Source organism: Xylophilus sp. GW821-FHT01B05 (genome assembly GCA_038961845.1).
GTDB lineage: Bacteria > Pseudomonadota > Gammaproteobacteria > Burkholderiales > Burkholderiaceae_C > Xylophilus.
Genome location: CP152408.1, coordinates 3,980,701 through 4,036,596, shown reverse-complemented (window position 1 = coordinate 4,036,596; position 55,896 = coordinate 3,980,701). Strand labels below are relative to the sequence as shown.

The window sequence follows — 55,896 nt, the reverse complement described above, 5'->3', positions numbered from 1 at the left end:
CTGCTTCGAACTTCGTCGGCCCGTTCGTCGCCGGCATCATGATCGACCAGTTCGGTTTCCGTGCGGCATTCGCGCTGCTTGCCGCGTTGCCGCTGCTGGCCTGGACGCTGATGCGGCGCACGCGCGAATTGCCGCTCGAACCAGCCCGCGCGGGTCCGCGACCCGCTGTCTGGGATTTGCTGCGCGACAGCGCCATGCGCCGGTTGCTGCTGATGAACTGGTTCATGAACTCGTCCTGGGATCTGCACGCCTTCATGGTTCCGGTCCTGGGCCACGAGCGTGGGCTGCCTGCGTCCGTGATCGGTGGCATCCTGGGGGCGTTTGCGATCTCCGCCGCTTTGGTCCGCGTGGCAATGCCGCTGTTCGCGGAGCGCCTGCGCGAGTGGGTGCTGATCACCGCGGCCACAGGAATCAGCGGCGTGTTGTTCGCTCTGTATCCCTTCGCGCCGAGCGCTGCGGCGATGGGGGTCTGCGCAGCTGCGCTGGGCTTGACGCTCGGCACCGTGCAGCCGATGGTCATGAGCATGCTGCACCAGATGACGCCGAAGCATCGCCACGGCGAGGCGTTGGCGCTGCGCCTGATGCTCGTGAACCTCTCCAGCGTCGGGATGCCGCTGATGTTCGGCGCTGTTGGCGGTGTGCTCGGCGCGGGAGGGGTGTTTTGGGCCATGGGATCGGTGCTGGGCCTGGGCAGTACCCTGGGCTTCGGCCTGCGCGGCCGCGGCGAAGGCGCGCAGGACCACTGATCACCGGCGGCACCTACTCCATGGTGAGCACCAACCGTCCCGTCGCCTCGCGCGACGCGATCAGGCGATGGGCTTCGGCGAACGCGCGCAGCGGCAGCGTCTGCATGATGCGCGGACGCAATGCGCCACGCTGCCAGAGCGCGGCCAGCCCGTCGTGCGCGCGGGCCACGCGTTGCGGTTGGCGGTCGCGGTAGTCCGTCCATTGCAGGCCGGTGGCCGCAATGTTCTTCACCAACAGATGCCCGGCCTTGATCTCCGGAACACGCCCGGACGCGTAGCCCACGGTCACGATGCGACCGCACCAGGCCATGGCCCGCAACGATGCGTCGAACGCGTCGCCGCCCAATGTGTCGACGACGACATCGGCGGCCCGTCCGCCGGTGGCCTCCAGCAACTGGGCTCGCAGGCTGTTGCGCAGATCCTGCGCGCCGAGGTCGACGAATCCGCAGGTGCAGCCCTGAAGCAGGTCGCGTGCCTTGTCGACCGACGTCGCCGCCGCCACCGCGATGGCGCCGAGCGCACTGGCGATCTGCACGGCGGCTTGCCCCACGGCGCCGCTGGCGCCATTGACCAGCACCACGTCGCCAGGCTCGAAGCCGCCGCGCTCCAGCAACGCGAACCAAGCTGTCTGCGCAGCGAGGCCCAGGGCCGTCGCATCGACGAAGCCCATGTCTGCTGGCAGCGGCAGGCACTGGTCTTCACGGGCGACCGCCTCGGTCGCGTAGGTTCCGGAATCGACATGGATCAGCACCCTGTCACCCGGCTGCACGCGCTGCACACCGCTGCCGACTTCGCGCACGATACCAGCCGCATCGACGCCCGGAGCGAAGGGCAGGGTGGGCATGCTCTGGTAGCGTCCGCTGATGACGAGCAGGTCGGGGTAGTTGACGGTGGCCGCCTTGACATCGATGAGCACCTGGCCGGGCGCAGGCGCAAGGCCGGGAACTTCCTCCACGGTGTGTTGGTCGGCGGTGCCTGGTTGTCGGACCTGAACGGCGAGCATGGGATCTCCTGAGATGGCGGAATGCAGGAATCCGTTGTGCAAATGACGTGCCCGACGAGCAGGGGCCGCAGAGACGCCTGGAGGCCACTGTGTGTGCGCGTGTTCGACACCGGTGTGTGTGCTACGGACACAAGCGACACCGCCAAAGCCGTACGCCGCGTGGCATATCGTTTGCACAGCGGCCCCATGAACACAAAACACAGCTTCGCGCCACAGGACTCCGGGCTGCCGCTCGCGGGCATCAGAGTTATCGACTTCAGCACCTTGCTGCCCGGACCGATGTGCAGCCTGTTACTGGCGCAGGCGGGCGCCGAGGTCATCAAGATCGAGCGGCCGGGCCATGGAGACGAGCTGCGCAGCGGCACTCCGCGGTTCGGCGCCGACAGCGCCGCCTTCGCACTGCTCAACCAGGGAAAGCGTTCCGTCGCCATCGACCTCAAGAGTCCGCAAGGGCGCGCGCAAGCCATAGCGCTGATCGGGACGGCCGACGTGTTGCTGGAGCAGTTCCGGCCCGGCGTGATGGAACGGCTGGGGCTGGGGCCTGCGGCTGTGCACGCCATGTTCCCCAGTCTGATCTATTGCTCGATCACGGGTTGGGGCCAACAGGGGCCGCTGGCCGATGTTGCCGCGCACGACTTGAATTACCAGGCGCAGGCGGGAATGCTTGGCCTGACGGTGGGCGCCAACGGCGTACCGGGCTTGCCGAGCGCGCTGGTCGCCGACATCGGCGGCGGCGCCTATCCTGCCATGATGAACATCCTCCTGGCCCTGCATGCCAGGGAGTTAGAAGGCCGGGGCCGCCACCTCGACATCGCTATGGCCGACAACCTGTTCACCTTCATGTACTGGGGGCTGGGCAATGGCTTTGCCGCCGGCCAGTGGCCGGATCCGGGCGCCGGCAGGTTGTCGGGAGGCACACCCCGCTACCAGGTCTACCGAACGCTCGATGGGCGCTTCCTGGCAGTGGCGCCGCTGGAACAGCGGTTCTGGGAGAACTTCCTGAAGGTGCTTGAAGCGCCGCAACTGCTCGACGATGGGTTGGATCCGCAAGCAGTCATCACTGCTGTCTCCGCCATCGTCGCAACGCGCAGCGCCGAAGCGTGGCTGCAGCGCTTCGCCGGGGTGGATGCCTGCGTGACCCTCGTGCACTCGCTGCAGGAGGCGGTGCAGTCCCCGCACTTCAACGCCCGCGGCCTGTTCGCGACCGCGCTGGCCGCCGAAGGCGGGGCAAGCATGCCCACGTTGCCCTTACCCATCGTGCCGTCACTGCGGCGCCAGGCGGCGGCTACCGTGCCAGCACTCGGAGAGGCCAATCCCGCCGCGCTGGCCCGGATGCCTTGAAAGCCCTTCTCAGGTCTCCGTCTCGACGCCGAGGCCCATTTGCGCAAGGCGCTTGTACAGGTAGGAGCGCGAGATGCCCAGTTCGGCGGCGACGCGCTTCTTGTTGCCCTGCAGCTTGACCATGGCTTGGCGGATCATCTGCTCCTCGACCTGCTCGACCGCGTTGCTGACGCGCATGGGTTCACCTGCTGTGCCGGCGACGGACACCGGTGCGTCGCTGCCCTCGCTCGGCAGAATCTGGAAGGCTTCGATCGGATCGCCGTCGATGATGCCGAAGTCGGCGGGCATGACGACCTCCGACTCGCAAAAGATCGCGGCCCGTTCGACCGTATGCATGAGCTGGCGCACGTTGCCGGGCCAACGCTGGCTCTGCAGGAATACGCAGGCCTCGTCCGACAACTTCTTGGGCCGCTGCCGATGGCGCTCAGCGAAGTGCTTGAGCGCCAGCTCGGCCAGCTGCGGAATGTCTTCGATGCGTTCGCGCAAGGCCGGCATCCGGATGGTCACGCCACCGATGCGGTAAAACAGGTCGAGGCGGAACGATCCGTCGGCGATCATCGCCTCGAAGTTGCGGTTGCTGGCGCTGATCAGGCGGAAGTTGGAGCGGCGCAGGTCGCTGCCGCCCACGCGCTGGAAACTTCCATCCTGCAGCACGCGCAGCAGCTTGACCTGCACGTCGGCCGGCATGTCCCCGACCTCGTCGAAGAACAGCGAGCCGCCGTCGGCCTGCTCGATCTTGCCCTTGCGGCCCTTGCGCTCGGCGCCGGTGAAGGAGCCCGCTTCGTAGCCGAACAATTCGCTCTCGACCAGCGTCGAGGGCAGGGCAGCGGCGTTGACCATGACCAGCGTGTCGTCGCGCCGCGGGCTGAGCTTGTGGATGGCGTGGGCCGCGAGCTCCTTGCCCGTGCCGCTTTCGCCCGTGAGCAGCACTGGCACGTCCAGCGGCGCCACCTTGATGATCTGCTGCTTGAGCCGCTCCATGGCCGGGCTGTCGCCCAGGATCTGGTCCAGTCCGTAGCTGCGGTTGCGCAGGTCACTCAACTCGCGGCGGTAGTAGGCCACCTCGGACTTCAGCTTCGAGACTTCACTGGACAGCGCCTGCAACTGCTCGGGGCCCTTGAACATGATCTGTCCAATGGCTCCCACGATCTCGCCGCTGCGGTTGCGGATCGGGTGGCGCGAGACCACGCGCGTCACGGCGCGCATCTCGTGGAGGAGTCCGATCTCCGCCTTGCCGGACTCGACCACATGGTGCAAACGCGAGTTCTCGATCACCTCCGTGGTGTGCCGACCGACGCCGCCGCCGGCCTGCAGCCCAAAGAAGCGCTCGTGCACGGGGCTCATGTAGCGCACGATGGCATCGCGGTCCACCACGCTCAAGGCCTCGAACGGGTTGGTCAGGAAGTGGGCCAGGATGTCGCCTGCAAAGTCGACGGCGCCGACAAACTCGAACAGCGCATCGCGCCCTTCACGCTCCATCGCCACGAGCACGGTCGCGCCATCCACGGGCAATGCCACCACGACGATGGGAACGCCTTCCGGGCCTTCCACCGAAAACAGCTGGCGTTTGCGTTGCCGGGCCTCGTGCCAGCCATTGGCAACGCAACTGGCGATGGCGGGCTGCACCGCGATGCCGGTGGCCGCCAATTGCTTGCCGTCGTGGCCCAGAACCATCACGCCACGCAGCTCGTAGGGCGCTGCGCTGCCCGAGTCAGGTTGTTGTGTCTCCATCGGAAGCATGATACTTCTGGGTAGTTGGAATGTTTGTCTTCGGCGAAGACACAAGTAGGGTCAAGCGACAACGTTGCGTCAAGAAAAACAAGGAGATTCAACAGCTTAGCTCGCTGCAAAAAGTTCGTGATCGCGTGGCACAGCGTTTGCGCAATGTCATGCGATGACCAAGCCCGAAACCCAACTCCCGTTCCATGGCCTTCCTGCCAAGTCGGCAACCGCGCTCGACCTGTTGGCGGATGTGAAGGTGCTCGACCTGACCACTTCGGTGGCCGGGCCCTATGCCGGCCAGTTGCTGGCCGACATGGGGGCCACGGTCGTCAAGGTGGAAAAGCCCCGTACCGGCGACGACTGCCGCGCCTGGGGGCCTCCGTTCCTGCACGGCGAATCGCTGTGGTTCATGAGCGTCAACCGCGGCAAGAAGAGCGTCGCGCTCGACATCGCCTCGCCGGCCGGCCGCGAAGTGCTGCACGGCCTGGTGGCCGAATGCGATGTGATCCTGCTGAACCTGGTCGGACGTGCCCAGCGCAAGCTCGCGCTGGATGCGCCGACGCTGCGGGCCCTGAATCCCCGTCTGATCCACGTGTCGCTGACCGGCTTCGGCGTCAGCGGCCCGCGCGCCGACCTGCCGTGCTATGACCTGATCGCAGAAGGCTACTCCGGCGTCATGGACCTGACAGGCGAGGCCGAGACGCCTCCGCAGAAGGTCGGCACGCCGGCGGCCGATCTGCTGGCCGGCAGCGATGCTGCCATGGCCGTGCTGGCCGCTTTGCTGCGCCGCACACGCGAGGGCAAGGGTTGCGACATCGACGTCTCGATGGTCGAAAGCATGTCGCGGTTCATGGCACCGCGCCTGATGCCGTACCTGGGCTCCGGTGAAGTCAGCCGGCGCACCGGTGGCCGCGACAGCGTGATTGCGATCTACCAAGTCTTTGAGACCGCGGACGGTCCGATGACGCTGGGCCTGGGCAACGACGCGATCTGGAAGCGCTTCTGGGAGGCCGTGGGCCAGCCCGACGTGGCCGCCGATCCCGCCTTCGCTAGCAATGCCCAGCGCCGGGAAGGCCGGGCGCAGATCGTGGAGCGCATCGCTGCACTGCTGTCCACCCAGCCGCGCGCGCACTGGCTGGCCGTGCTGGGCGCTGCGCGCGTGCCGGCCGGCCCGATCCAGCGCCTGGACGAACTGGCGCAGGACACAGCATTGCACGACGCCGGCTTCATCTACCAGATGGACGGCCCTGATGGCCCCATCCCCCAGGTGGGCCTGGGCATTCGCTTTGACGGTCGCACCGAAGGCACGGCCGTGCCGCCGCCCAAGCTGGGCGCCGACACCGACGACATCCTGCGCTCCTGGCTCGCTTGCGATGCCGCGCAGATCGAACAACTCCGCGCCCAGCGCGCCATCTGAAGAGGAAGACACCATGCAGTTCGAAGAAATCATCTACGAAGAAGACGGCCCCATCGGGACCATCACGATCAACCGGCCGCACGACGGCAACATGTTCACGCCCAAGATGTGCCACGAGATCCGTGACTGCATCGACGCGATCCGCCGCGAGACGCGCACCCGCGTCATCGTGCTGACGGGGGCGGGCGACAAGTTCTTCTGCATCGGCGGCCGCAAGGAGGGCATGGAGGACACGTTGCTGTACGCCGGCGTGCTGCCCACGCTGGAGATGTACGAGTCCATCGACAAGCTGCAAAAGCCCGTCATCGCCATGGTCAACGGCTTCGCGGTCGGTGGCGGCAACGTGCTGCAGGTGGTGTGCGACATCACCATCGCCAAGGAAAGCGCCGCGTTCCGCCAGGTCGGTCCGATGATGGGCAGCTTCGACGCGGGCTACGGCACCTGGTACCTCGAAGACCTGATCGGCAAGAAGCGCGCGAAGGAAATGTGGTATCGCAACCCCAAGCTCACGGCGCGCGAGGCACTGGACTGGGGCCTCGTGAACCACGTGGTCCCCGACGCCGAGCTGAAGGAATTCACGCGCAAGATCGCCCTGGAGATCGCTGATCGCGGCCCGTTCGCACTCGCCGCCATCAAGGGTGCGTTCAACGCGCGCCACGGCGGCGTGTCCGGCTTGTCGCGCATCACGCACGACATGCTGCTGCGCGGCTACCTGGGCACCAAGGAACACCACGAACTGGCTGCATCCTTCAGCGAGCGCCGCAAGCCCGACGCAACGGAGTTCGGCAACTGACACCTCGCCAAGCGGAGACGCAGACATGTCCCACCTTCTGACCCTGCACGACCCGGCCCGGGCGCGCGAGCACTATCTTTCCGGGGTCTGGCAGACCGACACGATGTACAGCCTGGCGCGCAGGCATGCCACCGAGCGGGGCAGCGCCTATGCCGTGCGCGACGGCGCGCGGCGACTGAGCTGGAGTGCGCTCGTGGCGTGGGTTGACGCCGTGGCCGCCGACCTGCACGACGCCGGCCTGCGGCGCGGCGACCGCGTGTCGGTCTGGCTGCCGAACCGGCTGGAGAACGTGGTGGTGTTCCTAGCCTGCTCGCGCAACGGCTATGTCTGCAACCCTTCGCTGCACCAGAACTACACGGTGGCCGAGATCGAAGCGCTGCTTGCGCGCATCGACTGCCGTGCGCTGTTCGTGCAGCCTGGCTACGGTGCCGATGCGGCGACCGCCGACCTGTTCGGCCGCGTCGCGGACCTGCGCCACCTGAAGCGTGTCTACGCGTTGCCGCCGCTGCGCACCCCGGACGCACCCATTCCCGCTGGCGCGCACGCCATGCCCGAGGCCGGCCAGCACGCCCGTGTTCCGCTGCCACCGGCCAGCACCCATCCCGACCAGATCGTCTACCTGGCCTTTACCAGCGGCACAACCGGCACGCCCAAGGGCGTCATGCACAGCGACAACACCCTTCTGACCAACGGCCGCGCCATGGTCGAGGACTGGGGCCAGAACCACGCCACCGTACTGCTGACACTGAGCCCCATGAGCCACCACATCGGCACCGTGGCGCTGGAGCAGATCCTGGCGGCCGGCTGCGAGCTGGTCATGCACGACGCGTCCGCCGGGGTCGGCGCGCTCGACTGGATCGAGCAGACCGGCGCCACATACGTGATGGGCGTGCCCACGCACGCGATGGACCTGCTGCAGGAGGTGGACAAGCGCGGCCTGAGCAAGCTGGGCGCCGTCAAGGTGTTCTACATGGCCGGTGCGCCAATCCCGACCGAGACTGCACGCAAGCTGCTCTCACTGGGCGCCAAGCCGCAGAACGTCTACGGCATGACCGAAAACGGCTCGCACCAGTACACCAAGCCCTCCGATCCTGTCGAGGTGATCACCAGCACCTGCGGCAAGTCCTGCGCAGGCTACGAGGTGCGCCTGTGGGATCCGGAGTATCCGGATGTCGAGGCCGCCCCCGGCGAAGTCGGCGAGATTGGCGGCCGTGGGGGCGAGCTGATGCTGGGCTACTTCAACAACCAGACGGCCACGGAGACCTCGTTCAACAGCAGCGGCTGGTTCCTGAGTGGCGACCTTGGCCGCTTCGACGCCAACGGCAACCTACAGATCGTCGGCCGCAAGAAGGACCTGATCATCCGCGGCGGTCACAACATCCATCCGGCCCACATCGAGGAATACGCCCACCGTCACCCGGCCGTGAAGAAGGCCGCTGCGTTCGGCGTGGCCGACGAGCGGCTAGGCGAGAAGGTGTGCCTGGCCATCATCTGCCAGGACCAGGCACCAGTGCCGCAGGAGATGCTGGAGCACTTGGCCCGCGAAGGCCTGTCGAAGTTCGACATGCCCGAGTTCTACGCCGTGGTGAAGGAATTTCCGCTGACCCCCAGCGGAAAGATCCTGAAGCGCGAACTCATGCAATGGGTGGCCAACGGCCGCCTGCAACCCGAACCCGTGCGCTACCGCGCCCCCGCCCCATGATCGAACTCACCCGCGAAGAGGAATTCGCCGTCCTCACCATCCGGCGCCCTGCGGCGCTGAATGCGCTCAGCTTCGAACTCATCGCGCAGATCGGTGCCTGCATCCAGCAGGCCGGCCGCACGGACGCCCGTGCGCTGATCATCACCGGCGAAGGCGAGAAGGCCTTCTGCGCCGGAGCCGACATCAAGGAACTGCAGAACCGCCCGTTGGCCGCCCAGCGCGAAGGCGCGGAACTCGGCCAGGCCGTGTTCGCGCAGCTCGACCGGCTGGCGATCCCGTCGATCGCACTCGTCAACGGCTTTGCCTTCGGTGGTGGCTGCGAGCTGGCGCTGGCCTGCACGTTGCGCCTGGCCTTGCCCAACGCCAAGTTCGGCCTGCCCGAGGTCAAGCTCGGCCTCATCCCCGGCTATGGCGGCACGCAGCGCCTGCCGCGCCTGGTGGGCACCGGCCGCGCACTGGAGCTGGTCATGACCGGCCGCACCGTGGCGGCCGAGGAGGCCCTGGCCATTGGCCTGGTCAACCGCATCGTGCAGGCGCCGGGTCTGGACGCTGCCAAGGCCTATGCGCGCGAGTTCAGCGGCCATGGCCTGCGCGCATTGCAGTTCGCCCGCGAAGCCGTGCAGCGCGCCGCCGACCTGCCGCTGCACGAAGGACTGCGGCTGGAGGCTGACCTGTCCACGCTGGCCTACCGCACCGCGGATGCCGAAGAAGGCATGCAGGCCTTCGTCGAAAAGCGCAAGCCCGCCTTCCGCGACCAATGAACACGACCCGAGGAGACACACACATGAACCGCGACTGCATCGTCGTCACAGGGGCCAGCCGCGGCATCGGAGCGGCCATTGCTCTGGCACTGGCCGAGCAGGGGCGCGACGTGATCTGCCTGTCCCGCTCCGGCGCACTGCCGGCTGGTGCCACCGAGCGTTGCAAGGGCATGCGCGCCGACGTGACGGACGCGAAGGCCACGGCAGCCGTGCTGCAGCAGCTCGACCAAGAGGGTTGGCGCATCACCGGCCTCGTCAACAACGCCGGCATGCACATCGACGCCCCGTCGGCCGAAGTGTCGATGGAGCAGTGGAACCAGATCATGGACATCAACGCGACCTCGGTCGTGACGGCCTGCCAGGCGGCGTATCCGCTCATGGTGAAGGCCGGCGGTGGCGTGATCGTGAACATCGGCTCCTTCTTCGACAAGCTGGGCGTCAAACGCAACCTGGCGTACTGCGCCAGCAAGGCGGCCGTGGGTGCCATCACCCGCGTGCTGGCCGTCGAGTGGGCCGGCAAAGGCATTCGCGTGATGAACGTGGCACCGGGCTACATCGTGACGGACCTGAACGCCGACGCCATGGCGCCCGGCGGCCCGCTGCGCGCCTACCTGGACAAGCGCATCCCCGGCAAGGAGCCGGGCAAGGCGGCGGACGTGGGCGCCCTGGTGGCGTCGCTGTTCACGCCGGCCGGCGCCTTCCTGAGCGGCGAGACCATCTACATCGACGGTGCCCAGGGCATCAACCATTGAGCCAGCATGAACATCCTTGAACAACTGGACGCGCGCATCGCGCTAAACGACGACGAACGCATGCTGTTCGACAGCGTGCAGACGCTGGCGCGCGAGCAGATCGCGCCGCGCGCCGAGCACTTCGACCGCACCGGCGAGTTCCCCTGGGAGAACGTCAAGGCGATCAACGAACTCGGCCTGAACGCGATGTTCATTCCCGAAGCCTACGGCGGCGCCCAGATGTCGTACACGGCCTATCTGGCCTGCGCACGCGAGATCAGCAAGGCCTGTGCGGCCACCGGCATCGTCTGGGCCACCAACTACCACGGCATGAAGCCCCTGATCGACTGGGGCACGGAAGAGCAGAAGCAACGTCTGCTGCCGGTGATCGCCACTGGTGGACTGGGCGCACTGGCCATCACCGAGCCGGGCGCTGGCTCGGATGCCACCGGCATGCGCACCACCTTCCGCGAAGAGGGCGACGAGATCGTCGTCAACGGCGGCAAGACCTTCATCACCAACGGCGACACGGCCGACCTGTATCTGCTGTTCGGCAAGTGGGAGGGCATCGCCGGTGCCAAGGAAAGCATCTCGGTGCTGATCCTGGAGAAGGGCACGCCAGGCCTGTCCGTGGTGCGGCTGGAAGACAAGATGGGCACCCGCGCGTCGAGCACCGCCACGCTGGCCTTTGACAACTGCCGCGTGCCGCGCGCCAACCTGATCGGCAAGCCGGGCGACGGCCTGAAGATCCTGTTCGCCTCGCTGAACAAGTCGCGCCCCAGCGTGGCCGCGCATGCGCTAGGCATTGCGCGCGCGGCGTTCGAAGACGCCGTGGCGTACATCAACGAACGCAAGCAGTCTGGCCGCAAGATCATCGAATTCCAGGGCATCCAGTTCATGATCGCCGACCTGGCTTCCGAGCTGGCCCTGGTGGAAAGCTGGCTGTGGCAAATCGCGGGCTGGGTCGACAACGGTGCCAAGGACTTCGGCATCGAGGCCTCCCTGCTCAAGATGCGCGCCACCGACCTGGCCATGCGCGTGACCACCGACGCCGTCCAGCTGCTGGGCGGCTACGGCTACTGCAAGGACTACCGGGTCGAGCGCCTGATGCGCGACGCCAAGATCACCCAGATCTGGGAAGGCACGAACCAGGTCCACCGCCAACTGATCGGCCGCAGCTTCCTGCAGCGCTGAACCACCCTCCAAGGACACGACATGAGTGAGATCAAGACCATCGGCATCGCCGGGGCCGGAACCATGGGCGCCGGCATCGCCATCGTCTGCGCGCGCGCGGGCTTCAAGACGCGCATGTTCGACCTGAAGCAGGAAGCGGTGGACCGCGCCCGCAGCCAGACCGAAGGCTTTCTGAAGAAGAGCGTGGAGCGGGGCAAGCTGGCCGCCGACAAGCTGCCCGAGATCATGGCCGCCTGGAGCGGCACGACCAATCTCGAACACTTTGCTGACTGCGACCTCGTCATCGAGGCCGTCTTCGAGAGCCTGCCGGTCAAGCACGACTTGTTCAGCAAGCTCAACACCATCTGCAAGCCCGAGACCATCTTCGCCAGCAACACCTCGACCATCAGCATCACCGAGATCGCCGGTGGCTGCGGCCGGCCGGACCGCTTCGTCGGCATGCACTTCTGCCTGCCGGCGCAGTTGATGAAGCTGGTGGAGATGTCGCCAGGCCTGGCGACCAGCGAGGAGACTTTCCAGCGCGCCTGGGGCGTCTGCGAGAGCCTGGGCCAGAAGCCCGTGAAGACGCAGGACACACCCGGCTTCGTGCTGAACTACTTCCTGATCCCGTTCAACAACGACGCGATCCGCCTGGTGGAGCAGGGCGTGGCCGAGGCCGCCGACATCGACCTGGCCATCAAGACCGGCATGGGCTACGCGATGGGCCCGTTGGAGCTGCTCGACTTGGTTGGCATGGACACGCAGAAGCTGCTGTGCGAGGCCATGCACGGTGTCACGAACGAGCCGCGCGCGGCCTGCCCGCCGCTCGTGAAACGCATGATCGCTGCCGGCTGGCTGGGCAAGAAGTCCGGCCACGGTTTCCATGTCTACAAAGACAGCAAGATGTACGGAGCCTGAAGCCATGGCAACCACTTACCAAGTCATTTCCGCCGGCGACAGCCGTTCGTTCCCGACCGACCACGCCTTCCTGGAGCAGCAGGACTTCTATGGCATGGCACGCGTCTTCGTCGGCAAGGATGCCGGCAAGGCCTTCGCGGCTGCCGGCGATCTGGCATCGCGTCCATTCGTCGCCATCGAACTGGGCACCGAATGCCTGGGCCAGCACACCGGCGAGAAGAAGGGCCAGGAGGGCTCCAACGTGGTTGGCTTCGCGCGCTTTCGCATGGGCAACGCCGAGCCTTCCGCCCTGATCGAGCTGGTGCGCCAGCCACAGACGCAGGACAGCGCCGTCGCAGCGGCGAAGGCGGCGTTCGAAGCGGCTGGCTTCAAAGTGGCCGTTTGCGGCGACTTCCCGGGCCGGATTGTCGACCGGTTGATCCGCCCCTACCTGAACGCCGCACTGCGCCGCCTGGACGAGCGCCTGGCCAGTGCCGACGACATGGACAAGACCCTGTGCCTCGGCCTGGGCTACCCGGAAGGGCCGATCTCGTTGCTGGAGCGCACCGGCCTGGCCGAGCACCACGACGTGACCCAGGCCCTGTACGTGGCCTTGGGCCAGGATGCCTATGCGCCGGCACGCCGTGCGCAGGTGGCCAAGGCCCGCGCGGCGCAAGCCTGAGCCAGCGACAGGGTCGAGAACATGGCTGTGAAAGTGCTGGTCGGCGTCAAGCGGGTGGTCGACTACAACGTGAAGGTGCGCGTCAAGTCCGATCGCACGGGGGTGGACATCGCGAACGTCAAGATGTCGATGAACCCCTTCGATGAGATCGCTGTGGAGGAGGCCGTCAGGCTGAAGGAGCAGGGCGCGGCCAGCGAGATCGTCGCCGTTTCCTGCGGCCTGCAGGCGTGCCAAGAGACGCTACGCACGGCGATGGCAATCGGTGCGGACCGCGCGATCCTCGTGCATACCGATGTGGAGCTGGAGCCGCTGGCGGTCGCCAAGCTGCTGAAGGCGCTGGTGGACCGGGAGCAACCCGGTCTCGTGGTCCTGGGCAAGCAGGCCATCGACGACGACTGCAACCAGACCGGCCAGATGCTGGCCGCGCTGGCCAACCTGCCGCAGGCCACCTTCACATCGAAATTGCAGCTTGCCGATGGCAGGGCAACCGTCACGCGCGAGGTGGACGGCGGCCTGCAGACGCTGGCGCTGATGCTGCCGGCGGTCGTGACGACCGACCTGCGCCTGAACGAGCCGCGCTACGTGACGCTGCCCAACATCATGAAAGCCAAGAAGAAGCCGATAGAGACCCTCACACCAGCCGACCTGGGCGTGGACGTGACGCCCAGGCTCAAGACCGTGCAGGTCACGGAGCCGGCACAGCGCAGCGCTGGCGTGAAGGTTCCGGATGTGGCGACGCTGGTCGCCAGGCTCAAGACAGAAGCGAAGGTGATCTGATGCCAGTGCTCGTCATTGCCGAACACGACAACACGGCCCTGAAGGCCGCCACCCTGAACGCCGTCAGCGCCGCACTGTGCTGCGGCGGCGACGTCCATCTGCTGGTTGCCGGCGCCCATGCACAGGCGGTAGCTTCGGCTGCAGCAAGCGTCACCGGTGTGGCCCAGGTGCTGCACGCGGACGGCCCGCAGTTCGAGCAGCTGCTGGCCGAGAACCTGACGGGCCAGGTGCTGGCACTGGCGCCCGACTACAGCCACGTGCTGTTTCCCGCCACGGCGAACGGCAAGAGCGTCGCGCCGCGCGTGGCGGCCCTGCTGGACGTGGCGCAGATCAGCGACATCACCAGGGTCTGCTCGGCAGACACCTTTGAGCGCCCGATCTACGCGGGCAACGCGGTCGCCACCGTGCAGTCGGCCGAGCGCATCAAGGTGCTGACCGTGCGCGCCACCGGGTTCGAACCGGCCCCGGCAGACGGTGGCAGCGCGGCCGTGGTGGACATTCCTGCCGTGCTCGACACCGGCATGGCCCGCTTCGTCGACCAGGTGACCGTCGCCAACGACCGCCCCGAACTGACGGGTGCAGCCGTGGTCGTGTCGGGAGGCCGCGCGCTGGGCTCCAGCGAGAAGTTTGAGCAGGTTCTGACGCCGCTGGCCGACAAGCTCGGTGCGGCCATCGGCGCCAGCCGGGCGGCCGTTGACTCCGGCTACGCGCCCAACGACCTGCAGGTGGGCCAGACGGGCAAGATCGTCGCGCCCCAGCTGTACGTGGCCTGCGGCATTTCGGGTGCCATCCAGCATCTGGCCGGCATGAAGGATTCCAAGGTCATCGTGGCGATCAACAAGGACGCCGAGGCGCCGATCTTCGGCGTTGCCGACTACGGTCTCGTGGCCGACCTGTTCGACGCCGTGCCCGAACTGGCCAGCGCGCTGTAGCGCCAGATCCACCTCTCGCTTTCGTGAACAGAAGCGCATCCGAACGTTCAGAACTATCAACAGGAACGACATCATGACCACGGAACAAGCGCTGCCGGTGCCGGTAGCCAACGCCGACTCCCTGCCGTACTGGGCCGCCGCGCGCGAGCGGCGGCTGGTGATCCGCAAGTGCAAGGCCTGCAGCCAGCTGCACTTCATGCCGCGCCATCTGTGCCCGCACTGCTGGTCCGACCAGTTGGAGTGGATCGACGCCAAGGGCACGGGGAGCATCCACAGCTTCACCGTCATGCGCAGGGCGTCCGACCCAGCCTTCGCGCACTTGGTGCCCTATGTGGTCGCCCTGATCGACCTGGACGAAGGGCCGCGCATGATGGCCAACATCTTGGGCGCCGACGCGCTCGAGTCCGCCATCGGCGACCGGGTGCAGGTCACCTTCGAGGCGCGCGGCGAAGAGGCCAAGGTGCCGCAATTTCAACGCGTGCCTGCCTGAGGACGAATCGACCATGAAGCCAGTTGCATCCCTCAAGAACAAGGTCGCCATCGTCGGCGTGGGCGAATCCGACATCGGCCGCGTGCCGCACATGACGGGCCTGGGGCTCAACGCCCAGGCCGCCAAACGCGCGCTGGACGACGCGGGCCTCAAGGTGTCCGACATCGACGGCGTGCTGACCGCCTATTCGTTCACCGAACCCTATTTCATGCTGGGCTCGGTGATCTGCGAGTACCTGGGCATCCAACCGCGTTTCAACGCCTCGGTGGTCAGCGGCGGCGCCAGCCCGGCGGTCATGCTGAAGCACGCTGCCGAGGCCATCGCCAGCGGCCAGGCCGAGACGGTGCTGGTCTGCGCCGGCGAGAACCGCGCCACCGGCCAGTCGCGCGACGCCGCGCTCGCCTCGCTGCTCGCCGTGGGCCACCCGTACTTCGAGCAGCCTTATGGTGGCTCGATCCCGGGCTACTACGCCATGATCGCCAACCGCCACATGCACAAGTACGGCACCAAACGCGAGCAGTTGGCGCACGTGGCTGTCAACACCCGGGCGCACGCGCTGTTGCACCCGAACGCGCACATGAAGAAGCCGCTGGCACTGGAAGAGGTGCTGTCCGCCAAGCCCATCGCCGACCCGCTCGGCATGCTGGACTGCTGTTTGATCTCGGACGCGGGTGGCGCCTTCATTGTGACCTCCGCCGAGCGTGCGCGCGATCTGAAGGCCAAGCCCATCTACCTGCAGGGCATCGCCGAGTACCACACCCACGAGCACCTGATGTGCGCGCCCAGTCTGACCGAGTTCGGCGCCACCGAGTCCGGCCGCGTCGCCTACGAGATGGCCGGCCTCGGCCCGCAGGACGTCGACGTGGCCGAGCTGTACGACTGCTTCACTATCGTGCCCATCATCGAGCTGGAGGAACTGGGCTTCTGCAAGCCGGGCGAGGGCGGTGCCTTCTTTGCTGAGGGCCATGCGCGCATCGGCGGCAAGCTGCCCGTCAACACCCACGGCGGCATGCTGTCGCATGCGCACGCAGGGGCGGCGGGCGGGCTGTTCGGCATCGTCGAGGCCGTGCGCCAGCTGCGCGGCGGGCTGGGCGAGCGCCAGGTCCAGGGCGCCGAGGTCGCGCTGGTCCACAACGAGGGCGGCATCCTGTCCTCGCACTGCACGCTGATCCTGGCCAACGCCAAGGGCTGAGCAACATCACCATCCATGAGACGCAAAAGGGAGACCCCATGACAACAGACGCTAAGCCACGCGGCCATTACTTCGAGGACTTCGAGATCGGCCAGGAGCTCGTGACGCCGGCCCGCACGGTGACCTCGACCGACATCATCAACTTCGCCTGCCTGACCGGCGACTTCAACGAGGTCCACACCAACTTCGAATACTGCAAGACCACGCCGTTCGGCGAGCCGGTCGCGCATGGCCCGCTTGTGTACGGCATTATGGGCGGGCTGCAGTACGCCAGTGGCGTCAACGACGGCACCTTGCTCGGCCTGTTGCAGATCGACGCCTGGCGTATGCTGGCCCCCGTCAAGCATGGCGACACCATCCGCGTGCACGCCACCGTGGTGGAGAAGAAGGAATCCAGCAAGCTCGACCGCGGCGTGGTGAGCTTCATGCGCAAGTGCGTCAAGCAGGACGGCTCGGTGGTACAGGAAATGAAGGCCACACTGATGTACAAACGCCGACCGCAGGCCTGAGCGTCGACCAGGTTACCGCTGCCATGCAACTCGGCGACGGCACTCCTAGGTCACCGATCGCGTCGGCCTCCGTGCTGTTGCTGCGCGACGCACCGGCGGGGATCGAGGTCTTCCTGATCGAACGCAGCGGCCTGTCCGACGTGCACGGCGGTGCCTACGTATTCCCTGGCGGCAAGCTCGACCGCGGTGACGCGGCACAGGCGGCCGCGCTGGACGGCCCGGCGGACGCACTGCATGCGGCCCTCGGCGAGCCGGATGTGGACCTGCTCTTCGCCGCGGCGCTGCATGCGGCAGGCGTCCGCGAGCTGCAGGAGGAGACCGGTGTGGTTCTGCCGGCCTCCGGCCTGCTGCCCTGGTCCCGCTGGATCACGCCGGCCGCGAGCATCCGGGCGCGCAAGCACTTCGATGTCCGCTTCTTCGTGGCGCAGGTGCCTCCAGGCCAGTCGCCGGTGCACGACGCGCACGAGGCAAGCGACAGTGCGTGGCTGCGCCCGGCCGGCGCGCTGCAGGACTATTGGAACGGTCGCATCCAGTTGGCACCGCCCCAGATCATGACGCTGGCCGAGCTTGCGCAGCACGCTGATGTGGCCAGTGTGCTGGCGCTGGCGCGCGGGCGCCTTCCACCCCGCATCCAGCCCGAGGTGTTTGAGGAAGGTGGCGTGCACTTCGTCTGCTATCCCGGCGACGAACGGCATGCGGAGCCTGGCCGCGCAATGCCCGGCCCCACGCGCCTGTGCTGGCGCCAGGACAGGTACGAACCTCCCCACGGGCTGCAGGAACTGCTGCCCTGAACGATCCCCTTCCCATCCATGCAACTGAAGTTCAGCCCCTTCTCGCCCTACGTCCGCAAAGTGATGGTGCTGGCGCACGAGCTCGGGCTCGATGCGCGCATCGAGAAGCAGCCCGTGGCGCAGTCGCCCTACGAGCCAGCCGCGGATGTCGGCCGACTCAATCCCCTAGGTAAGGTGCCGGTGCTCGTTACGGACGATGGCGTGGCCTTGTTCGATTCCACGGTGGCTTGCGAGTACCTGAGCCATCTGGCCGGCGACGAGCAATGGTTTCCGCCGCCTGGCATCACGCGATGGGAAGCGCTGCGCTGCAATGCTGTCGCTGGCGGTCTGCTCGAGGCGGCGCAGCTGTGCCGCATGGAAGCCGCACGGCCTGCGGGAATGCGCTACGCGAAGTGGAGTGACGCGCAGATGCGCAAGGTCGTGCAGGCGCTGGATTTCCTCGAAGTGCATCTGCCGACGCAGGAAGACATCGGCGCCATCTCGGTGGCCTGTGCGCTCGGGTGGCAGGACTTACGCTGGCCCGATCTGGGTTGGCGGGATGGCAGGCCTGCGCTGCAGGCCTGGTTTGGGCAGTTTGCCGGCCGGGCCAGCTTTGCGTGCACTGCGCCTCCCGGGCAGACTTGATGGCCTACCTGCCGTCCCGTGTAGGTAGCCGCTCGCAACGCACATCGCGCGCGACGTACCGACGGGCCGGGGCTCCGAGGGGCGCAGTCCGGGTTGTGAATCAGTTGGCCTGGATCCCCGAAGTCTTGATGACGTGCTCCCAACGGGTGCTCTCGTTAGCCAGGAAGGTCTTGAACTCCGCTGGGGTCGTGGGCTGGATCTGAAGGCCGAGGTTGACGATCTGCTCGCGGACGGCCGGCTCTTGCAGGATTCTGTTGAGCGTTTGGTTGATGCTGTGGACCACCGCCGCCGGCGTTCCGGCGGGCGCGGCCAGTCCGAAGTACGACGACAGTTCGTACTTCGGATAGCCGGCTTCGGCCACCGTGGGCACGTCGGGGAACGCCGGCGAGCGGCGGTCTGATGTCACCGCCAGCGCCTTGAGTTCGCCGGACTTAATGAAGCCCGCAGCGGACGACAGGTTGTCGAAGCCGACCTGGACCTCGCCCGCGCGCACCGCCGTCATCGACGGCCCGCTGCCATTGAACGGGACGTGCAGCAGGTCGGCCTTGGTTTCCATGCGAAAGAGTTCGCCGGCGAGATGCTGGGATGATGCAACGCCCGGTGATGCATAGCTGACGCTCTTGGGGTGCTCGATCGAGTAGCGCACCAATTCGCCCACGCTGGAGGCCTTGAAGTTCTTGTTGGCAATCAGCACGTTAGGCACCTTGGCGATCAGGCCGATGGCGTCGAAGTCTTCCAGTGCGTAGCCAAGGCCCTTGTACAGATGCTTGTTGACGGGCAGTCCGAACGTCGCCATTAGCAGGTTGTGGCCGTCCGGCGCGGTCTTGGCCGCGAAGCTGAAGGCAAGGATGCTGTTCGCGCCCGGCTTGTTGAGCACGACGAAGGGCTGCTGATACTCCTCCGCGAACCGGCGGGCCAGCAGCCGCGCTAGCAGATCGGTGCTGCCGCCGGGAGGGAAGCCGACGATCAGGTTCACGGTCCGGCTCGGATAGGAGACCGCTCGCTGGGCGTAGGCGATCGGGGCAAGCAAGGCTGCGGCGACGAGGGCAACCATCACCCGCGCTATCGATCGGCCGGCCGAGGCTTGTGGCGACCGTCTGCGCGCTGCATTTGTCCAAGTGGTGTACTTCATTCCTTGGCCCAGCCCAGCTCGGCGGCCGTCGTCGACAGCCGGGCTGCCTCCGTGAGAAGGAACGCCTGGAAGGCCGCCGGGGGCATGACCATGGGCTCGGTCGCCTCCGACTGCAGGCGCTCCTTGAGTTCGGCGCTCGAAAGGGCTTTCGGCCAATGCCGTGGACAGGCGTTGCACCACATCCTTCGGTGTTGCCGCAGGCGCGAAGAGGCCTAGCCAGCAGTAGTAGTTGAACCCGGACAGGCCCTGTTCTGCGAAGGTGGGAACGTCGGGCAGGACCGGTAGCCTTGCATCGGCTGCAACGCCCAGGGCCTTCAACCGTCCGCCCTTCAGGTTGTCCGCACTGCTGCTGTACGAATCGAACATCATGGTGATCCGCCCTGCAATCAGGTCGGGCATGTCGGCGGCGTTGCCCTTGTAAAGCACGTGCATGAGCTCGACGCCGGTCTGCATGACAAACATCTCCACAGGGATGTGCGTGGCCGAGCCGACGCCCGCGGAGCCGTAGCTGAGGGACCGGGGTGCTGCCTTGGCGCCCGCCAGGAACTCCTGCACCGACCTGTCGGCACGCGTGGCCGCCGTGACCATGAGGACCAGGGATCGCGCCATGGGGCCGACGCGGACGAAGTCCTTCATGAGTTTGAACCCGGGGTCACGCTTGACCAAGGGCTGCAGCAGCATCTTGCGGCCGGTGGAGAGGAGGGTGTAGCCGTCGGCCCGTGCGGCCTTGGTGTAGCGGATGCCGACGAGGCCGTCGACACCGGGTTTGTTCTCAGTGAAGGCCGGTTGCCCGAGCTTGTCCAACAGCCGTTGGGCGACCAGGCGTGTGGTGCTGTCGCCCCAGCCGCCCGCAGCCTTGGGAACGATGATGCGGATGGGCCGCGAAGGGAAGGGTTCGGTGGCCCAGGCCTGCACGCCAGCCGCCGTGGCCACGCGGGCGGTGACCACCGGGCGGACCAGGCCTGCGGTGCAGGCGGCAGCGATGCCGACGTCGGCGCTGTCGGTGTCGCTCGAACGATGGGGTGTGAATTTCATCCTTGTCTCCTTTTGGTGGTGCGTGGGCGCTCGAGTGCGCAGCTACCGCCCGCTTAAGGACTGCCCTGGCTTGAAGCCATCTATGCGCAGATCCACGCCGGCGGCCTGCTCGAGAATGCGGACGGCTTCGGAGTTGCTGGCCGCGCCCAGGCCCTGGGCGCGGGCCGCGACCAGGTATTGCTCGACCAGGTTGGCGATGGCCATCGGCACATTCATCTCCCGGCCGAGCCGGCTGACGATGCCGAGATCCTTGGCCATGAGGTCAAGGCGGAAGCGCACCGGAAAGGTGCCGTCCAGGATGCCGTTGGGGAAGAAGAACTCGAGCGCGAAGCTGCGGCCCACGCTGGCCTGGATCGCCTTCCACAAGATCTCCAGGTCTAGGCCCGCCTTGCGGCCGAGGATCATGCCCTCCGCCCCGATCAGGATGTTCGACATCGCCAGCAGGTTGGTAATCACCTTGGCGGTGTTGCCCGCGCCCACGGGGCCGAGGTGGAACAGCGATCCACAGAACAGGTCCAGCACGGAGCGGTACCTCTCCAGCGTCGACTTGTCGCCGCCAACGAGCGCGACCAGCGTGCCGGCGCCGGCTGCGACCACGCCGCCGGTGACCGGCACCTCCAGCATGTCGATGCCGCGCGCCTTCAGCGTGGCCTCCAGACGCTGGGCAACCGCCGGATCGTTGGTCGTGGTGTCGATGAAGCAGCTGCCTGGCACCATGGCGTATGCAATGCCGTCGTCGCCGCAGACCACCTGTTCGACGACCGTCGGCGTGGGCAAGGACGCGATGACGAGGTCTGCAGCCTGTGCCACGTCGCGCGGCTGCGCGGCCCAGCGGGCACCGCTTAGCAGCAGTGGTTCAGCGGACTCCTTTCGCAGGTCGAAGACCGTGAGTTCGTGGCCTCCTGCGAGCAGGTGTTCCGCCATGGGTAGCCCCATATTTCCAGCGCCGATGAAGCCGATTCGCATGGCTCTCCTCCTTGTGGGTCCGATGGTTCGAGACGGTATGGGGAGCACTCCGCTGGCCCCAGACTTGGCGGCGATTCTGGAGTTCTGCACAGGGACCGAGGGTCGTTTTTGGTAGCCGCACGGTCACCAAACGTGACGCAGTGGAAACCCTGCCAGCCGGCGTGGATGCCGGTAGGACAGGCTGGAGCTGCCGCAAGCAAATGCCACCGGCGCAGGGCGCCACGCTGGTCAGAATCCGGCGGGCTGATCGCGCAGGTTCATCAACGAAGGGGACGTCAACATGAAGGCATCGCAAGACAGCTCGCCGACCGCAGCGCAGAAACTCGTCACCTGGGGCGCAGGCGTGGCGATCGACGTCATACCCGCCGAGGGGCGCGAGCGGGTCAAGCTGCACATCCTCGACTAGCTGGGCGCCCAGATCGCCTGCCGCAACATGCAGGCGCCGAAGATTGCCCGCGCGTTCGCGCTCAAGTACGGACGCCCGGGCAAGCCGACCTTGGTGGGAACCGCCTTGCGCCTGGTTGCGAAGTCGGCCGGATTCGCCAACGGAACGGCTGGCCACAGCTTCGAGATCGACGACTACTCGTACGGCGCGTTCACGCATCCGGGTTGTGTGGTCGTGGCGCCGGCGCTGGCGATCGGCGAAGAGCGCGGGGCCGGCGGTGCCCAGGTGCTCTGTGCGGTGGCCGTGGGGTTCGAGGCAGCCACGCGCATTGCGCTGGCCACTCAGCCGTCGCTGTTGTTGGACCGCGGCTTCCACGAGACGTCGGTCCATGGTTCGTTCGCATCGGCCCTGGCCTGCTGCGCACTTGAGCAGTTGGACGCGACGACCACGGCCCATGCACTGGCCGTCGCGGGCAGCCATGCTTGCGGCACGGTGGAATACGCGCGTTCGGGTGGTGAGGTCAAGCGCGTCCATGCCGGCATCGGTGTGGTCGACGGGATCCGTTCCACCCGGCTGGCACAGATGGGCCTGAGCGGTCCCCCGACGATCTTCGAGGGCAAGCGTGGTTTCCTGCAGGCCTTCTGCAATACGCACGACGCGCGCTACTCCATGCCGACCTCGGCACGCGCTGGCGCTTTCCAGAGCATGCGGCCATCAAGATGTCCGCGACCGTGGGCCGTCTGCATGCCCCGTTCGCCGCGTACGACAACATCGTGGCGCAGCATACCTTCGCAGCGGAGCACATCGAGTCCATCGTGCTGGGCGTCAATCCGGTGGCGCCCGTGCACGGCGGCTCGATCGGCCATCGCCGACCGTGTGCGCATCGAGCCGGGCGACGAGTCGGTGCGGCAGTTCCCCAAGGACAGCATCGCCCGCGTTACGGTCCAGCTGAAGAGCGGCGCGTCGTTCTCTGCGACCGGATACAGCCTGGGCACGCTCAAGAACTCGCTTGGCCGATCAGGCATCGAGGCCAAGTTCCTGGACCTCGTCCGCCCTGAACTGGGAGATGAGGTGGCCCGCAACATCGCGGTGATGGTCATGGCATTGGAGGGGCTTGACGACATCCGACAGCTTTTCGCGTTGTTGGCAGCGGAATAAACAGGCGCGGTTTCAGGCTGGGCCTGCCGGCGTCTCCGCGGGCGGGCAGTGCGTGGCAGCCAGGGTTTCGACGATCTCCACCATGCGTGACAGTGCGGGCGTCATTCCGCCTTTGAGCCAGCCGAAGACGAAATGGATCGCATGCTCCACGTGTTCCAGCGGGACGACTGTGACGGCTTCCGGATAGTCCACGTTGCCGCTGTAGGGCACTAAGGCAATGCCCATCCCGACGGAGACCAGGTTCAGCTGGGATGTGACGGTGCCGACATCCTGGACGATCCGCGGCTCGAAGCCGGCCTGCTGGCACAGCGCCTGGGACAGGCCGGAGGTGAGGCTGCTGCTGGACCTCGGCATGACGATGAAGGCTTCCCGGGCAAGTTCCTGCATCGACACCGCCCGGCGCCGCGCCAGCGGATGATCGGCCGGCACGGCCACGCCGAGTCCATGGGTCTGGATTGGGCACCAGTCGAGGATCGCGTCATCGTGCGGCCGCAGGCTGCGCCTCTCGCTGGCAGCTGGGGTGCGGTCTCCGACATGCATGAAGCCCGCGGTGATCCGACCCGCCACCAAGGCCTTGCGCTGCTCCGGGCTGGGTGCCTCAAGCAGGGACAGCGCAACGTCGGGATACCGCTGCCGGAACTCCTTCACCGCTGCGCGGAACAAGGGATGCAACAGGGTCAACGAGCCGTAGCCGATGCTGATCGATCCGCGCCGGCCTTCCGCGACACGCCTGGTGGCGTGGAAGGCCTCGCCGAGGTCGCCGACTATGGCCTGCAGGCGTGGCAACAGCTCGCGCCCGGCCTCGGTGAGCCGCACGCCATGCGCCAGGCGCTCAAACAGCGTCGCATCGATCTCGTGCTCCAGGTCGGCGATGAGCTTAGAGACCGCGGGCCGGGTGACGTGCAGCCGCTCTGCCGCCCGGCCGAAGTGTTCCTCCTCAGCCGCGGCGACAAAGTAGCGCAGGTGTCGAAGCTCCATGCCTGGGCGGTGTTGAACCATCGGGCGGCCACCGGCCCGTCGGCGGTACGGCGCTGCCATGTGCAGCCGTCCGCAAACCGGTGGCGGGCCGCCCGGCCGAGTCAAGCCTCAGTCATCGACCTTGGTCGACAGCGACAGGGGCTCCCATCGGTCCAGCTCCAGCACCACGGCGCGGATGTCGTCGCGGATCATCTCCAGGCTGTCCTGGCCCAGCGGCAGCCGCAGGGGCGGTGTTTCCGATGCGACCAGTTTGCACAGCGCCGGCCCGAACTTGGCCGGGTCGCTCTGCTGGCGGCCATGCCGCTCCTTGGCGTAGTCGCCGATCAGCTGGTTCAGCGGTGCGTAGTCGTCGGTTTCGATCTGGCTGACGACCAGGGAAGGGCCCGCGAAGTCGCTGCGGAAGCCGCCCGGCTCGATGATGGTGACATGGATGCCCAGATGCTTGACCTCCTTGGCCACGGCTTCGGAGTAACCCTCTACGGCGAACTTTGACGCGCTGTAGAACGCGAAGCCGGGGCTGGCGCCGAAGCCTGCCTTGGACGACAGGTTGATGATGTGGCCGGAGCGCTGCTTGCGCATGGTCGGCAGCACGGCGTGGGTCATCTCGGCCAGCCCGAAGAAGTTGACCTCGAACATCGCGCGGTACTTCTCAGGGGAGGTTGCTTCGGCCACCGCGAGCAAGCCGTAGCCTGCGTTGTTGACGAGCACGTCGATGCGCCCGAACGCCTGTACGGCCTGGGCCACGACCTCGGGAAAGCGCGCGTGGTCGCGCGCGTCGAGGTGGAAGGCGCGCAGGCGGTCCGGGTACTCGGCGAGCAGCCCATGCCTGCCGTCCGCGGCCAGCACGGTCACGACTACCTGGTCTCCCTGCTCGAGTGCGGCTTTGGCTGTGGAATAGCCAAGGCCCTTGTCGGCGCCCGTGATGAGCCAGGTGCGCGGAGACTTGTTCTGCATAGCTTGTCCTCGGAGGGAAGTGGAAGGTTTCGAATCGATCACTGCTTGGGAATACCCAGTTCCTTGACCAGCACCTTCATCTCGGCGACTTCCTTGGTCAGATAGGCATTGAATTCCTCGGGCGTGACAAAGCTTGGGTCGGACCCTTCGCTGAGCAGACGAGCCTTGAGGTCCTTACTTTCCAGCGCGTAGCGCAGCGCCTCGGACAGCTTGTGCACCACGTCCTTCGGCGTGCTGCTGCGGGTCACCAGACCCAGCCAGAGGTTGTATTGGTAGTTCATGCCGGATTCGACGAAGGTCGGCACGTTGGGCAACGGGGCGATACGCGCTGTCGACGTCACGGCCAGCGGTCGCAGCTTGCCGGACTGGATGAAGGACAGGCTGCTGACATAGGTGTCGAAGATCATGCTGACGCGGCCCGCAGCCACGTCGGGAAGCGCCACGCCGTTGCCCTTGTAGGGCACCATCGTCATGTCCAGGCCCTGGCTCTTGAGGAACATCACGGCAGCCATGTGCGGAGGACCACCGATGCCGCCCGATGCGAACGTGAGGTTCTCCTTCTTGGCGCGCGCCACGAACTCCCTGATGTCGCGGCTGGGGTCAGTGGCAGGCACCTCCATCACGAACGGCGCGCGGCTCATGAGGCCGATGCCGGTGAAGTCCTTGAGCGGGTCGTAGCCGGGGTCTTCCTTGAGTTCAGGGAGGATGGTGAAGCCGTTGGCGTGGGCGAGGATGGTGTAGCCGTCGGCCGGGGCATTCCTGGCATTGCGCGTACCGACCAGGGTGTCGCCGCCCGCCATGTTTTCCACGATGACAGGCTGACCCAGCTTCTCGCCCATCTTGATGGCGACCAGGCGCGCCACGATGTCCAGGCCGCCGCCCGCTGCCGCGGGAAGGATGATGCGCACGGGCTTGCTGGGGTAGGGGTCGGCGGCATGCGCACATGCCAGCGCGAAGCCCAGGCCGAGGCAGGCCAGGGTGGGGCGCAGCCAGCGGGAAATGAAAGCAGTCTTCATGTTTCGTCTCGAATGAGATGGTTCGTTGTGGACCTGCTGGCACGAACCGACCGGCACTAGGGCACGACCGGTCGGCCTGCAGGCAACGCATGCGCAAGACGTGTGCCCGCCACATCTGCCCGCTGCGGCCCATCGAGAGGACTGGTTTTTGTCTGCGGCGGGCACAGGTGTGTCCACCCCGAGCACATGCGTGCCCGGCGTCGGCGTCAGGGTCGCCGGTAGCGCAGTGCTTCGACCACGAGCTTGAGCACGCGGGAGGACTGCCGGCGGCTGGGGTAGTAGACGTGCAGGCCGGGGAAGGTCGGGAACCAGTCCTCGAGCACGTACTGCAGCCTACCCGCCTCGATGTGCGGGCGCGCCAGATCCTCCGGAACAAAGGCCAGGCCGCCGCCATCGAGCGCCGCGTTCAGCATCGGGTAGACCCCGTTGAAAGTGGATTGGCCTTCGACCCGCACCTGCAGCTCGCGTCCGTCCTTGCTGAGCTCCCAGGCGTAGAGTCCGCCGCTCGCCAAGCGCAGTGTGACGCAGTTGTGGTTCATCAGATCCTGCGGTGTCTGCGGCGCATCGCGGTCCTGCAGATAGGACGGAGCCGCGATGATGACACTGCGGACGTCGGGTGCGATGCGCACTGCGATCATGTCCTTGGCGACCTGGTCACCCCAGCGTACGCCGATGTCGAAGCGGTCCTTCACGATGTCGGAGAGGCCGTAGTCGATCTTGACCTCGGCCTTGATCTCTGGGTACTCGCGCAGGAACGGCGCGAGCCGTGGCCACAGGACGGTGTCGATGGCGTAGTCGATGGCGGTGATCCGGACCGTGCCCTTGGCCACGTCCCCCAGTTCGCTGACAGCCGCGAGTTCCGACTCGATCTCGTCCAAGCGCGGGGCCACGGTCTGCATCAGCCGCTCGCCGGCTTCCGTGGGGGCAACGCTGCGCGTCGTGCGCGTCAGCAGGCGCACGCCGAGCCGGGCCTCCAGGTTGCGCACAGTGCGGCTCAGCACCGACTGCGACATGCCCAGCTTGGTCGCTGCGCGCGTGAAGCTGCGTTCGCGGGCCACTGCCAGGAATGCCAGCAGGTCTCCAATGTTGTCGCGTTCCATGTCTTGTTCCTCAAGTCGTCGACTACCCGCCCGTGGGCCGCGCGCATTCTGACCTGAAAGCCAGCAACCGCAGTCGACGCAAGGAGTGTCTTCGGTGCGTACCGCCGTGTTCTCGCAGCGAGCAAAAACAGCGCTGGGCAGCGGTCAAACACACGTTTTCCCGGTGGCACGTGGTTTGCACAGAGAGTGCATCGCAACCCCCGTTTGCGGGCACACAGCGTGCGCCCGGAACTGAAGAGTCCTGATGCCCTTGAACCGGCGGAGGCCTTCCAACACGTCGAAGGAGACGACATGAAGATTCCCATGCGCAAGCGACTGCTGGCGATCCCGATGGCACTGGTGGTCGCGTTTGGCGGTTTCAACGTCGCCAGCGCAGCAGACCCTTTTCCAAACAAGCCCATCCGCATCATCGTGACCTCCGCACCAGGCGGCTCCGTCGATGTGACCACGCGCGTGGTGGCCAAGGAGATGGGCGACCGGCTGGGCCAGCCTGTCATCGTGGAGAACCGCGTCGGCGCCGGCGGCCTGGTCGGCATCCGCTCGGCAAAGACCTCGCCCGCCGACGGCTACACCTTGCTCGCGTCTGTCAACACCATCGCTGTCCAGCAAGCCGTGAGCCGCGATCCGGGCTACGACGTGGGCAAGGATTTTGTCGGCATCGGCCCGATGACGCGCTCGCAGTTTCTGTTGATCGCTGCGCCGGGTGGCCCCGACAAGACCCTGCCCGAATGGCTGGCCCGTGCCAGGTCCAACCCGGCGACCCTGACCTACGCGTCGGCCGGCAATGGCAGTACCACCCACCTCGCGGCAGCGATGTTCGCCCACCGGGCGGGCGTCAACCTGACGCACGTGCCCTACAAGGGCAACTCCGCGGCTTGGCCAGACCTGATTGCAGGGCGCGTCGGCCTGCTCATGGAGGCCTATGGCAGCGCTTCCGCCATGCTGAAATCAGGGCAGCTCAAAGCGCTCGGCTCATCGGGAACCACGCGCCTGGAGCTGCTGCCCGATGTGCCGACGATTGCGGAGCAGGGCGCACCCGGCTATAGCTTCTACCTGTGGATGGGTCTGTTCGCGCCAGCGGGCACGCCGAAGGATGTCGTGCACAAACTCTCGGACGCGCTCGCCTTCGCGATGGCCAAACCCGAGCTGAAGAAGCGCTTTCGCGAGGAGGGTTCGGAGGTCATGACCATGAGCTCCGACGAGTTCACGCGCTTCGTGCGCGATGAAGCGAGCAGCCTGACCAAGCTGGTCAACGACCTGCAGCTTCCCCGCGAATAGGGATCGGGCTGGACGGTGCGCTGGCCGCTGGCACAGCGCTCTGGTTGGGCACGGAATTCACGAGAAGCCAGCGAGCATCACACCTCGATGGCTGCTTTTCCTGGGCGTCGGATCGTGTGCGTCGCCGTCTCCAGGAACCGCAGCAACGCCGGCGGCGCCCCGTCTGGATTCCACGCTAAGCGAGCCGGTGCGATCGTGGTCTCGCCTTTGAACGGCACGAAGCGCACGCCGGCCACTCGCGCATTGGCGAGCGAGCGGGGCACCAGCGCCACGCCGCTGCCTTGGGCCACCATGGCCACGATCGTGAGCCACACCCGGGCTCGGTGCACGGTGCGCGGGTGGAAGCCGGCGCGGCTGAAGATTGCGATGACGTTGTCGTGGTTCGCGGGTGCGCCCTCACGCGAGAACATCACGAAGGGCTCATGGGCCAGGTGGCGCAGATCGACCTCTGCATCCCCGGCATGCGGGTGGTCTTCGGGCATACAGAGCACGAAGACGTCGTCACGCAGCGGCAGGGCAGCCAGCTGTGGCGGCATCACGGCACCGTGCACAAAGGCAGCGTGCAGCTGCTTGCGCAGCAGCTTGTCGATCTGCTCGACCGTCGCCAGCTCGTGCAACACCACATCGACGTGAGGTGCCTCGCACCGGAACCGGGCAAGGATGTCGGGCACCTCGCGGTACATGAGAGAGCCTGCCATGCCGATGTCCAGGCGGGCGTGCACGCCCTCGTCGACTGCCCGCACGATGCCGCGGACGCGGTCCACGCGTTCCAAGATCTCGCGGGCCTCCACCAGGAAGGCTTGACCAGCGGGCGTCAGCTGGACCATCTTGCTGTTGCGCAGCAGCAGTTGGGCACCCAGCTCCTCCTCGATGCACTTGATGGCAGCGCTCAGCGGTGGCTGCGAGATCGCCAACCGGCTCGCGGCGCGGTGGAAGTGCAGCTCCTCAGCCAGCACGCAGAAGTATTTGAGGTAGTGCAGCTTCATGGATGGGCGGTCGCTGCGTGCTGCATCAGCGCGCAGTTGGTGTGTGCGCTCAAGCGCGTCAGTCCATGCGGTACACGCGCCGCGCCGTGCCACTGAAGATCATGCGCTTCTCGTCGGTTGAGCAGCCGGCCGTGATGTGCTTGAACATGTTCCACACCGTGCCGTAGCCGAAGCCGGCCTTGTCGACCGGGAAGTTCGACGACACCATGCAACGGTCTGCACCGAAAAGTTCGATGCAGGGCTCGATCCACGGGCGCCACAGGTCGGCCAGTTCGCGCGACGTGGGTGGCGCCTTGGCGCTGGCGTAGTCAACATTGCCGATGTTGATTAGGATGCCGCCCATCTTCACGCTCACGTTCGGGCACTGCGCCACCTCCTGCAGTCCCGCGAGCCAGGCCGCATGCACCTGCTCCTGCCGGCCGGCGTACGCGCCATGGCCGACCGGGCTGCCGCAGTGGATCAGCACGATGCGGGCGTCCGGATGCGCGCGCGCCAGGCCAGCCACGTCCGACAGTTGCGGGTGGAAGATGCTTGCATCGAAAGCCAGGTCCAGCGAGGCCAGCACGTCAATGCCGCGTCCGAACTCCGGGTCGAGATACAGGTGCGGCCGGTCGGCGCAGTATTTGCCGCGCACGGCCGGATCGGCGTCCCATTTGCCGAGCTGGCGCACGCCACGAAAGCGGCCGTTGGCTGCCTCGATGTGCGCCAGCAGCAAGTCGCGCGTGCGCTCGCCAAGCGTCAGGTCACCGTGGCCGATGATGGCCGAGGCGACCCGGCAATCGGTATAGCGCCCGCTCGCCGCCATGGCGGCCTGTCCGACAGCAAACTCGGTTTCGCCGACGTAGCGGAGATGGTCCGGTCCGGTGGCGCGGTACATGTGGAAGCATTCGGCGTAGACCGAGGCCACCACGTTGTGGCCGCAGCTCGCCAGATCCTTGGCGTGCTCCTCGATGTAGTAGCGGTAGCCGTTGGGCGGTTGCCAGAGGTGCAGGTGCGCGTCGATGATCTCCAGCCCAGGATCGAGCACCTCTTCGACCGGCGCGCGGGCCAGCCAATCCTCGCGCGGTGCGTGGATGGCGGCGAACACGGTTGCCGGCTTGGTGGCGTCCCCCTGGCCCGTCGGTGCTGGATCCTGCACCATACTCAGCGGGCCAGGTGCGGCGGCGCGGCGCTGAACGCTCCAGCCTGGGTCAGCGTGCCGATGCGGTCGGCGTCGTAGCCCAGCCAGTCCTTGAGCACCAGCTCGGTATGCTCTCCGACGCGTGGCGCCGGCACGGGATCGGCCAGCGGAGTGTCTGCGTAGCGGATCGGCAGCGCGATGTTGGGAATCCAGCCGAGCTCGGGGTGCGGGATGCGCGTGACGATTTCGCGCTCCAGCGCTTCGGGCGAGCGGATGGCATCCCCCACGTCGCGCAGCTCGCCGCTGGGCACTCCGGCCTCGCGCAGCCTGGGTTGCCAGTGGGACCAGGGCTGCTTGCCGAAGGCTTCTTGCAGCATGGAGAACAGCTCCTCGCGTCGTGCGACGCGGTCCTTGTTGGTGCCGTAGGCCGGGTCTTGCGCGACCTGCGGCAGCTCCACGACCTGGCTCATCAGGCGTTGGAAGATCTGCGTATTGCCGCAGTTGATCAGGAACGCACGGTCAGACGCCTTGAAGGCACCCGATGGGCAGGTGTCCGGGCTGGTCGTGCCCGGGCGCACCGGCTCTTTGCCCGTGAAGATCTGCTGCAGCGGCGCATAGCCCGTCATCTGGAAGGCGTTGTCGAACAGCGCCACCTCCACCGCCTGGCCCTTGCCGGTGCGGCTGCGCGAAACCAACGCGCCCAGGATGGCATTGGAGGCCATCATGGCCGTGCTGATGTCCATCACCGGCGACAGCGAGCGCACGCCTTCGCGGTCGGGGTAGCCGTTCATGCGGATGAAGCCGCTCTCGGCTTGGGCGATGGGGTCGAAGCCTGTTCGGTCGGCGTAGGCCCCTTCGCGGCCGTAGGCCGAGATCGAGCAGAACACCAGCCGCGGATTAAGGGCACGCAGCTTCTCGTAGCCCAGGCCCAGGCGCTCGATCACGCCGGTCGAGAAGTTCTCGACCACCACGTCGGCTTTGGCCGCCAGCTCCAGTGCGATGGCCAGGCCTTCAGACGACTTCAGGTTCAGCGCGATGCTGTGCTTGTTGCGGTTGGTCCAGACGAAGGGCGCGCCGCCGCCGAACTCCGGGATCATGGGGGGGTACTGGCGGAAATCGTCGCCGCGGCCGGGGGCTTCGATCTTGATGACGTCGGCCCCCATGTCCGCTAGCATCATCGTGGCGAAGGGCCCAGCGATGAAGTGTGTGAAATCGACCACGCGCAAGCCTTGCAGGGCCAGTTCTGCGCCGGCCTTGCGCGGGCGATGGACGGGGAAATCGGTTTCGATGGAGCTGGACATGGTGGTCTTCGTGAAGTCGGAAGGATGAGGGCAGCCGCGGCGCGGCCCTGGCTGCGGTGGGAGGCCGGCGAAGGGCGGAGCACGTCGTGGTGGGTTACGCTGGGCTGCTGGCTTGAAAGTCGATCTGCAGGCCATTGCGCAAAAGCCGTGCCCGGATGGAGCGGGCCGTTTTTCTGGTGGAAGCGTGCTTTTCCGGGGTGTGCGCTGTCCTCGTGGCGGACATGCTGTGATCGGCAGCGACAACTGGGCGGCGCCGAAGCGCCGCCCGCTGGTGCGGGTCAGGTCTTTTGCCGGAACGCCGAGTACAGGTTCACGTAGCCATGCTCCTTGCGCTGCTCGGCGCGCTTGACGGCATGCTCGCGCGTCATGGGCGTGAAGCCAAAACCTTCGACTAGGCGCTGCATGAATGCCGCACGCGCGGTGATCGCGATTGCGTCGTGCAACGCGTGCTCGTCCCAGCCCGCAGCGAACACCGCGTCCGCATCGTCCTGCGTCATGTCGGAGGGCGTAGCCATCAGCTTGCGCACGAAGGCCAGCAACGCCTTCTGGCGCTCGCTGAGCGGTGCGGTCGCGGGGTCTTCGAGCAGGCGCTCGATGGCACCATTCTCGATGCCCCAGGCATAGGCGACCTCGGAGTGGGCGACATAGACGAACTGACAGCCGCCGACCGCTGCCGCGTAGGCGAGGATCATCTCGCGCTCGCCCTGGCTCAACGGCGACGGGCCGTTCATCATGCTCTGGCTCATGTCCGCCCACGGGCGGTACAGCTCGGGATACTGGACAAAGACGGCGGGCGGGCCTGCGTCGGGCGCAAGAGATTTGAAGAATGGCATGGAATCAACCCCCCGTGGGGGCGTTTGGATGGGAACGGAAAAGCCAGTCGAAGCGCTGGCGGTAGGCCTGCTCGAAGGCGGTGATGGTGGTGTCGTACTGCAGGGTCAAGCCGATGTCGTCCAGCCCCTCGACCAGGCAGCGCTTGCGGAATGCGTCGACCTCGAACGGGTAGACGCTGCCGTCCGGCGCGGTCACGTGCTGAGCGGGCAGGTCGATGCGCAACTGGCGGCCGGGTACCGCTGCCAGTTGTTCACGGAGCTTGCGGCAGATTGCAAGATCCAGCCGCACGGGCAACAGTCCAGCCTTGAAGGCATTGGCATGGAAGATGTCGCCGAAGTCCTTCGCGATCACGCAGCGGATGCCGAAGTCCACCAGGGCCCAGGCGGCCTGCTCGCGGCTCGAGCCGGCGCCGAAGTTGCGGTCTGCGACGAGGATGGAGGTTGCTCGGTAGGGGGGGCGGTTGAGGATGAAGGACGGCAGTTCCTGGCCGGCTTCGTCGAAACGCATGTCGCGGAACAGGAAGTCCTGGAAGCCCTCCTGACGCGGCCTGCGCAGGAAGCGGGCCGGAAGGATCTGGCCGGTGTCCACGTTGGCCATCTCCAGCGGCGCGGCGATGCCTTCGAGAATCTTGAACGCCTCCATGTCAGCCTTTCAACGTGCGTACGTCGGTGATGCGGCCGGTGAGCGCCGCGGCGGCGGCCATCGCCGGACTCACCAGGTGTGTGCGGCTGCCCTTGCCCTGCCGATCGATGGTGCTGCGGTTCGAGGTCGATGCGCAGCGCTTGCCGGGGCCGACCATGTCGCCGTTCATCGCGACGCACATGGAGCAGCCGGACTCGCCCCAGTCGAACCCCGCGTCGCGGAAGACGCGGTCCAGGCCTTCCGACTCGGCCGCCAGCTTGACCTGGGTGGAGCCCGGCACGACAAGTGCGGGCACCACGGCATGCCCACCGCGCAGGACGGCTGCCGCGGCGCGCAGGTCATCCAGCCGTGCGTTCGTGCACGAGCCGATGAAGACCTGGTCGATGCCGATGTCGGTCATTGGGGTGCCGGGTGCCAAGTCCATGTAGTCCAGCGCCTTGCGCATGGCAGCGCGGCGCTGCGGGTCGGCTTCGGCGTCGGGATCGGGAACGCGGGCGTCGACGGCGATGGCGTCTTCGGGGCTGTTGCCCCAGGTCACCATGGGCGCGAGCGTGCGCGCATCGAGCGATACCTCGCGGTCGAACGTGGCGTCGGGGTCGGAGGGCAGCGTCTGCCAGTACGCCATGGCCTTGTCCCAGTCCGTGCCCGCGGGTGCGAATGGCCGTCCGCGCAGGTAGGCGTAGGTCACTTCGTCCGGGGCCACCATGCCGGCGCGGGCCCCGGCGTCGATCGACATGTTGCACACCGTGAGGCGCTGCTCGATCGACATGGCACGGATCGTCGAACCCGCGTACTCGATCACGTGGCCAGTGGCGCCGTTGGCGCCGACCTTGGCGATGATGGCCAGGATCACGTCCTTGGCCGTGACACCCGGAGGCAAGCTGCCCTCCACGGTGATGCGCATGGTCTTGGACCGCTGCTGCCAGGTCGCCTGTGTGGCGAGCACGTGGAGGATGTCGCTGGTGCCCAGGCCGAACGCGAGCGCGCCGAGCGCGCCATGCGTGGACGTGTGCGAATCTCCGCAGACCAGCACCATGCCCGGCTGGGTGATGCCCTGCTCGGGGCCCACCACATGCACGATGCCTTGCCGGGGGTCGTCGAGCGCGAAATGGACGATGCCGAACTTGCGCGTGTTGCGCGCGAGCAGTTCGACCACACGGCGCTGGTCTCCATCAGGCATGGCGGCGACGTCATGGCTGCTGGACGGTACACCATGGTCGGGGGTGGCGAACACCTGGTCGGGGTGGCGCACGCCAAGGCCGCGGGCCTGCAGGAAGTCGAAGGCATGTCCGGATCCGTCGTGCGTCATGTGGCGCGCCACGTGCAGCAGGGTCTGCCCATCGTCGCCCTGCGCGATGGTGTGTGCGTCCCAGATCTTGTCGTACAGGGTCTTGCTCATGGGGTCGTGGGGCGGCGTGCGTCAGCGTCAATGGTCGTGTTGTGCAACTACTGTGCCGGGAGCATTCCCCAGCGTTCATGCGCAGTGCAGCTTGACATTGTGTTTGCGGTGGACACTCTGTGCTGTCCTTCGTCGTCGCGGTGGACATGCGCGCGTGGGCACGCAGGGCTCAGATGTGAGGCGCGCCCAGCAAGGGCAGAGTTTGCGAGCGGTGCTGCGTGCTGGCATTGCTATTGCTCAGCACGCCTCGTGACCACCGAAACCTACGACTACATCATCGCCGGAGCCGGGACAGCCGGCTGCGTGCTGGCCCGCCGGCTTACCGACCAACCCGACTGCCGCGTGCTGCTGCTGGAGGCCGGCCCGCCCGCCGACGACTTCTGGATCCGCACGCCCGCCGGCATGGCCAAGCTGTTCAAGTCGGAACGCTACAACTGGCGCTTCTACACCGAGCCGGTGCCCTCCATGTGCGACCGGCGCCTGTACTGGCCGCGCGGCAAGACGCTGGGTGGCTGCAGTGCCATCAACGGCATGGTGCATTTCCGCGGCAACCGCGACGACTTCGACCAGTGGAAGCGGCTCGGGGCCGCCGGTTGGGGTTGGGACGACGTGCTGCCGTACTTTAAGCGCTCGGAAACCAATTCCCGCGGTGCGGGGCCGTACCACGGCGGCGAAGGCCCTCTGTACGTCGGCGATCCCTCGGTGACGCACCCCTCGGTGCAGGATTTCGTCGAGGCCGCGACGCGCACCGGCGTGGCGCGCGTCGATGTGTTTTCGGGGCTGGAACACGAGGGCGCGGGCATCGTGCAGGTCAACATCCGCGATGGCATCCGCCAGACCGCCTACGACGCCTTTGTGGCGCCGGTGCGCCACCGGCCCAACCTGGTCGTGCGCACGGGCGTGCACGTGCGCCGGGTGGTGTTTGATGGCCGTGTGGCCACGGGCGTCGAAGTGCTGGAGGATGGACGCGTCCATACCTACCGGGCGAGTCGTGAGGTGATCGTTTCATCCGGTGCCCTGGGCTCGCCGCACCTGCTCATGCTGTCGGGCATCGGCGACGGCGAGGCCCTGCAGCGGGTCGGCGTGCAGACCGTCGCCCATCTGCCGGGCGTGGGCCGCAACCTGCAGGACCATTGCTCGCTGCGGGTCCAGGCACTGTGCACGCCGGACAGCTCGTACAACCACGCGCTGAATGGCTGGCGCAAATACTGGCAGGGATTCCGCTACGTGGTCACGAAGAAGGGCTACCTGGCGCTGCCATCGTCGTCTGCGGCCATCTTCATCAAGAGCCATCCCGACATCGAGTATGCGGACTTGGAGATCAGTTTCCGCCCGATGACCTTCACCTACCAGGACTCGGGCCGGGTCGACGTGGACAGCTACCACGCCATGGGCGCGTCGGTCTACCGCGTGCGGCCGGCCTCGCGGGGCGAGGTGCTTCTGAAGTCGGCCGACCCGATGCAGGCGCCGGCCTTCGTGCCGAACTACCTGGAGCATCCCGAAGACGTGCAGGCCTCGCTGGTCGGATTGCGCAAGCTGCGGGCCATTCTGAACACCGAGCCGATGCGCTCGCGCGTCATGGCCGAGCGCGTGCCAGGCCCGGATGTGCAAACCGATGAGCAGCTGATCGACTTCATGCGACGCGAGGGCCACTGCTCCTTCCATCCGGCAGGCAGCTGCAAGATGGGGGTAGACGATATGGCCGTCGTTGACCCGCGTTTGAAGGTGCGCGGCGTGGAGCGCCTGCGTGTGATCGACGCGTCCATCATGCCAACGGTGACATCGGGCAACACCAATGCGCCGACCGTGATGATCGGCGAGAAGGGTGCGGACTTGGTGTTGCAGGACCGCGCGGGAGCGCGTTAGCAACGGCGCATCAATCGGCGACGCGTTCGATGCGTGCCGATCGCGCACCTGGCTGGTCGAGTGGGCCCCGCTGAGCGGCAGGCAGAGCAGGATCACCCGGCATTGCCGGGCCAGTTCGCCGACGCCTGGCGGTTGAGGTACCAGACATGCAGCGCTTGGTCTGCACAGAGCCGGCCGGCCAGGGCACCGTCCATGGCACCCAGGCCGATGTAGCCGACGTTGATGGGGGCGGTTCGAAGGGCTGCTTGCATCAGAAGCTCGAGGGCGGAAGTTCGATGCCAGCGGCCAGCTCCTCGTGGCCCACAGCCAGGGCTTTCGCTGTCAGGGTCGAAGCGCTGTGCGCCGGGAAGACACGCCTGTCGTTCGAGGCGTCACGTGCCTACAGCGCGGCGCGCAGAATTTTCAGCACCTCATCGGCATCGGCAACGCGGCGGGCGCTGCGGCCGATGAACCAGTCGGCCATGGCGGCATGCGCAATCGGGCCCAGGTCGGACTCCTGCACGCCGATCTCACGCAACTGCCGCGGGATGCGGGCACCCGCCAGCAGGTCCTGCAGTGCGGCCACGGCCTGGCCCGTATGCGCCTTCTGGACGGTGGTGTGGGGTGCCAATGCTCCCAGGATGCGCTGGCTGGTCGTGGCCGTGGCCGGGGCGTTGAAGCGCATCGTATGAGGCAGCACGATTGCATTGACGATGCCATTGGCAGCATGCGCGCGGTGGCCGATGGCATGGGCGAGCACGGAGGCCAGGCCACCGCCAGCGGCTTCCGTACCCCGGCCGCACAGCACTCCGGCGACCACGAGCGCCTGGCGGGCGGCCTCATGGTCGGGCGATAGTGCGTTCAGGTGCTGCGCGACCAGGCGCAGTGCGTGGACCAGCATGCTTTCGGACAAGGGGTCGCACCTGGGCGACTCCAGCGCCTCGATCGCGGTCGACAAAGTGTTCAGCGCGGCACTGCGCACCAGCGCATCCGGCGCGGTGCGCAGGAACGCGGGATGCAGGAACAGCGCCTTGGCGCGGGTCTTGGGATCGAACAGGGCGAGCCGCTGCGACGTCGCATCGTCGTGTACCGCGCTGCCAGCCTTGACGAAGGCCGTGCTCGGCGTCGTGGGGACCACGAACTGGGCAATCTTTGGGGCAGCGAGCCTGGGGCTCTCGAAGCGGCCGTCCGGGTGGCGGCGGGTGCTCAGCGCTTGCGCCGTCTTCCCCTCGGCTAGCAGGATGCTGGCCGCCCGCGCCGTGACGGCGGCGGAACCACCCCCGATGGCGATCACCGCGTCGGCTTCGCATTCGGCCAGCAGGCGCGCCACCTTGTCGACGGATGACACGGGGCTGTTCGGCCGCACATCGGCGCTTTCACCGACCAGTGTCCGGTCCAGCGCGCCGCGCAGCGACTGCATCGCCTCGCTGTTGCCGACGGAGCGTCCTGTGACGACGACTGCGCGCCGACAGCCATGGCGTTGCAATTCCCTGGCAAGTGCATCCAGGCTGTCGGGGCCACAGTGCAGACGCAGCTCGGCTGCGACGTACTGGAATGCGGTGGGAGAAGTTGTCTCTGTCATGGTGGATCCTTGGCGACGCCAAATAGCAGCAATCGATATGCCAGGCCTAGTCACGCCCGCCTGCGCCGCGCGCGGGCCGTCAGCTCTTGCCGCCGTACTGGCGGGAGATCTTGGCTGCAGTCTTCACGAGCAACTGCACGAACTGCTTCTCGTGTGTCTGGATGCGGGCGGTCGGTCCGCTCAATGTGAGGCAATGGCGCACCTGCTCGTTGACATCGGTGATCGGCGCGGCCAGACCCGACAGGCCGATATGGCGTTCGCCATGGGAGATGGCGTAGCCCTGCTGGCGGATCTGCGCGAGTTCGGCCGTCACCGCAAGGCGCGAGCGCCGGCCATCCTTGGCCATGGCGGGGACCAACGGAGCCGCCTCGGTCGGCGACATGTAGGCGAGCAGGAGCTTGGAGCTGGAGCCGTTGAGCAGCGGCGCATGGTCGCCCGGCTGGGTCACGCTGCGCAGCTGCAATGCCGTCGTGGTGGTATCGATGCACACCCGACTCGCGCCCGACAGCGTGTAGATGCAGACGGTCTCCTGCGTGCGCTCGGTTAATTCCTCCATGAGCGGACGTGCCAGCAGCCGGATGTCGAGCGTGCTCTTGACCAGCCCTGCGATGCGGATGAAGCGAAACGACAAGCAGTATTGCTGGTTCTCCAGCCGCACCATGTAGCCGGCTTCCTCCAGGCTGTGGACGATGCGGAAGGCGGTGGCCTTGGGCAGCGCGATGCGCTCCGCGATTTCCTGCAGCGACAGCGAGCGGCGCTCGGGTGTGAAGCATTCGATGATGGACAGGATCCGGTGGACTGCGCGCATGGGGTTCGACGTTGCACTTATTCGAGCTTGATCCGGTTCTCCCGGACGACGCGGCCCCAGCGGACCGATTCCTCCTGCATGAACCGTGCGAATTCGCCGGGCCCGCGCACCTTGACGAGCAGTCCGAGCGTCTCCAGCCGCTCATGAACGGCTGGGTCGTCGACCGAGCGGCGGAAGGCCGCGTGAAGCCGCTCGATGACTGGCTTCGGCGTGCCGGCGGGGGCGACATAACCGTACCACAGCGCCGGGGTGAAATCGGCGAAACCCTGCTCCACGAGCGAGGGCACCTCGGGGTAGGCCGGCAGCCGGCGATCGCTGGTAACGCCGAGCAGCCGAAGCTGCCCGCCCTTGACCATCTCGTGGACAGCGATCGTGGAGGCGAACGTGAACTGGACCTGGCCGGCGAGCACGGCCTGCACGGCCGGCCCGCCCCCGCGGAACGCCACGTGGGTCGCGGGCATGCCAGCCAACTGGGCGAACCACGCTGGCGCCACGTGCGTCTGCGAGCCGGTGCCGCCCGAGGAATAAAACGCGGTGCCAGGTCTGGACCTGGCCTGTGCCACCAGTTCCTCGATGGATCGGGGGCCAGTCCGCGCATTGACCACCAAGGTCAGCGGAACGGCTCCGACGCCGACGACGGCGGAGAACGCACGGTCGGGATCGAACGGCAGGTTTTCCTGCATCTGGGCGACGATGACGTTGCTCGCGGTGGTCTGCAGCAGCGTGTAGCCGTCCGGCCGCGCGCTTGCGACGGCCTGCGTGCCGATCACCGTGTTGCCGCCGCCCTTGTTCTCGACCACGATGCTCTGGCCCAGTTCGGCCTGAACGCGGTCGCCCAGCACGCGCGCAATGGCGTCGCCGGCGCCACCCGGGGCGAACGGTACCACCACCCTGACCGGCCGGTTTGGGAACGCCGCATCCGCGTACACGGTGGGCGCTGCCATGGACTGGACGGCCGATGCCAGTGCCGCGCCCAGAATTCTTCTGCGATGCATGGAGTCTCCTGTGGATCGGTTCGACAAGTCGGTGTGTGAATTCAGGAACCGCGCAGGAGTTCGACCAGGCGCCTCACCGACGGCGCAGCTTCCAGATGCCTGACCGTGTTCTCGATCTCCTCGGTCCGCTCCGCCGAGATCGACTTGCGGGCCAGCCGGCGGTACTTCTGCGCCATCTGCTCGTCCGACATCGGCCGCTGGAAGCTGCCGAGGAAGTTGTCCACGGTCTTATGCAGCGTACGGCCGTCTTTGAGTCTGACCTCCACGTCTGCCCCGCGGGCGAAGGCGCGGCCCTTGCGTTCGCGCGCCTCGTTGCGCACGACGCTGACACGCTCGTTCGCAAAGGCGACGAGCTCGGGCCGTCCGATGTTGTCGGCCGTCATCTGGTCGACGAAGACTTCGCCGTCGATGAGCTTCATGGCGATGCAGAAGCCCAGGTGCATCTGCGCGGCCGTCAGATCGACCGGGACATAGGGTGTCCAGAACGAGTGCAGCACGCCGTCTTGGGTCAGCTGGACCGTGATGTGCTCGATGTCTTCGGCCTTCAATGCTGCGTCGGCGACCATGAGCTCGATGGCGTCCAGTGCCGCCATGTTGGTCCCGACCGAGGCATGGCGCTTGATGGAGATGCGCATGGTTTCCCAGCGGGTGCCGAGCCCCTCGGTCAGCTGTGTGAGGTCGAACTTGTCCGTGCTCTGGGTGAACGTGGTGCAGAACCCGCCGTATTCCTGTTCGAAGATGTCCGGCGCGCCGGTGAAGCCGTCGGCGGCGAGCAGGGCGGAGTACAGGCCAGTCTGTGCTGCTTTGCCCGACAGCATGCGCTTGGCCATCGAGCCGAACTGCACGGCCATGGTGCCGGCGGCCTGTGGCCCCGCGATGCCCAGCGCCTGGTAGTGCTGCTGTGCATTTAGGCTCAGGACTACGCCGGAGCTCGCAGCGGCCGGGAACACGCCGAAGAGCCCCGGTGCGTGCCAGCCCTTGATCAGCATCTGGTTGCCGTTCATGCACAGGCCGACCCGTGGACCGACTTCGAAGCCCGCGACGATGGCCGTCAGCAGGCGCTCGCCGCTAATGCGGTCGGTGCCGGCCACCTCCGCCGCGGCGAACACCGCAGGCAGGATGGCGGCGCAGCTGTGGATGGTGGCCGGGTTGGCGTCGTCGAGTTCGTAGCCCTGGATGGCCGTGCCGTTGATCAAGGTGGCGTTGACCGGCGAGGCCCGCTCGCCACGGCCCCAAACCGATGCGGTCCCGCCGTCCGGGTCGACGCGCCTGGCGACGCCGGCAACCGTGCGTGTCCAGGGGAGATTGGCGCCGAACAGGCCGCAGCCTAGCCCGTCCAGGACGATGGACTTGGCCCTGGTCAGCACCTCGGGCGGGACGTCCGCGAGTCGAAGGCCGGCCGAGAATTCCCCGAGTTGGCGTGTGTAGCTATTCATGTGGATGCTTTCGAGATCGAGGAGGGGGTGGCCAGGGCGGTCAGGTCGGCGATGCGCGTGCCAGGGTCCAGCGCATGGAGGGCTCGGAGCAACTGCGCTGCCTGTGGCTCGCCGAGGACGTTCCTGGTCAGCTCCATGAACTTGGCGTCGTGCGCCGACTCCGGCATGGGGTTGTCCGGCGTGCCGACCGAGTCTTCGACGAAGTGCGTCTCGTTGGCGCCATCGCGCAGCGTGACCGTGGCCTGTGCAACGAACTTGCCGGCGTAGCGGCGGTCCAGGTCCGGGTCCTCGCTGATCTGCACCTTGCGTGCCGTGCTGCGGACCAGGGCCATGTCCAGGCGGCCTTCCAGGTAGTCCAGGTGGACCTGGTAGCCATTGCCGTAGCCCAGCATGGCAAACGCCACCTGCGTCGGCAGGCTGAACTGCACCTGCTCGATGTTGGAGGGCTCGTAGACGTTGGCGTTGACCGTGCCGACCAGCGTGTTGCACAGGCGCTGGATGCGCAGGGAAACCTGTTCGATCTCATGGGCCCGGCCGGTATAGGCCGCCATGATGTCGATGGGCGAGTGGTTGCAACCACAGCAGCAGTAGCGCTTGAAGCCGCCGCGCAGGATCTCGTAGGGGTGTCCGGCCGAGAAGTGCTGGGCCGCGTCGGCTGCGACTGGGCGCTGTACGAAGGTACGGTAGAAGCCTTTGACCCCAGTCAGGAAGGCGCGCGGTCCGGTGATGCCGGCCTGCGCCAGCTCGGCAGAGAGCATGCCGCCGCGCACGCCGATGCCGGGATGCACACGCTTGACCGACCCGCCACTGGAGCTGTACTCGGTGGCGCCGGACGCGTGGCTGAGGGCGATCGCCAATGCATGCAGCGTGGTCTCGGCGTCCAGGCCGCGCAGCTTCACCGCCACGGCAGCAGCGCCAAAGCTGGCCAGCACGGTGGCCGGATGGAACCCGCGCTGCAACAGGTCGGGGGCCGCAAGGCAGCCGATGCGCGCATACACCTCGTAGCCCATGAGCACGGCCGTGACCATCTCGTCCAGTGTGGCGCCGGTCTCCTCCCCGACGGCGATGGCGGTCGGCACGACGCAGCAGCCCGGGTGGCTGTTGCTGCCGCGGTGGCCCTCGTCGTACTCGAAGCCATGCGCGAAGCTGGCATTGACGAAAGCGGCGTCCAACGCGCTCATGCGCAGGCCGGTGCTCAGGATGGTGCTGTTGCCTGGCACGTGGCGCGCGTTTGCCATGGCGAGGATTTGACACGACCAGGGCAACCGCGAGTTGCCGATCTGCGCGCTGAACTGGTCGCGCAGCACGCGGCTGACCACGGTGCGCAGCTCCGGTGTCACACGCCGGGAGTCGAACTCCTGAATGAACCGCACCACGGCGGCTTCCAGGGGGGGGCAGTCGCGCGGTTCGAGCGCGGCTTCAGGTGTCGTGTCGGTCATGTGCTCGGTACTTCCTTGGCGATCCATTGGCTGACCAGGTCGGCGACCTCGAGGTTGTTGGTGTCCTGCATGAGCAGGTGGCTGTTGCCCTGCAGTCCCAGGGCCGGCAGATGCAGCATGCTGGCCGTGCCGCCGGCCTGCCGCACGCGGGCGATGTAACGCATGCTGTCGTCAAACGCGTCGCGCCACAGATGCGGTGCGTGCGGCTGCCGGGTGTCGGTGTCCAGGTGATCGCCGAAGACGACCAGCGTTGGCACGGCCGCGAGCGCCGCGATCTGCGCATCCGAGTAGACGGTGGACTTGCAGCCCTGGCTGCCCGGCTCCACGATGACGGCGCCCCGCACCGCGTGCGGGCAGAGCAGGGCGGCGTCGAGCGGGAAGGCGCCGGATTGTGAGTGCCCCACCAGGACCGCGCCATCGAGCATGCGCGCAAGGTCAGACAGTGCCTTCCAGGTGGGGTTCGGCGAAGGCAGGGTGGCGTTGAGATCCGGGATGTTCTGCTGCGCCAGCGCGAACGCGGCATGCACCGGAAACTTGGTGTCCGGATACGCCTCACCGAACGAGGGACCGAAGCGCATCGAGCACCACGCGAACTCTTCGTTGAACCGGCTGATGTTGGCCTGCTCTGATGGCGGTGCGTCGCCCGCGCGAACGCGGTTGAACGCCGACTGGTCGAAGCCCGAACGGCCGCGTGCGACCTGGTCGACAACGTAGGTCGGGTGGCCGCGGCGCACGAAATGCTCGAACCAGCCCATCCGGCCGTCAGGCGTGGTGTCGTAGGTCTTGCCGCTCTTGGTCGTGCCGTGCACCAGCACCAAAGGTGCCAGGAGGCAATCGCACGCGGGCACCATGTATTCGACGTACATCTGGTGGATGACGACATGCCCGGCCAGCCCGGGCCGGCCGGCCTCCAGCGCGCTTTGGGCCACGCGTTCCCCGCCCACGTAGAAGCTGCCTCTGGCACGCAGTACCAAAGGCGACGGCGGTTCTGCGGGATGGCCAAGCGTCCGCAGGGGATCCGCAACCTGGGTGTGCATGCCGATCAGCCCTGCTGGGCGGAAACCGACGCCGCGACCGGTGTGACCTTCACGCCGGTCCAGTTCTCGTAGACCTGGACGACGGCCGCGGCGTCACGGATGCCCATCGCATGGGCCATCTGGTAGACCTGCTGGGCCTGCGTGGCCATCAGCATCGGCATCCCCAGTGCCTTGCCGAGCGCCACCTGCAGTTGCACGTCCTTGAGGGTCGTACCGAGGCGATTCGTCTCGAACTTACGTGCGAGGATGCGTGGCGCGTCGTACTGCAGTGCACCGCTGTTGGCGTAGGTGCGGCCGAGAAGATCGACCATCTGCGCTGGATCGAGCCCGGCCTTGGCGCCGAGCGCCAGCGCCTCACAGGCAACGATACGGTTGCTCTGCATCACCATGCTGTTGATGAGCTTGATGGCGGTGCCGCAACCGGCAGGACCGAAATGCGTGATCTCCGACGTCATGGTGGCCAGCACCGGGCGCGCACGCTCCAGGACCGCGGGGGCTCCGCCGGCGAAGCACTTGAGCGAAGCCGTTGCCGCACCGCCGTTCTCGCGCATGCCGGCGACCGGGGCATCGATGAAATCGATGCCGCGCTCGGCAAGGCGGGCGTGGATGTCGCGCACCGCTATCAGGTCGATGGTGCTCATGCAGACGACGATGTCGCCGGCGTGCGCGCCGGCTGCGAAACCATCCGCGCCGAGCACCACCGACTGGACCTGCTCGGTCGTCTCTACCATGCAGATCTGGATAGCGGCCTGACGTGCCACATCCGCTGCACCGTGCGCAGCAAGCGCTCCCAGCGCTTCCACTTCGTCCAGCTTGTCGCGGCCGAGGTCATGGGCCACCAGCCGGTAGCCAGCTCGGAGGATGTTGCGGGCCATGGGCATGCCCATTAGGCCCAGGCCGACGAAGCCGACCGTGTCGTGCCGCGCAGCGCTTGTGGTCATGCCGTCCTCCCGCGCTTGCGGACCGTGACCGTGCCGAGGTCGGCATCGAGCGACACCCAGTCGCCCGTCTCGATGTGGTCGAACGGATCCGGCACCAGCTTGTCCATCATCGGAATGCTGCTGGAGATGGCACCGACGGCCACGATGGAGCCGGCCTTGAGATTGATCATGGCCAGCGGCGCGGTCTTGCAGACCATCAGCTCGTAGATCTGCGACGAGCCGCCGGCCGAGCCCTTCTCTTGTGGAAAGAGGAGCACCTTGCCGGCCAGCGAGATGCCGTACAGCTCGTGGCTCTTGTCGGTGACCACACCGTCTTCTGGCCGCACGCCGCCGAAGAATGCGATCGGGTCGCGCGTCACCAGGGCTTCGCCCTCGGCCTTGCCCTTGGACACCTTGTGTCCCTTGAGGATGATGTCCTGCATGGCTCAGCTCCAGATGCCGTCGATGGCGGACTGCACGACGCGCCGCGTCGAACCGTAGTGCGAGTTCAGATCCTGTCGGCCTGCGAGGTAGTACAGCATCTTGGCGGAGTTGGTGGCCGGCGACTTGAAGCCGCCTTTCTTGAGCAGGCCTGCCGGCATGGTCGCGGTGCAGGCCTCGCAGACGATCTTGCCGCCCGCCGACTCGATGGTCTTGAGGTAGCCCATCTTCTCGGCGTAGGCCTTCATCGGCCTTGAGGTGAACAGCCACAGCTGCGTGTTTTCGTGCACGCGCTTGCCCTCCAGCAACTGCGCCACTTCGGTGATCTCGGCGATGGACGCGTTGGGGCAGCCAACGACCACGATGTCGACCTCCGGTGTCTGGGACTTGTCCAGCAGCTGCTCCGTTTCGCGCAGTTCGCGCTCGCCGAACACGTGGGTCTCGATGCCACCGCCTGCGCGAGGTCCGAACGCCGCGGCCTCGGTCGGAGCTTCTGGCGTGATGCCGACGATGTGGTACATCGCCGACCCGCCCGAGTTGGCCGTGGCGGCGCCGAGCAGCTTGTGTTCGTCCCAGGACACCGGTCCGGCCAGGCCCGTGAACACGGGCGTGCGCATGCCCGCGAGCTTGCCGGCGAAATAGCCCAGTGTGCCGAAGTCGACCGGGCCGCCCAACTTGGCGTCGACCACGATCTTCAACTCGCCGTGGCGCTCCGCATCGAGGTGCAGGCCGTACGCAGGTGTCCTGCCGGTGATGGCTGCGGCATAGGCACTCGGCGCGCCCTCGCGGTTGGTCCTGGCGCCGATGACCGAGTTGACGAAGATGATCGCGGACGACTCTCCCCATGCCACGTGCTCGCCGAACGAAGGCAGGTGGCCGATCAGGTACGGCGTGCAGGTGTTGCACAGCTGCGCGCCCATCTGGCTGAACTTCGCGAGGTAGGCATTGCTCTGGCGCACGAATTCCTCGGGAATGCCGAGGTACTCCCAGAGCTCGGTGTCTACCGATGTCGTATTCATGTCCGCGAAGGTGGCAAACGTTCCGCCGCGGTCGGCGAACTCGCTGATGAACTGCATGCGGCCAGACTGGCTCCCTGTCGCAATGAGTGCGCCGCCTGGCAGGTGCGTCGATCGAATCGGGATCAGTCGCTCGGCGTCGAAGCATTCCCCCAGGCCGACGAGGATCTCCATCGACTTCTGCTTGGGCCAGCCATGCTTGCCGTCCAGCATGGACTTCTCTTCATCTGTCAGTATCACTGTGCTCTCCTGTCATTCCTTGGGCCAGTCAAGATCCGCCGCGAGCCTCTCGATCCGCAGGCGGGTCTCTCGCATCGACGCGGTGAACTGCTCCGGGCTCATGGCCACCAGCTCGCTGCCTTCGCGTTCCATGTAGCGGCGGATGTCATCGCTTTGAGCGGCGTACTGCATGGCCTGTGCCAGACGCTGCACGACGTCCTTGGGGACGCCGGACGGCGCGACCAATCCGAACCACGGGTACCAGCTGAAGTCGGCTGCGCCTTGCTCGGCCAGCGTGGGAATGTCGGGATACGCGGGCACGCGCTTTGTCGCACTGACACCGAGCGCGCGCATGTTGCCGGCGCCAAGGTCCTGTAGCACGCCGAGCATCACGTTGACGCGGCCGCCGATCACGTCCGGCTTGGCAGCGGCGTTGCCCTTGTAGGGGACATGCAGCATCCTCACGCTGGCCTGTTGCAGCAACAGTGCTGCCGCCAGGTGCGTCGTCGTTCCCTCGCCCGAGGACGCGTAGGTCAACGTGTCGGGTGCAGTGCGCGCGCGTGCGGCAAGCTCTGAGAAATTGCGTTCGCGCTGGCCGTTTCCGGTCAGCAGCACGACCGGCGCGCGGCTGAACAGGCCGATGCCGGTGAAGTCCTTCTCCAGGTCGTAACCCGGGTCGCGTTGCCGCGCGGCGCGGATGGCGATCGTGTCCGACGTTGCCAGCAGCGTATAGCCATCGCGCTCGGCGCCGCGCACTGCGCTGTACGCCAGGGCACCGTTGGCACCGGGGCGGTTCTCCACGGTGACGGGTTGTCCCAGCTTCTCCGACATCTTCAGCGCATACAGCCGCGCATGGGCGTCGAGCAGGCCACCGACTGCCGAGCTGGCAATGATGCGGATCGGCTTCTGGGGGTATGGGACCTGCGCCAGCACCGGGCTCAGAGAGGCCGTGGCAAAGGCAAGTAGTAGAAGGCGCTTGAAGCGTCGGGGCATGTTTGTCTCCTTGTTCGAACCGCGTGGGGCTGGTGCCGATCTGCGTCGATGAATCGGCAGTCGCATAAGAATTGTGTGGCGGCAAGATTCAATGTGCAAACACGGTTCCGTTGAATGAAACCGGTGTATTTCACCCCATGCAGACATGTGCATGGTGGCGACATGGCCGTGTAGTCGGTGCATCCACACACCATGCGTCGCACATGTGTGAACGCTGCGTGTTTGCTCTTGTGTGTTCGGGGAGAACGACAAGAGCGGTCTCCCCGACGAAGCCGGCTGGCACTTGATTTGCGAAGCGTGGTCGCTTCCGCAGCCCCGTGCCGACCGGCAGCGGGACTGTTGGCAGCACCGACCCCATCCCTGAACGAGAACACGGAGACATATTTCATGCAGCGTTTCATCCGGTGCGCGCTCACCGTACTGAGTCTTGGCTTCGCCATCACCACAGCCGCCACGGCCGTTGAGGCCTATCCTTCGCGCCCGATCCGCATCGTCGTGACGTCTGGTGCGGGAGGCCTGCTCGATGCACAGACGCGGCTCTTCGCTGCCAAGATGAGCGAGAAGCTCGGGCAGCCCATCGTGATCGAGAACAAGCCCGGCGCCGACGGCCTGCTCGCGTTCAACGCGGTCAAGTCGGCACCGGCGGATGGCTACACCCTGCTGTCCACTTCCGACACGATCGCCATCCGTGCGGCACTCAAACGCGATCCGGGCTACAGCCTGGAAAAGGACTTCGTCGGTGTGGGCGTGATGAGCGTGGTGCCGCTGGTCTTGCTTGCGGCGGAAGACAAGCCGTTCAAGACTTTTCCAGAACTGGTGACCGCGGTGAAGGCCCAGCCCGGCCTGCTGACTTATGCCACGGAGGGCAATGCGACCACCACGCATCTGGCATCGGCCATCCTGTTGAACAAGATGAACCTGAACATGCTGCATGTGCCGTACAAGAGCAATTCGGCAGCGATGCCGGACGTGGCCTCAGGCCGCATCGACGTCAAGTTCTCGGTGGCGCACCAGCTCAACAGTGGGAGGCTGCGTGCCCTGGGGGTGGCCTCGACCAAGCGGCTTCCCGGCTTGCCGAACATCCCAACGCTGATGGAGCAGGGCGCACCTGACTTGCACTACGTCCCATGGTTCGGGCTGGTGACCGCGGCCGGTGTGCCCGAGGAAGTGATCCGACGCCTCGGAGCGGCGATGCAGGACGCTGCGGCCCATCCCGATGTTCAGCGCCGTGTGCGCGACGACGGCGGCGAGGAGCGCGTGGTCATGAGCCCCGAGCAGTTCACGCAACTGATCCGCCAGCGCAAGGTCGACATCGAGAAGCTGGGCACCGATCTGAGCTGGGCCAAGGAGTAGGGCGGTTGAGCCCGCTTATCCACACCGTGTCGCGTGATACGCGTAATGCAGCGCCCGCAAGGGCATTTTGAAAGGAACTATTGAATGTCTGACAACCTTCCCACGCACGCACCCGACGATTCCGGCGTGCCGTTCGCGGCCCGCGACTTCGGCGTCGCCGACCGTGTCGTCCTCATCACGGGCGGCGCCCAGGGCATCGGGCGCGAGTACGCACGCCAGTTCGCGGCGGCAGGCGCCATCGCCGTGGTTGCCGACCTCAATGGCGAAAAGGCAGATACGGTCCGTCGCGAGATTGAAGAGGCGGGCGGCCGCGCCATGGCCGTCCAGGTGGATGTCAGCGACGAGGATTCTGTGGCACGCATGATGGAGGCCATCGCGCTGCGGCATGCCGGTGTCGATGTCCTGGTGAACAACGCCGCGATCTTCGCAACGCTGGAGAAAAGGCCGTTCGACCAGATTCCGGTGAAGGAATTCGATCTGGTCATGCGCGTCAACGTGACCGGAAAGTTCCTGTGCGCACGTGCCGTCGCGCCGCTGATGAGAAAGGCGGGCTGGGGGCGCATCATCAACATCTCGTCCGCTGCCGTGATGCTCGGCGCTCCGAACTACACGCACTATGTGGCGTCGAAGTCCGCGGTCATCGGCATGACCAATGCGATGGCGCGCGAACTCGGCAGCGCGGGCATTACTGTGAACTGCGTGCGGCCGGGCGGCGTGGCCACCGAAGTCGTGCGCACGGTGGACCCGACCCAGGCAAGGCGGGCCGCGCTGGTGGGCTCGCAGTGTCTGCCCCGGGTTCAGATGCCGGCCGACATGGTGGGCGTGGTGATGTTCCTGGCCAGCCCCGCATCGTCCTTCATCACGGGCCAGACCATCGCCTGCGATGGCGGTCTGACGCACAGCTTCTGATCCGCCACCAAGGCAACGCCCGGCGCGCTACGCGCCGGGCGTTGCGGTGTCAGGCGGTCACAGGGGCGTCGAAACCGATCATGGCCTTGACCTCCAGGTAGTCCTCCAGGCCGAACACGCCCATCTCGCGGCCGTTGCCTGACTGCTTGTAGCCGCCCATCGGGGCAACGTTGTTGCTCGGCGCTCCGTTGTAGAAGATGCGGCCGGCGCGCATCCTGGCACCGATGGCCATGGCCTTTTGGCGATCGGAGGAGAAGACGTAGCCGCCCAGGCCGTAGGGCGAGTCGTTGGCCAGCGCCACGGCTTCATCCTCGTCGCGGTAGGTCAGCACCACCGCCACAGGGCCGAAGATCTCTTCCCGCGCGATCACCATCGTGGGCGTGACGTCCGCGAAGATGGTGGGGCGGATGAAGTAGCCCCGGTCCAGGCCCTGCGGCCGGCCGACGCCACCGGCAACGGTGCGCGCGCCTTCGTCGATGCCGGCCTGGATGTAGTGCTGGATGCGTTCGTACTGGGCCTTGTTGACCACAGGGCCCATCGTGGTGGACGGATCTTGTGGTGCGCCGACCTTCACTTTCTCGGCTTCCTGGCGCAGCAGCTCCAGCAGCTCGTCGCGTTGCGATGCGTGCACGAGGATGCGCGTGGGCGAGTGGCAGGACTGGCCGCTGTTGGAGAACGCGCGTGCGGCGTTCCAGCGTGCGACAGCCGCCAGATCGGCGTCCGGCAGGATGATGTTGGCGGACTTGCCGCCCAGCTCCTGCGAGACGCGCTTGACGGTGGCTGCTGCTGCTTCGGCAACCAGCACGCCGGCACGGGTCGATCCTGTGAACGACACCATGTCGACGTCTGGATGCCGGCAGATCGCGTTGCCGACCGTTGGACCATCGCCGTTGACGAGGTTGAAGACACCGGGGGGAACACCTGCGGCGTGCATGACCTCGGCCAGTTCGAGGGCACTCAGCGGCGTGAATTCGCTGGGTTTCCACACCACGGTGCAGCCAGCCGCCAGCGCGGAGGAAAGCTTGGTGGCGATCAGCTGGATCGGCCAGTTCCACGCTGTGATCAGGCCGCAGACGCCGATGGCCTCGCGCCGCACGGTGTTGTTGCCCAGGCGGGTCTCAAAGTCGTACTCCCGCAGCGTGACGATGGCCTGCCTGAAGGCGTCGAGCCCGGTACCCACATGGGCCTTCATGCCGCGCGGGGCGCCCATCTCCTGGGAAACCGCGGCCATGATGCGGTCTGCCCGCGCCTCCATCTGCTGGACGATCCGCTCCAGCAGCGCCAGGCGTTCCGTCTTGTCGGTGCTGCTGAATACCGTGAACGCACGGCGCGCGGCCTGGACCGCCGCATCGACATGTCCGGCATCGCCCAGGCTGATGCTGGCGAACGGCTGCTCATCGGCCGGGCCGATGAGCGTGAAGCGTGGTGCGCTGGATGCATCGACCCAATTGCCGTCGATATAGAAGTTTCCGTGGTGCTGCATGATCTACTGTGTCTCCATGTTGGGGCGGACTTCTGCCAGGTGCAAGCGTTGTGCCATGCGGCGCGGCCCCACAACCACCGGTGTCGACCCACACCGGTCGCTCACGTGGCGAGTGCATCCACGGCGGCGAGGCCATCGCCATGCTTCTTGACGATCACCGGGTTGATCTCGAACTCCTGCAGGCCGGGGCTTGCGAGGAACAGGTTGCCGAACCGCACGGCGGCGCGCGCGAGCGCATCGACATCGGCGGCCGGTTTCCCCCGGAAGCCTTGCAGCAGCGTCCACAGCTTGAGCCGGCGCAAGGCGGTCAACACCTGCTGTTCGGAGACGGGCAGCGCCAGGTAGGTCACGTCGCGGAACAGCTCGATCGCGACCCCGCCCATGCCGATCGACAGCACGGGGCCGAAGTCCGCGTTGCGCAGGCAGGCCAGCACCACCTCCACGCCATCACCCACCATCTCCTGCACCAGCACGCCGGCCTGCGGCCTGTCCATGCGCTCGCGGAACTGGCGGGCGAGCGCATCCACCGCGTCGGGCGACTGCACGCGCAGCTTGACCAGGCCCATTTCGGTCTTGTGCTCGGCCTCCGAGGGCAATGCCTTCACGACCAAGGGGTACTGCAGGTCCGCACAAGCCTGGACGGCACGGTCTTGCGGCTGCAGCACCAGCCACTTCGCCGGGGTGACGCTGCTGTCTTCGCAGAACTGCATCATGTCGGCCCAGGACCGGGGTGTGGCCCGCACCGCGGACGGCAGGTGCCGCGGCGATGGCGGCAGGCGCAGCGCAGTGCGGCGGCGGTAGAGGAACGACAAGGCGTTCATGGCCGCCGAGGGGTCGGCCACGAGCAGCACACCTGCGCTGCGCAGTTCGTCGCGCAGGGCAGGGTCCACGGACTCGCCCATCACGCTCAGGACCACCGGCACTTCGCGTGCCAGCACCTTGAAGACCTCCTTGTTCGCCATGAGATGCCGGCGAACGGTGGAGGCGAACTGCACGATGACCGCTTCGCTGCGCAGGTCGGCCACCACGGTGGCACAGGTATCCTGCAACATCGTGGCGACCGTGTTCACCTGCCCGGTGAGATCAATCGGGTTGGTCTTGCGTGCGAAGGAGGGCAGGATGGCGTCCAGCTTGCCCACAGTGGAGGGCTGGAACTCCGCCATCACGAGGCCCTTCTCATGGCTGTGGTCGGCCAGCAGCGCACCGGCACCGCCGGAGGCGCTGAGCACCGCGACGCCGCCCTTTTCATCGCCACTGTCGCGCGGGTCGCGCAGGTAGGCCAGCGCCTCGACGGCAGCCAGCAGATCGGCGATGCTGTCCACCTCGATGATGCCGGCCTGTGCGAAGGCGGCGGCGTACACCGCGTGGGAGGATGCGATCTTGCCCGTGTGCGACGCAGTCGCGTCCAGTCCGACGGCAGACCGGCCGGTCTTGAGCGCAACGATCTGCACGCCGCGCGCGCGGGCACGTTCGGCGATCTGCAGCATGCGGCCGGCATTGGCCAGTCCTTCGAGGTACAGCACGACGACACGCACATCGTCCTGCTCGATGACCGCATTGGCGGCGTCGAGCACGTCGGTGCAGGTCTCGTTGCCGACACTCACGATGTACGACAGGCCCATGCCCGCGCTGTTCAGCGAGTTGCCGAGGGTACCCGACAGCGCGCCGCTCTGGCTCAGCACGGCGATCGGCGCATGCCGGATCTCCTCGATGGCCAAGGCGGCACCGCTGAAGCTCATGATGGCCTTCTCGCGAACCGACCAGAAGCCATTGCAGTTCGGACCGACCACGGTCACACCGTGCTCGCGGGCGGCTTCGGCCAGCATGCGCGCGTTCTCCTGTCCACCTTCGACCTCTTCAAAACCCGAGCTGAACACGATGGCGTTGCGGATCCCCTTGCGCCCGCACTCCGCGATCACGCCGGCCACCGTCTGCGCAGGCGTGATGATGAGGGCGACATCCGGCACGTTCGGCAGTTCGCCGACGCTCTTGTAGGCCGCGAGGCCCTCGATCTGCGCATGGCTGGGCGTGACGGGGTAGACGGCGCCCTGGAAGCCGTGCTTCAGCAGATTTTTGACCAGTGCATTGCGTGGTGAGCCCGCCTGCGGCGATGCGCCGACCACGGCCACGCTGCGCGGATGCAGGAACTTTTCGAAGGTGTTGGGTGTGCTCATGTGGTTCGCTTGGAATTCCGGTGGCCGTCACCGGCCGGTGAAGGTGGGTTTGCGCTTGTCCTGGAAGGCGGCGAGCGCCTCCTTGTGGTCTTCGCTGGAACGCACAACGGTCATCTCCGCAGCGACCATGTCCAGTGCCGTGGTGAGGTCCTGGTCGGCGCCTGCGCGCACCAGCCGCTTAATGGTGCGCACCGCAAGCGGCGCACCGTCGGCTACCTTGCGTGCGAAGGCAAGAGTGGCGTCCATCAGTTCTGCATCCGGGAACACCTTGTTGACGAGGCCGATGCGCTCGGCTTCGCGGGCGTCCACCCAGTCGGTGCTCCAGAACAGCTCCAGCGCCTTTGCCACGCCCACCACGCGCGGCAGCAGGTAGGCCCCTCCCATGCCGGGGATCAGGCCCATCTTGGCGTAGGTCTCGGCGAAGCGCGCACCCTCGGCTGCGAAGCGGATGTCGCAGGCCAGTGCAATGTCCAGCCCGCCCCCGGTTGCAAAGCCGTTCAAGGCGGCGATCACAGGCTTGTCGGTCTGTGCGATCCTGCGGATCAACCGCTGGCTGCCACCGACCAGATGGTCGCGGATGCCCTGGGGCGTGCGGCCGGCGCTGGTGTCGAAGCCGGCGATGTCGCCGCCTGTGGTGAAGGCACGGCCGGTGCCGGTCATGACGATCACGCGCACCTCGGCGTTCGTCTCGCACTCGTCAAGTGCTTGAAGCCAGTCCTCCATCATCTCGCCGGTGAAGGCGTTCATCTTCTCGGGCCGGTTCAGCGTGATGGTGGCGATGCCTTCGGCCACCTCGAACTTGAGCAGATCGGACATGGTGGTTCTCAACGCTGCTTGGCCGGGTCATCCTTGCGGATGTCGCGCAGGCCCGTCTTGCCGTGGTGGCGGTCGGCGACCTTGTAGCCCAGCGCGTCCTCCGCGATCATGATCTTCTGCACGTTGGCCGAGCCCTCGCCGGTGAAGAACATGTCGGAGTAGGCGCGGTAGTAGGACACCGGGTATTCCTCGGCCAGGCCGTAGCCGCCGAAGATCTGCACGGCCTTGTCGGCGCAGAACTTGGCGGTCTGCGAGGCGTGGAACTTGGCGATGGCGGCGAAGCGGTTGTGCGGCATGCTCGCGTCCATCAGCATGGCGGCCTTGTAGACCAGCGCGCGGCTGGCCTCGATCTGCACCGCCATCTCGGCGATGTCGGCCTGGATCATCTGGAAGCGCCCGATCGGCTGGCCGCGCAGTGTGCGCTCGTTGGCATAGCGCACCGCTTCCTCGAAGCAGCGGCGGGCCACACCCAGCGCCTTGGCCGCCACTCCCACACGCCCGGGTTGCAGCGTGCGCATGATGATCTTGAAACCTTCGCCCTCGTCGCCCAGGCGGTCCTCGACCGGCACCACGAAGTCGTCGAGGAAAACCACGTTGGTCCGCATGGACTTGGATAGGCCCAGGCAGTCGATCGGCGTGGCCTTCCAGCCGGGGTACTTCTTCGGGTGAACGATGAAGGCGCTGACACCCTTGGCGCCAGGCTCGCGGCTGGTCCGCGCCAGCAGAATGCCCACGTCGGTCTCGTTGGCCATGGAGGCCCACATCTTCTGACCGGTGATGCGGTAGACGTCGCCGTCGCGCTGCGCGAAGGTCTTCATGTTGCCCTCGGCGTCAGAGCCTCCGCCCGACTCCGTCAGGGACATCATGCCGATGGTCTTGCCGGCCACCAGATCGGGCACGTACTTGCGGATCTGCTCCGGGGTTCCGCCGAAGTAGATGGCGCTGGGGCAGGTGGAGCCCTGCTGGTTGTTGCAGGAGGCGAAGCGCACGTCGTTGCGGACCATCTCCTCCTGAATCACGGCCGCTGCCAGGTAACCCATGTTGCTGCCGCCAACGGATTCGGGGAACACGGCGCCGTACAGCCCGGCCTCGCCGGCCTTGCGCACCAGCTCGCGCGGGAATTCGCGGCGTTTCTCGTGCTCGTCCATGACCGGCTTGACCTCGGCCTCCATGAAGCGGTTGACCATGTCGCGCACCGCTTCGATCTCGGGTGACAGTTCCGGGAATACGGACTCATCCATTCATCTCTCCTTCGTTGTTTTCTGAGGATGACCGCCGCCATCGGCGGTCGCTGGCTGGGACGTGGTCTTCGCCACGGTGCTGCGCCTGAGGTGCGACGGGACTTCCCGTGCAAAGCACGTGCCACGGTCGCGCTCGTAGGCTGCGCGCGTGCGGGTGAGGCGCAGGACGCAAAGACCAGGCAAACTGTCTGCACTGCGAACACGAAGGTCCACGTCGAAGACACCTTTGGCGTCGCTGCGCGAGCCTCCACCTGCTGGCTTCGCTGCGCTGAAGGCGGTGGTGCGTGCGCTGGCGAGCGGCCTTGGGCCTGAGGCCAGACGCCTGTTCATGGGAGCGCGGATTTAAAGACCGGCTGTGCCATCGAAGAGGGGAAGGGGCGGGCACGCTGCGCGTCCGCCAGTACCATCTCCGCGCAGCGCTCGCCGATCATCATGCAGGGCACACTGGTGTTGCCGGAGATGATGGTCGGCATCACCGATGCATCGGCCACGCGCAGCCCCGAGATGCCACGCACCCGCAGGCGTTCGTCCACCACGGCCTTGGCGTCCGACCCCATCTTGCAGGTCCCCACCATGTGCTGGGTGGTCTGGCCGGTGGTTCGGATGTACTCCAGGATGTCGG

At 66.7% G+C, this 55,896-nt stretch carries 53 protein-coding genes (2 of these 53 cut by a window edge); 23 read left to right on the top strand and 30 right to left on the bottom strand.

The genetic code is table 11. The features are described 5' to 3' along the window. On the top strand, nt 1-746 hold the 3' portion of the coding sequence (locus tag AAFF27_18785; protein ID XAH26266.1) for an MFS transporter. The gene continues 400 nt to the left of window position 1, outside the view; 746 of the gene's 1,146 nt are visible here — the last part of the coding sequence; the start codon falls outside the window, past its left edge; the stop codon is at nt 744-746. A gap of 13 nt (nt 747-759) precedes the next feature. Here the strand turns inward: AAFF27_18785 and AAFF27_18780 are convergent, their stop codons facing one another. Beyond that, the gene (locus AAFF27_18780) at nt 760-1,749 is read right to left on the bottom strand and encodes an NADPH:quinone oxidoreductase family protein (protein XAH22052.1); all 990 of its coding nucleotides are present in this window, start codon (nt 1,747-1,749) and stop codon (nt 760-762) included. Between the two features lie 186 nt (nt 1,750-1,935). Here AAFF27_18780 and AAFF27_18775 point away from each other — a divergent pair, with 186 nt between their 5' ends. Next, the gene (locus AAFF27_18775; GenBank protein XAH22051.1) at nt 1,936-3,090 is read left to right on the top strand and encodes a CaiB/BaiF CoA-transferase family protein; all 1,155 of its coding nucleotides are present in this window, start codon (nt 1,936-1,938) and stop codon (nt 3,088-3,090) included. A 9-nt stretch (nt 3,091-3,099) separates the two neighbouring features. Here AAFF27_18775 and AAFF27_18770 read toward each other — a convergent pair whose 3' ends face one another. After that, a complete protein-coding gene (locus AAFF27_18770) occupies nt 3,100-4,821 on the bottom strand; it encodes a sigma 54-interacting transcriptional regulator (GenBank protein XAH22050.1) in 1,722 nt (573 codons plus the stop codon). A 163-nt stretch (nt 4,822-4,984) separates the two neighbouring features. Between AAFF27_18770 and AAFF27_18765 the strand changes: the two genes are divergently transcribed. From AAFF27_18765 to AAFF27_18695, 15 genes are all read left to right on the top strand, one after another. Next, complete coding sequence (locus AAFF27_18765) at nt 4,985-6,229, top strand: CoA transferase (GenBank protein ID XAH22049.1); 1,245 nt, start codon at nt 4,985-4,987, stop codon at nt 6,227-6,229. 13 nt (nt 6,230-6,242) lie between these two features. Next, nucleotides 6,243-7,022 (top strand): enoyl-CoA hydratase-related protein, encoded by a 780-nt coding sequence (locus AAFF27_18760; protein ID XAH22048.1) that lies wholly within the window; start codon nt 6,243-6,245, stop codon nt 7,020-7,022. Between the two features lie 25 nt (nt 7,023-7,047). Beyond that, on the top strand, nt 7,048-8,724 hold the full coding sequence (locus AAFF27_18755) for a class I adenylate-forming enzyme family protein (protein ID XAH22047.1): 1,677 nt from the start codon (nt 7,048-7,050) through the stop codon (nt 8,722-8,724). Further along, on the top strand, nt 8,721-9,485 hold the full coding sequence (locus AAFF27_18750) for an enoyl-CoA hydratase-related protein (protein XAH22046.1): 765 nt from the start codon (nt 8,721-8,723) through the stop codon (nt 9,483-9,485). The genes AAFF27_18755 and AAFF27_18750 overlap by 4 nt, the downstream gene beginning before the upstream one ends. 23 nt (nt 9,486-9,508) lie before the next feature. Then, on the top strand, nt 9,509-10,237 hold the full coding sequence (locus tag AAFF27_18745; protein XAH22045.1) for an SDR family oxidoreductase: 729 nt from the start codon (nt 9,509-9,511) through the stop codon (nt 10,235-10,237). A 6-nt stretch (nt 10,238-10,243) separates the two neighbouring features. Further along, nucleotides 10,244-11,410, top strand: coding sequence for an acyl-CoA dehydrogenase family protein (locus AAFF27_18740; GenBank protein ID XAH22044.1), 1,167 nt, complete (start codon nt 10,244-10,246; stop codon nt 11,408-11,410). Between the two features lie 21 nt (nt 11,411-11,431). Continuing rightward, a complete protein-coding gene (locus AAFF27_18735) occupies nt 11,432-12,307 on the top strand; it encodes a 3-hydroxyacyl-CoA dehydrogenase family protein (GenBank protein XAH22043.1) in 876 nt (291 codons plus the stop codon). Between the two features lie 4 nt (nt 12,308-12,311). Beyond that, nucleotides 12,312-12,968: a 3-hydroxyacyl-CoA dehydrogenase family protein gene (locus AAFF27_18730; GenBank protein XAH22042.1), complete on the top strand. Its 657-nt coding sequence runs from the start codon at nt 12,312-12,314 to the stop codon at nt 12,966-12,968. Nucleotides 12,969-12,995: 27 nt separating this feature from the next. Then, the gene (locus AAFF27_18725) at nt 12,996-13,745 is read left to right on the top strand and encodes an electron transfer flavoprotein subunit beta/FixA family protein (GenBank protein ID XAH26265.1); all 750 of its coding nucleotides are present in this window, start codon (nt 12,996-12,998) and stop codon (nt 13,743-13,745) included. Next, nucleotides 13,745-14,677 carry an electron transfer flavoprotein subunit alpha/FixB family protein gene (locus AAFF27_18720; GenBank protein ID XAH22041.1) on the top strand — a complete coding sequence of 311 codons (933 nt, stop codon included), beginning with the start codon at nt 13,745-13,747 and terminating at the stop codon, nt 14,675-14,677. Before AAFF27_18725 ends, AAFF27_18720 begins: the two co-directional genes overlap by 1 nt. A 73-nt stretch (nt 14,678-14,750) precedes the next feature. Then, nucleotides 14,751-15,167, top strand: a complete 417-nt coding sequence (locus AAFF27_18715; protein XAH22040.1) for a Zn-ribbon domain-containing OB-fold protein — start codon at nt 14,751-14,753, stop codon at nt 15,165-15,167. A 13-nt stretch (nt 15,168-15,180) separates the two neighbouring features. After that, nucleotides 15,181-16,359, top strand: coding sequence for a thiolase family protein (locus AAFF27_18710; GenBank protein ID XAH22039.1), 1,179 nt, complete (start codon nt 15,181-15,183; stop codon nt 16,357-16,359). 38 nt (nt 16,360-16,397) lie between these two features. Beyond that, entirely contained in the window at nt 16,398-16,868 is a 471-nt protein-coding gene (locus tag AAFF27_18705; GenBank protein XAH22038.1) for a MaoC/PaaZ C-terminal domain-containing protein, read from the top strand. Nucleotides 16,869-16,891: 23 nt separating this feature from the next. After that, nucleotides 16,892-17,659 carry an NUDIX domain-containing protein gene (locus tag AAFF27_18700; protein XAH22037.1) on the top strand — a complete coding sequence of 256 codons (768 nt, stop codon included), beginning with the start codon at nt 16,892-16,894 and terminating at the stop codon, nt 17,657-17,659. 18 nt (nt 17,660-17,677) lie between these two features. Next, entirely contained in the window at nt 17,678-18,283 is a 606-nt protein-coding gene (locus AAFF27_18695) for a glutathione S-transferase N-terminal domain-containing protein (protein ID XAH22036.1), read from the top strand. Nucleotides 18,284-18,383: 100 nt separating this feature from the next. Here AAFF27_18695 and AAFF27_18690 read toward each other — a convergent pair whose 3' ends face one another. After that, nucleotides 18,384-20,450, bottom strand: coding sequence for a tripartite tricarboxylate transporter substrate-binding protein (locus AAFF27_18690; GenBank protein XAH22035.1), 2,067 nt, complete (start codon nt 20,448-20,450; stop codon nt 18,384-18,386). Between the two features lie 42 nt (nt 20,451-20,492). Further along, complete coding sequence (locus tag AAFF27_18685; GenBank protein XAH22034.1) at nt 20,493-21,416, bottom strand: NAD(P)-dependent oxidoreductase; 924 nt, start codon at nt 21,414-21,416, stop codon at nt 20,493-20,495. 280 nt (nt 21,417-21,696) lie between these two features. Here AAFF27_18685 and AAFF27_18680 point away from each other — a divergent pair, with 280 nt between their 5' ends. Then, nucleotides 21,697-21,822, top strand: coding sequence for a hypothetical protein (locus tag AAFF27_18680; GenBank protein ID XAH22033.1), 126 nt, complete (start codon nt 21,697-21,699; stop codon nt 21,820-21,822). Next, nucleotides 21,823-22,959, top strand: coding sequence for an MmgE/PrpD family protein (locus tag AAFF27_18675; protein ID XAH26264.1), 1,137 nt, complete (start codon nt 21,823-21,825; stop codon nt 22,957-22,959). It abuts the gene before it with no gap. A gap of 12 nt (nt 22,960-22,971) precedes the next feature. Here AAFF27_18675 and AAFF27_18670 read toward each other — a convergent pair whose 3' ends face one another. The 4 genes from AAFF27_18670 to AAFF27_18655 form a co-directional block, all read right to left on the bottom strand. Further along, nucleotides 22,972-23,937: a LysR substrate-binding domain-containing protein gene (locus AAFF27_18670; GenBank protein XAH22032.1), complete on the bottom strand. Its 966-nt coding sequence runs from the start codon at nt 23,935-23,937 to the stop codon at nt 22,972-22,974. A 108-nt stretch (nt 23,938-24,045) separates the two neighbouring features. Then, a complete protein-coding gene (locus tag AAFF27_18665) occupies nt 24,046-24,891 on the bottom strand; it encodes an oxidoreductase (GenBank protein XAH22031.1) in 846 nt (281 codons plus the stop codon). A gap of 38 nt (nt 24,892-24,929) precedes the next feature. After that, nucleotides 24,930-25,907, bottom strand: a complete 978-nt coding sequence (locus AAFF27_18660) for a tripartite tricarboxylate transporter substrate-binding protein (protein ID XAH22030.1) — start codon at nt 25,905-25,907, stop codon at nt 24,930-24,932. Nucleotides 25,908-26,113: 206 nt separating this feature from the next. Further along, the gene (locus AAFF27_18655; GenBank protein ID XAH22029.1) at nt 26,114-27,007 is read right to left on the bottom strand and encodes a LysR family transcriptional regulator; all 894 of its coding nucleotides are present in this window, start codon (nt 27,005-27,007) and stop codon (nt 26,114-26,116) included. Nucleotides 27,008-27,298: 291 nt separating this feature from the next. On the opposite strand from AAFF27_18655, the gene AAFF27_18650 reads away from it, so the two are divergent. Further along, the gene (locus AAFF27_18650) at nt 27,299-28,285 is read left to right on the top strand and encodes a tripartite tricarboxylate transporter substrate binding protein (GenBank protein XAH22028.1); all 987 of its coding nucleotides are present in this window, start codon (nt 27,299-27,301) and stop codon (nt 28,283-28,285) included. Between the two features lie 77 nt (nt 28,286-28,362). Here AAFF27_18650 and AAFF27_18645 read toward each other — a convergent pair whose 3' ends face one another. The 6 genes from AAFF27_18645 to leuC all read right to left on the bottom strand — a co-directional run bounded on the left by AAFF27_18645 (nt 28,363) and on the right by leuC (nt 34,567). Continuing rightward, nucleotides 28,363-29,271 carry a LysR family transcriptional regulator gene (locus AAFF27_18645; GenBank protein XAH22027.1) on the bottom strand — a complete coding sequence of 303 codons (909 nt, stop codon included), beginning with the start codon at nt 29,269-29,271 and terminating at the stop codon, nt 28,363-28,365. Nucleotides 29,272-29,329: 58 nt separating this feature from the next. Continuing rightward, complete coding sequence (locus AAFF27_18640; GenBank protein ID XAH22026.1) at nt 29,330-30,358, bottom strand: amidohydrolase family protein; 1,029 nt, start codon at nt 30,356-30,358, stop codon at nt 29,330-29,332. A 56-nt stretch (nt 30,359-30,414) separates the two neighbouring features. Then, nucleotides 30,415-31,692, bottom strand: coding sequence for a CoA transferase (locus AAFF27_18635; protein XAH22025.1), 1,278 nt, complete (start codon nt 31,690-31,692; stop codon nt 30,415-30,417). A 278-nt stretch (nt 31,693-31,970) separates the two neighbouring features. Further along, nucleotides 31,971-32,525 carry a carboxymuconolactone decarboxylase family protein gene (locus AAFF27_18630; GenBank protein ID XAH22024.1) on the bottom strand — a complete coding sequence of 185 codons (555 nt, stop codon included), beginning with the start codon at nt 32,523-32,525 and terminating at the stop codon, nt 31,971-31,973. A gap of 4 nt (nt 32,526-32,529) precedes the next feature. Then, nucleotides 32,530-33,168, bottom strand: coding sequence for a 3-isopropylmalate dehydratase small subunit (leuD, locus tag AAFF27_18625; protein ID XAH22023.1), 639 nt, complete (start codon nt 33,166-33,168; stop codon nt 32,530-32,532). Nucleotide 33,169: 1 nt separating this feature from the next. After that, nucleotides 33,170-34,567 (bottom strand): 3-isopropylmalate dehydratase large subunit, encoded by a 1,398-nt coding sequence (gene leuC / locus AAFF27_18620; protein XAH22022.1) that lies wholly within the window; start codon nt 34,565-34,567, stop codon nt 33,170-33,172. Nucleotides 34,568-34,816: 249 nt separating this feature from the next. Here leuC and AAFF27_18615 point away from each other — a divergent pair, with 249 nt between their 5' ends. After that, complete coding sequence (locus tag AAFF27_18615) at nt 34,817-36,433, top strand: GMC family oxidoreductase N-terminal domain-containing protein (protein XAH22021.1); 1,617 nt, start codon at nt 34,817-34,819, stop codon at nt 36,431-36,433. 92 nt (nt 36,434-36,525) lie between these two features. Here the strand turns inward: AAFF27_18615 and AAFF27_18610 are convergent, their stop codons facing one another. From AAFF27_18610 to AAFF27_18560, 11 genes are all read right to left on the bottom strand, one after another. After that, a complete protein-coding gene (locus AAFF27_18610) occupies nt 36,526-36,684 on the bottom strand; it encodes a hypothetical protein (GenBank protein XAH22020.1) in 159 nt (52 codons plus the stop codon). A gap of 128 nt (nt 36,685-36,812) precedes the next feature. Further along, complete coding sequence (locus tag AAFF27_18605) at nt 36,813-37,994, bottom strand: iron-containing alcohol dehydrogenase family protein (GenBank protein XAH22019.1); 1,182 nt, start codon at nt 37,992-37,994, stop codon at nt 36,813-36,815. A 79-nt stretch (nt 37,995-38,073) separates the two neighbouring features. Continuing rightward, nucleotides 38,074-38,802 carry an IclR family transcriptional regulator gene (locus AAFF27_18600; protein XAH22018.1) on the bottom strand — a complete coding sequence of 243 codons (729 nt, stop codon included), beginning with the start codon at nt 38,800-38,802 and terminating at the stop codon, nt 38,074-38,076. A gap of 17 nt (nt 38,803-38,819) precedes the next feature. Then, nucleotides 38,820-39,797: a tripartite tricarboxylate transporter substrate binding protein gene (locus AAFF27_18595; protein XAH22017.1), complete on the bottom strand. Its 978-nt coding sequence runs from the start codon at nt 39,795-39,797 to the stop codon at nt 38,820-38,822. A gap of 41 nt (nt 39,798-39,838) precedes the next feature. After that, nucleotides 39,839-41,233, bottom strand: a complete 1,395-nt coding sequence (locus tag AAFF27_18590; protein XAH22016.1) for an MmgE/PrpD family protein — start codon at nt 41,231-41,233, stop codon at nt 39,839-39,841. Continuing rightward, on the bottom strand, nt 41,230-42,672 hold the full coding sequence (locus AAFF27_18585) for an MmgE/PrpD family protein (GenBank protein ID XAH22015.1): 1,443 nt from the start codon (nt 42,670-42,672) through the stop codon (nt 41,230-41,232). The genes AAFF27_18590 and AAFF27_18585 overlap by 4 nt, the downstream gene beginning before the upstream one ends. Then, a complete protein-coding gene (locus AAFF27_18580) occupies nt 42,669-43,709 on the bottom strand; it encodes a hypothetical protein (protein ID XAH22014.1) in 1,041 nt (346 codons plus the stop codon). The genes AAFF27_18585 and AAFF27_18580 overlap by 4 nt, the downstream gene beginning before the upstream one ends. Nucleotides 43,710-43,714: 5 nt before the next feature. Further along, the gene (locus tag AAFF27_18575) at nt 43,715-44,650 is read right to left on the bottom strand and encodes an NAD(P)-dependent oxidoreductase (GenBank protein XAH22013.1); all 936 of its coding nucleotides are present in this window, start codon (nt 44,648-44,650) and stop codon (nt 43,715-43,717) included. Continuing rightward, nucleotides 44,647-45,072, bottom strand: coding sequence for a DUF126 domain-containing protein (locus AAFF27_18570; GenBank protein ID XAH22012.1), 426 nt, complete (start codon nt 45,070-45,072; stop codon nt 44,647-44,649). Before AAFF27_18570 ends, AAFF27_18575 begins: the two co-directional genes overlap by 4 nt. A gap of 3 nt (nt 45,073-45,075) precedes the next feature. After that, nucleotides 45,076-46,326, bottom strand: coding sequence for an aconitase X catalytic domain-containing protein (locus AAFF27_18565; GenBank protein ID XAH22011.1), 1,251 nt, complete (start codon nt 46,324-46,326; stop codon nt 45,076-45,078). A 12-nt stretch (nt 46,327-46,338) separates the two neighbouring features. Then, on the bottom strand, nt 46,339-47,298 hold the full coding sequence (locus tag AAFF27_18560) for a tripartite tricarboxylate transporter substrate binding protein (protein ID XAH22010.1): 960 nt from the start codon (nt 47,296-47,298) through the stop codon (nt 46,339-46,341). 387 nt (nt 47,299-47,685) lie between these two features. Here AAFF27_18560 and AAFF27_18555 point away from each other — a divergent pair, with 387 nt between their 5' ends. Both AAFF27_18555 and AAFF27_18550 read left to right on the top strand, forming a co-directional pair. Next, on the top strand, nt 47,686-48,651 hold the full coding sequence (locus AAFF27_18555) for a tripartite tricarboxylate transporter substrate binding protein (protein XAH22009.1): 966 nt from the start codon (nt 47,686-47,688) through the stop codon (nt 48,649-48,651). Nucleotides 48,652-48,735: 84 nt separating this feature from the next. Then, the gene (locus AAFF27_18550; GenBank protein ID XAH22008.1) at nt 48,736-49,560 is read left to right on the top strand and encodes a glucose 1-dehydrogenase; all 825 of its coding nucleotides are present in this window, start codon (nt 48,736-48,738) and stop codon (nt 49,558-49,560) included. Nucleotides 49,561-49,609: 49 nt separating this feature from the next. Here the strand turns inward: AAFF27_18550 and AAFF27_18545 are convergent, their stop codons facing one another. From AAFF27_18545 to AAFF27_18525, 5 genes are all read right to left on the bottom strand, one after another. Beyond that, nucleotides 49,610-51,043, bottom strand: coding sequence for an aldehyde dehydrogenase family protein (locus tag AAFF27_18545; GenBank protein XAH22007.1), 1,434 nt, complete (start codon nt 51,041-51,043; stop codon nt 49,610-49,612). Nucleotides 51,044-51,144: 101 nt separating this feature from the next. Continuing rightward, the gene (locus AAFF27_18540) at nt 51,145-53,217 is read right to left on the bottom strand and encodes an acetate--CoA ligase family protein (protein ID XAH22006.1); all 2,073 of its coding nucleotides are present in this window, start codon (nt 53,215-53,217) and stop codon (nt 51,145-51,147) included. A gap of 27 nt (nt 53,218-53,244) precedes the next feature. Beyond that, nucleotides 53,245-54,033 (bottom strand): enoyl-CoA hydratase-related protein, encoded by a 789-nt coding sequence (locus AAFF27_18535; GenBank protein XAH22005.1) that lies wholly within the window; start codon nt 54,031-54,033, stop codon nt 53,245-53,247. A gap of 8 nt (nt 54,034-54,041) precedes the next feature. After that, nucleotides 54,042-55,274 carry an acyl-CoA dehydrogenase family protein gene (locus AAFF27_18530; GenBank protein ID XAH22004.1) on the bottom strand — a complete coding sequence of 411 codons (1,233 nt, stop codon included), beginning with the start codon at nt 55,272-55,274 and terminating at the stop codon, nt 54,042-54,044. 326 nt (nt 55,275-55,600) lie between these two features. Continuing rightward, on the bottom strand, nt 55,601-55,896 hold the 3' end of the coding sequence (locus AAFF27_18525) for a GMC family oxidoreductase N-terminal domain-containing protein (GenBank protein ID XAH22003.1). The gene runs 1,375 nt beyond the window's last position; the window shows 296 of its 1,671 coding nt (coding positions 1,376-1,671); its start codon lies off the right edge, out of view; its stop codon occupies nt 55,601-55,603.

What these genes read in the sequence shown, in the direction of transcription:
- AAFF27_18780 (XAH22052.1), bottom strand. Translation starts at nt 1,749, where the DNA reads ATGCTCGCCGTTCAGGTCCGACAACCAGGCACCGCCGACCAACACACC.
- AAFF27_18775 (XAH22051.1), top strand. Translation starts at nt 1,936, where the DNA reads ATGAACACAAAACACAGCTTCGCGCCACAGGACTCCGGGCTGCCGCTC.
- AAFF27_18770 (XAH22050.1), bottom strand. Translation starts at nt 4,821, where the DNA reads ATGGAGACACAACAACCTGACTCGGGCAGCGCAGCGCCCTACGAGCTG.
- AAFF27_18765 (XAH22049.1), top strand. Translation starts at nt 4,985, where the DNA reads ATGACCAAGCCCGAAACCCAACTCCCGTTCCATGGCCTTCCTGCCAAG.
- AAFF27_18760 (XAH22048.1), top strand. Translation starts at nt 6,243, where the DNA reads ATGCAGTTCGAAGAAATCATCTACGAAGAAGACGGCCCCATCGGGACC.
- AAFF27_18755 (XAH22047.1), top strand. Translation starts at nt 7,048, where the DNA reads ATGTCCCACCTTCTGACCCTGCACGACCCGGCCCGGGCGCGCGAGCAC.
- AAFF27_18750 (XAH22046.1), top strand. Translation starts at nt 8,721, where the DNA reads ATGATCGAACTCACCCGCGAAGAGGAATTCGCCGTCCTCACCATCCGG.
- AAFF27_18745 (XAH22045.1), top strand. Translation starts at nt 9,509, where the DNA reads ATGAACCGCGACTGCATCGTCGTCACAGGGGCCAGCCGCGGCATCGGA.
- AAFF27_18740 (XAH22044.1), top strand. Translation starts at nt 10,244, where the DNA reads ATGAACATCCTTGAACAACTGGACGCGCGCATCGCGCTAAACGACGAC.
- AAFF27_18735 (XAH22043.1), top strand. Translation starts at nt 11,432, where the DNA reads ATGAGTGAGATCAAGACCATCGGCATCGCCGGGGCCGGAACCATGGGC.
- AAFF27_18730 (XAH22042.1), top strand. Translation starts at nt 12,312, where the DNA reads ATGGCAACCACTTACCAAGTCATTTCCGCCGGCGACAGCCGTTCGTTC.
- AAFF27_18720 (XAH22041.1), top strand. Translation starts at nt 13,745, where the DNA reads ATGCCAGTGCTCGTCATTGCCGAACACGACAACACGGCCCTGAAGGCC.
- AAFF27_18715 (XAH22040.1), top strand. Translation starts at nt 14,751, where the DNA reads ATGACCACGGAACAAGCGCTGCCGGTGCCGGTAGCCAACGCCGACTCC.
- AAFF27_18710 (XAH22039.1), top strand. Translation starts at nt 15,181, where the DNA reads ATGAAGCCAGTTGCATCCCTCAAGAACAAGGTCGCCATCGTCGGCGTG.
- AAFF27_18705 (XAH22038.1), top strand. Translation starts at nt 16,398, where the DNA reads ATGACAACAGACGCTAAGCCACGCGGCCATTACTTCGAGGACTTCGAG.
- AAFF27_18700 (XAH22037.1), top strand. Translation starts at nt 16,892, where the DNA reads ATGCAACTCGGCGACGGCACTCCTAGGTCACCGATCGCGTCGGCCTCC.
- AAFF27_18695 (XAH22036.1), top strand. Translation starts at nt 17,678, where the DNA reads ATGCAACTGAAGTTCAGCCCCTTCTCGCCCTACGTCCGCAAAGTGATG.
- AAFF27_18690 (XAH22035.1), bottom strand. Translation starts at nt 20,450, where the DNA reads ATGAAATTCACACCCCATCGTTCGAGCGACACCGACAGCGCCGACGTC.
- AAFF27_18685 (XAH22034.1), bottom strand. Translation starts at nt 21,416, where the DNA reads ATGCGAATCGGCTTCATCGGCGCTGGAAATATGGGGCTACCCATGGCG.
- AAFF27_18680 (XAH22033.1), top strand. Translation starts at nt 21,697, where the DNA reads ATGAAGGCATCGCAAGACAGCTCGCCGACCGCAGCGCAGAAACTCGTC.
- AAFF27_18670 (XAH22032.1), bottom strand. Translation starts at nt 23,937, where the DNA reads ATGGAGCTTCGACACCTGCGCTACTTTGTCGCCGCGGCTGAGGAGGAA.
- AAFF27_18665 (XAH22031.1), bottom strand. Translation starts at nt 24,891, where the DNA reads ATGCAGAACAAGTCTCCGCGCACCTGGCTCATCACGGGCGCCGACAAG.
- AAFF27_18660 (XAH22030.1), bottom strand. Translation starts at nt 25,907, where the DNA reads ATGAAGACTGCTTTCATTTCCCGCTGGCTGCGCCCCACCCTGGCCTGC.
- AAFF27_18655 (XAH22029.1), bottom strand. Translation starts at nt 27,007, where the DNA reads ATGGAACGCGACAACATTGGAGACCTGCTGGCATTCCTGGCAGTGGCC.
- AAFF27_18650 (XAH22028.1), top strand. Translation starts at nt 27,299, where the DNA reads ATGAAGATTCCCATGCGCAAGCGACTGCTGGCGATCCCGATGGCACTG.
- AAFF27_18645 (XAH22027.1), bottom strand. Translation starts at nt 29,271, where the DNA reads ATGAAGCTGCACTACCTCAAATACTTCTGCGTGCTGGCTGAGGAGCTG.
- AAFF27_18635 (XAH22025.1), bottom strand. Translation starts at nt 31,692, where the DNA reads ATGTCCAGCTCCATCGAAACCGATTTCCCCGTCCATCGCCCGCGCAAG.
- AAFF27_18630 (XAH22024.1), bottom strand. Translation starts at nt 32,525, where the DNA reads ATGCCATTCTTCAAATCTCTTGCGCCCGACGCAGGCCCGCCCGCCGTC.
- leuD (XAH22023.1), bottom strand. Translation starts at nt 33,168, where the DNA reads ATGGAGGCGTTCAAGATTCTCGAAGGCATCGCCGCGCCGCTGGAGATG.
- leuC (XAH22022.1), bottom strand. Translation starts at nt 34,567, where the DNA reads ATGAGCAAGACCCTGTACGACAAGATCTGGGACGCACACACCATCGCG.
- AAFF27_18610 (XAH22020.1), bottom strand. Translation starts at nt 36,684, where the DNA reads ATGCAAGCAGCCCTTCGAACCGCCCCCATCAACGTCGGCTACATCGGC.
- AAFF27_18605 (XAH22019.1), bottom strand. Translation starts at nt 37,994, where the DNA reads ATGACAGAGACAACTTCTCCCACCGCATTCCAGTACGTCGCAGCCGAG.
- AAFF27_18600 (XAH22018.1), bottom strand. Translation starts at nt 38,802, where the DNA reads ATGCGCGCAGTCCACCGGATCCTGTCCATCATCGAATGCTTCACACCC.
- AAFF27_18595 (XAH22017.1), bottom strand. Translation starts at nt 39,797, where the DNA reads ATGCATCGCAGAAGAATTCTGGGCGCGGCACTGGCATCGGCCGTCCAG.
- AAFF27_18590 (XAH22016.1), bottom strand. Translation starts at nt 41,233, where the DNA reads ATGAATAGCTACACACGCCAACTCGGGGAATTCTCGGCCGGCCTTCGA.
- AAFF27_18585 (XAH22015.1), bottom strand. Translation starts at nt 42,672, where the DNA reads ATGACCGACACGACACCTGAAGCCGCGCTCGAACCGCGCGACTGCCCC.
- AAFF27_18580 (XAH22014.1), bottom strand. Translation starts at nt 43,709, where the DNA reads ATGCACACCCAGGTTGCGGATCCCCTGCGGACGCTTGGCCATCCCGCA.
- AAFF27_18575 (XAH22013.1), bottom strand. Translation starts at nt 44,650, where the DNA reads ATGACCACAAGCGCTGCGCGGCACGACACGGTCGGCTTCGTCGGCCTG.
- AAFF27_18570 (XAH22012.1), bottom strand. Translation starts at nt 45,072, where the DNA reads ATGCAGGACATCATCCTCAAGGGACACAAGGTGTCCAAGGGCAAGGCC.
- AAFF27_18560 (XAH22010.1), bottom strand. Translation starts at nt 47,298, where the DNA reads ATGCCCCGACGCTTCAAGCGCCTTCTACTACTTGCCTTTGCCACGGCC.
- AAFF27_18555 (XAH22009.1), top strand. Translation starts at nt 47,686, where the DNA reads ATGCAGCGTTTCATCCGGTGCGCGCTCACCGTACTGAGTCTTGGCTTC.
- AAFF27_18550 (XAH22008.1), top strand. Translation starts at nt 48,736, where the DNA reads ATGTCTGACAACCTTCCCACGCACGCACCCGACGATTCCGGCGTGCCG.
- AAFF27_18545 (XAH22007.1), bottom strand. Translation starts at nt 51,043, where the DNA reads ATGCAGCACCACGGAAACTTCTATATCGACGGCAATTGGGTCGATGCA.
- AAFF27_18540 (XAH22006.1), bottom strand. Translation starts at nt 53,217, where the DNA reads ATGAGCACACCCAACACCTTCGAAAAGTTCCTGCATCCGCGCAGCGTG.
- AAFF27_18535 (XAH22005.1), bottom strand. Translation starts at nt 54,033, where the DNA reads ATGTCCGATCTGCTCAAGTTCGAGGTGGCCGAAGGCATCGCCACCATC.
- AAFF27_18530 (XAH22004.1), bottom strand. Translation starts at nt 55,274, where the DNA reads ATGGATGAGTCCGTATTCCCGGAACTGTCACCCGAGATCGAAGCGGTG.